Genomic DNA, 50,508 nt, shown 5'->3' with positions numbered 1-50,508 from the left:
ACGGATGAGTCGTTTGCTGCTAATATCTATTTAGCAGCGACGATTATCCATTTACGGTAATTGTCAACACACCCTAGCTAGACTCGAATAATTAAGCTCCTGTTCTTATTTCATAATGATAGCAGAGTCGTTATAGTTATTAGGCTTCTTATTCAACACAAATACTAATACTGCGCCCAAAATAACGATACTAGCGATAATAAAGCGTAAGCTCAGAGTTTCTGACAAAAACAAAACGCCTGCAAACGCTGCGATTATCGGTACACAAAGCTGCACCACCGCAGCTTGAGTGTTTTTTAATAATGGCATAGCCACGTACCATATGCAGTAACCAAGGCCAGAAGTAATCGCGCCTGATATGACTGCTAGCACCACGCCTTGCATGCTTATCTCTACCCAATAGCTGATAGCGACTATCAATAAAAAAGGCATAGCGACTAAGCTTCTAATAAAGTTAAACCCTGTGGCCCGCAGCGGTGAGAGACAAGCTTTGCCGCGTATGCTATAGATACCCCAGGCTATACCGCTAAGCGCCATAGTCAGAGCGCCTCTAAAGGAGGGTATGGCTGATGAAGGGAGCATCAAATATATAAAGCCAATAAGCGCGCAAGCTAGCGCTAGCCACTGCAGTACAGTCAATTGCTCTTTTTGGTAGATACCCCAACCTATCATTGTGAGCTGTACTGCGGCGAATAATATGAGCGCCCCAGTGCCTGTATCTAGATCGACATAAGCTAAGGAAAAGCAAAGCGCATACACCACTAAGCTGATACTACTAAGCCAGCTGCCTCTATCAGCTAAAATAGCAGCAGTAGAGGCGTTGTTATTACTGTCAGTGCTAGAGGCGCTGCTAAAAGAAGTAGCGGTTTGTACTTGATATTTTAGGTGATGTCCATGAAGGATAATGATAAAGCCTAGACAAATAGCGCCACTCAGCAGCCGAAAAATCGTAAAATTCCATGGATCGATAGCATCTTCAATCAAGGCCATTCGGCATAGCAAAGAATTAGCAGCGAAAGCTACAAGGGCAATAATAGTATAGAAAGTAGCTGTCAAGAGAACCCTTTAGAATTAGAGTATTATAAGTAATAACATTTATTAATGCTTTTTGGTGTCGCCTACGATTTTATCCATGAATGCAAACAATAAACCTGAGAGTACAAAAGCCATGTGAATAATCACTTTCCACATGAGCTTATCAGCATCGAGCTCACTCATCTTGCTAGATATATCCATAAACGACTTGAGAAGATCAATGGCTGAGATAGCAACTATCGCGCCTATTACTTTTAGCTTTAGGCCTGAAAAGTCCACTTTTCCCATCCAGCTTGGACGATCGTCGCTTGTGCCCGTATCGATTTTGGAGACAAAAATCTCATAACCGCTAAAGATAATAATGAGCAATAAACTAGCTACCAAAGAGATATCAACTAGTACCAAGATATCTACAATAACATCAGATACTGGGGCGTCTAGTACATAAGTCATCATTCCTGCTAGCTTCTGTACGAACTTAATAAATAGCAAAAAGATACCTATTACTAAGCCTAAATAAAACGGTGTCAATATCCAACGACTATTGAAGATGGTCTTTTCTAAATAAAATTCAATTTTTTTTATCATCGAGGTCTCTTTAGTGTTGAGTCAAGCGATCTTATACCAGTCAATTTTACGGGTCATTACCATCACGCAGGCAAGTAGTATAAAGCAGAATACCGCACCTAAAAGTAAATTTAGATCCTCAACAGTCAAAATGCCATAAAAGGCGGCGTAGAGTCCCGCTAAAATAGCTGTAAAGATAACCGCTCGCTTGACGCTGCCTAACACATAATAGGTGTACCAACCGATCAGCCCAACGCACGCACTGCCAGCGATAGCATAAGCTTGCCAAAAAGCGATTTGCTCAGCTAATGGTAATAATAAAACGTAAAAGGTCAATAGCGCGCAGCCTACTAACAAATACTGAATCGGATGGATACGACTCGATTTAATCACTTCGAATAAAAAGAAAGTCCCAAATGAGATCAAAATTAATAGTAGAGCGTATTTCATGGTACGTTCTGTTTGCAAATAAACATCGTTAGGTTCTGCGAAACTGACACCAAAGCTATTAAGACGCACGCTATTTAGGTTGCCGTGATTGGTGCTACCGATGCTACCGGCAGCTTCTTGTACGACCACTGCCGCCGCCTCATAATCAGCATGATTGCCACTGTCTAAGCGCGCTCTGCTATCAACGGTGCAGCTATTGTTTGCCGTGCTCAAGCACTGCGATAAATATTGATTATTAGCCACAGTTAAATACTGGTTTTGCCAAAGAGCTGTGAAACCCTCAGCGCTAAAGTCTTTAGTGTTCGGTAAGGCTTTGCCTATAAAGTTGGGCGCATGCCAGTTGCTTTGCATGCTCAAATCAAAGTTTGAGCCGGTAGGCGCAGTACTTAAATTACTAATACCGGATAAGGGTAAATCAATATTGATCTTGATATTTTTGTCAGCGTTGAGTCTATTATCTGCTGTGATAGACGCAGTCGTAGCATTGGCTTTTAATTGAGCTATAACATTTTGTGGTAAGGCGACTTCCACATAGCTCAAACCGTTAAGCATAGATATGTTTGGATAAGTGGCTTTGAGAGTTTGCTTGTCGACAGTGACGGTAGGTAGGGCGGGCACACCGCGCAAGTCTGACACTGGAATGATGAGCTTCGCTTGATCCCAATGGGTGATCGTCTTTTTGGTAGATGATAAGGTGTTATCCGCTACAGTTAACGTATTTTCTAACTCAGCTGCATCATTTGTCTTTAATGATGTAGCGCCTGTCCGTAATTTATAGTCTTGCTCAAAGCTGATATCGCCACTATAGCTAGTGGCATGATAGATACCGCGCTGATAAGTGTCGGTAGTGACAGCAAGGTCTTGCGCGGCTGAAGTTTGCGCTGCGAACACTGTTTTCATAGTTGTGAAAGCCGCGGCGCATTTATTCGCTTTATCAGCGGTGCTTGTACATTTTGGTGTCGTTGTGACAGGAATGATAATGAATGGAGTGATAATCTCTTGTGGATTGACATGCTGATCGGCTATTTCGCGAACCACAGAGTTGGCATAGTACTGTCTTTCAGTAATGACAGCACTAAACATCGTCAGACCTATAGCGAAGATCACACAGAGGCTGACGATGATAGAGAGTTTTATAAATAAGGTTTTTTGCATGTAGATTATCCTCAAGCTGATGATTTAATTATCGACTGAGCTAACAAGTCATAAGATTAAATAACAGCGTAGAGGAGTAATACTGAAAAGCCGTGCAAGAAAGATGGAGAATCTATGGAAATGAATTGACTAACTGATATCGGAAGGTTTTGAATTTATTTTAATAACTTATCTTTTACAAACAGTCTCTATGAATAGCCTAAGCAAAATCAAGTCAAATTTCCTAACCACTTAACGACTTGCTGCACACGCGACTCACGACTACCACCAATACGTCGAAACGCTTTATGATGATTATTGAGCTCTTTCTCAAAACGCCTACTAATAGCTTCACGCTCATGAGGACTATCACGTAGATCATCAGCAACCCAGGGCGTGTCTACTTCTGTTAATAATATTAAATCATAGTGATGGACTAGGGCGGCTTGCGCCAGCTTGCTTGGGCAGTCGCCATAATACCAATTGGCATAAACCATCAGCTCAAAAAGGCTAGTATCACAGAATAAATAACTGTTAGCGGCGTTATTTATTTGCGCCGTTTGCGCGACTTGTTGAGCGAGCTTGTTTTCAAGTTCGATTTGGCCTTGGGCTATAGGAAGTAAATCCTCCCAAGTGCAAGTAACTTGCTCGTTATTCCATTTATCTTGCAGGTAGGCGCGCATATATTCAGGCACCCACGCACTAGTCCATTTATGACTAAAATGCTCAGCTAAATCCTGACACAAGGTGGTCTTACCTGTACTCTCTGCGCCTAATACCGCTACGGTAATGACAGTGCTAGGCGTATGCTGTTCCAAGTGCGGATTGACTGCGATAGCGTTGTTGCCATTCATAATAAGCCCAAATTGCGATCAAGGTAAAAATCACGTATTGAAATGCGGTGAAGGTAAAGCCTTTATAAAAGTACAAAGGCACAGAAATAGCGTCAGCGACTATCCATAAGAGCCAGTGCTCGATTTTTCGCCGAGCCATCAGCCACATCGCCATCAAAAATAGTGCTGTAGTGAACATATCGGTATAATCTACCCAAGTAAACAACGCTAAACCCAATACGGCGCCATCGAAGCTAAAGTTATTATTAATAACGGGCCTAAAATAATATACTAGCGCGACAAAGGCTATAGTCGCTACTGCTAGTAATGCTAGTATCGGTAGATCCTGTTTATTAATATGCTCAACTTGTACCTCATACTCATACTCAGAGTTGGACTGAGTATTGTTTTCAGTACTATTCTGAAGAGCGGCTTTATTCTTAGTCCAATTAAACCAGCCGTACAAGCTCATAACGGTATAATAGGCATTGATAAACATATCGCCAAACAACTGCCACTGCCACAGCAAATAGACAAAAATCGCCGTACTGATTAGACCAATGGGGAACACTAATACGTTGAGCCGACTAGCCAGCAATACGCTTGCAACGCCGCAGCTGACAGCGACTAATTCTAAGCTGATAAATAGGGTGGAGTAGTCCGCATATTGACCAAATAGCCAATTAAAAAGTTCTACCATGATAATTTCCAGGGGTCTAGTCGCATTAGTCAGTCATAAATAATATTCTGATGGTCTTATTATAGCTTAGCTGGGTATCAGTACGGTAATAGCTCATACGAAATAGCAGTTGATAGTTATTTGTAACAAACTATTAGCAAAATTCTAATAATCAGGCATAATAACAACAACCGTTTAAGTTTACAGTTATTCACTGAAATAAGAGTATCGCAACAGCTGATTCTTATTTTTACAAATTTTATGCTTATTAAAGACAACATAGTAGTAGACAAGGAAGCTTATCATGACGACTTGTATCACCGGCACTGGCCTGTATATCCCTCCCTATAGCATCAGTAATGAAGAGCTCGTTGAGTCCTTTAATCAGTATGTAGAGAACTATAACGAACAACATGCTGACGATATAGCTAATGACACTATAACTGCTCTTGAGCCTTCATCGGCTGCATTTATCGAAAAGGTCTCAGGGATTAAATCACGTTATGTAATGGAAAAAGACGGCATTCTTGACCCTGAAATCATGGCGCCTGTTATCGCTTATCGTAATCTTGGCGAAGAGCTATCGGTTATGGCAGAGATGGGCGTTGCGGCATTGAACGACGCTCTGGCAGATGCGGGGCTCGAAGCGAACGATCTAGATGGTATTATTCTAGCCTGTTCTAACTTTCAGCGTACTTACCCTGCGGTCTCTATCGAGATTCAAGACGCTATCGGCATGGTAGGCGGCTTCGCTTATGACATGAACGTCGCTTGTAGCGCCGCTACTTTCGGCTTATCGCAAGCGCATGGTTCTATCATTTCAGGACTTGCCAAACGCGTCGCCGTCGTCAACGTCGAGATTACCTCAGCGCATCTGAACTGGCGTAACCGTGACAGCCATTTCATCTTTGGCGATGTGGCAACCGCGAGTATCGTTGAGGAGCTTGATACGCCAAAAGGCTACGAGATTTTAAACTCTAAGCTATTTACCCAGTTCTCAACCAACATTAAGAACGAATACGGCTTTATGGATCGCTCTGAGTTTTTGGCGGCTCAGACTCAGATGTATCCAGATATCAAAGATCCAGTCACGGACAAACTGTTTTTACAAAATGGCCGTAAAGTCTTCCGGGAAGTCTGTCCAAAGGTTTCAGAGATCATCACGGAGCATTTAACCGAAAACGACTTAGCAGCTGATGATGTGAAGATGATGTGGCTACATCAAGCCAATGCCAATATGCTTGATTTAATATTACGCACAGTAGTGGGTAAAGAAGCAGATAAAGCTATCGTACCAAGTGTTATCGATGAATTTGCTAATACCAGCTCGGCAAGTCCGATGATTGTTTTCCACCGCTATAAAGATCAGCTACAATCAGGCGACTTGGGTGTGATTTGCTCATTTGGCGCGGGTTATTCGATCGGTTCGGTGCTCGTGCGCAAGGTGTAAGGTATAAAGCAGTTTTCAATTAACTATTTGGTTTATCTAAAAAATAGCTAAGAGCTCTCTTGGCTATTTTTTTTGGTTGTGAATAAGGCGTTATCTTTAATGATGAAGGCTTTTAGGCTTAAACAAGAAGATTACTCAGTGTTTTTAATATAAGGGCAAAAATTTGCTATAATTGCTCTCTTATTTTACTTAGCTAATAAAAAGATTTTTTATGAAAGAATCCTTACGCCTGCGCTTAGACCAAATGGTAGACCGTTATGAAGAGGTCACCGCCTTATTATCCGACCCTGGTGTCATCAGCGATAACAATAAATTCCGTGAGCTGTCCGTTGAGCACAGCGACTTGATGGATATTACTACTTTATGGCTCAATTATGGCCGTGCAGAGTCCGATCAAGCTGACGCCGAAGCTATGCTTGAGGACGCGTCAGACCCTGAAATGAAAGAGATGATGCAAGATGAGATTGATAGCGCTCGTGATGCTATTATAAAGATGGAAGAAGATCTCAACGTCATGATGCTACCAAAAGACCCTAATGATAAGGTGCCTGCATTTCTTGAGATTCGCGCGGGTACTGGCGGTGATGAAGCCGCTATCTTTTCAGGTGATCTGTTTCGCATGTATCAAAAGTACGCGCAAAATCAAGGCTGGACGCTCGAAGTGCTGTCTGCTAATGAAGGAGAGCATGGCGGCTATAAAGAAATCATCAGCCGCATCTCGGGCAACAGTGTCTATGGTCGTCTAAAGTTTGAGTCAGGTGCGCACCGTGTACAGCGAGTGCCTGAGACCGAAAGTCAGGGCCGGGTACATACCTCGGCGTGTACGGTGGCGGTCATGCCAGAGGTTGAGATTGATGACAGTGTTGATCTTAACCCTGCTGACATCAAGATGGATACCTACCGCTCAAGTGGCGCTGGTGGTCAGCACGTTAATACTACAGACTCAGCGGTACGCTTAACGCATATTCCTACTGGAGTAGTAGCAGAGTGTCAGCAAGAGCGTAGCCAACATAAAAACCGCGCCAAAGCGATGCAAATGCTCATCTCACGTATCCAGCAAGCCAAAGTACAAGCGCAGGTTGATACGGCAGATGAGATGCGCCGTGACCTTGTGGGTAGCGGCGATCGTAGCGAGCGCATCCGTACTTATAATTTTCCGCAAGGGCGCATGACCGATCACCGCATTAACTTGACCCTTTATAAGCTAGATTCCATTATGGAGGGCGATTTAGACGAGCTTCTAGATGCGCTATTACGTGAGCACCAGGCCGATCTGATGGCGAGTATCGGTGGTGAGTAGTCTGCATCCCGCCTCGTAAGCTTAGCGTTTGGCGTAGGCTAGGTTTTTAACCTAGTATTTTTAATCTAGTATCATAGTTTTATCAGTTTCCAACAAGAACAAAACCCATCAAATTTGAGAATGTTATGTCAAAGCCCAACAATCAAAACAACCAAGCACAACAAGAACAAGCGCCTACTGTAGAGGAAGCTAATGAGCTCATCGCGCAATTGCAAGCTAAGCTTGATGATATTAGCGCTTCTGGCAAAACCCCTTATCCTAATCAGTTTAAACGTACTGACTATGCCAAAGATTTGCAAACGGCCTTTGACGGTATAGACAAGCAAGAGATCGAAGAAAAAGCGGCGAATGGCGAGAAGACGCAAGTTAATGTTGCAGGACGCGTCATGCTCAACCGTGGCTCGTTTATTGTTATTCAAGATATGACGGGACGCATTCAGCTCTACGTCGCTCGTAAAGAGCTAGATGAAGAGACGCGCGCCAGCATCAAGTCACTGGATCTAGGTGATATCGTTGGGGTGTCAGGCTATATCGGCCGATCGGGTAAAGGCGATCTTTATGTACATATCGAAGAGTTTACCTTGCTCACCAAAGCGCTACGTCCAATGCCTAATAAATTCCATGGCTTAGCTGATATCGAAGCACGTTATCGTAATCGTCATTTAGACTTGATGACCAATGAGTCGACGCGCGATACTTTTATGATTCGCAGCCAAGTGATTAGCGGTATCCGCCAGTTTATGCTGAATGAGCGTTTTATGGAAGTAGAAACGCCAATGATGCATCCGATACCAGGCGGCGCCGTAGCTCGTCCGTTCGAGACTCATCACAACGCCTTGGATATGCCGTTATATCTGCGTATCGCTCCAGAGTTATATCTCAAGCGCCTAGTGGTTGGCGGCTTTGAAAAAGTCTTTGAGATTAACCGCAGCTTCCGTAATGAGGGCGTATCAACTCGCCATAATCCTGAATTCACTATGATTGAATTTTATCAAGCTTATGCTGATTATCATGACTTGATGGATTTGACCGAGCGTTTATTTAATCAGTTAGCGATTGATATTTTAGGCACTACTGAGCTGACTTATCAAGATGAAGCTATTAGTCTAAAAGCGCCGTTCGCGCGCTTATCGATGTCTGATGCGATCGCCCAGTACGCCGAAGATTTTGATATGACGCGTATCGATGATCGAGAATATTTAGCAGACTACGTTAGCAATACTCTTAAACAACCGGTAAATGACGTCTTTGGCGTCGGTAAGCTCAAAACTATTGTCTTTGAAGAGACCGCTGAGCATCAATTACGTCAGCCGACCTTTATCACCGAATATCCAGCAGAGACCTCACCGCTGGCGCGCCGTAATGATGATAATCCTGAGATCACCGATCGTTTTGAGCTGTTTATCGGTGGCCGAGAATTGGCAAACGGTTTTAGCGAGTTAAATGATCCTGCCGATCAAGCAGAGCGTTTTCGCGGGCAAGTTGCTGAAAAAGATGCAGGCGACGACGAGGCAATGCATTTCGATGAGGATTATATCGAAGCTTTGTCTTACGGTTTACCGCCAACGGCAGGCGAAGGTATCGGTATCGATCGACTAGTGATGCTATTCACCGACTCAGCTAGTATTCGTGACGTGATATTGTTCCCGCACATGCGCCGCAAAATCGAAGACTAGCCTGAGAGGCTAATGCGGCGAATAGTTGCTTATTAGACATAAATCCACTATAACGTTTAATTGACGATATAATAATCGTAATTTTTTAAAAAAGTGCTTGTGATTAGCTAGTCAAGGATGTATTCGATACTGTTCTATGCAGCTTAGTCACAAGCAACGATTTTAGAAATGTTACTTGTAGGGATATCATTTATAGGGATGTTATGGAAAATTCGCAAAGCGCTTCATCTTGGCAGGCACTGATTCGTCAAAGCTTTTTATCTTTGTATGGAGTCAGTGATCAAAACACTACTAGCAGGGATTATTTTCAAGGCTATGATTTTGTTTTTGAATTCTCCGAAGCAGTGCTTTATGTGCTAGTGAATGACGTCACGGCTGAGGTTAGTCAGTACGATATAGATGCCTCACAGATAAGAGTTTGGAGAAAGGAGGTTGTTAATCAGCTGATGAAGCGTCATGCGCAAGTCTACTTAAGCAACGATAGACTCATGGATAGGCAGAGCGCTCTAAGCGCAGATAAAGCTATATATTTTATCGGTTTAACTTCCTTAACGATTAAGCATTTAGACAGTCAAAGCAACCCTCAGAGCAATAGCCAATTACATGACGTGCAGTACGAGTATGGCAGTCAGTTCTTTGCAGAGGATTGTGTGCTAGATTTGGATGATGAAAAAAGTATTTTACAGATATTTAGTCAGCAAAACTTCAGTAAAATAGTAAAACAATTAAAGACCCCTACCGATGTCACGGCATTTTTACAGTTTCATCGAAGCCATTTGACAGCACTCAAGCCTTTTAATGATGAGTCGACACTGCTAAATGGTTTCTTACAATCATCAGACTTCTATAAAAAAGCACTACAAGTGCAGCAGCAGCTGGTAGAAAACAACTTGTTAGACCAAATCGAGCCGCGTTTGGTGGATATAACGCATGCTTCGACATCAGCGTCTACTGAGGGAGTATCAGCCGATATTCTCAAAAAATCTGACATGTGGTACAAGCTTTTCAATAGCCTTGTGCAGCGCTACTATGAAGCAGGATCGCCTCTGCCGAAAGAGCAAGTTGAATTATTGGTCGATGAATCTATCTATACTTATGCCAGTTTGGTAGAGCGAATATTAGACTATAAATATAAGGATGGACAAGCGCGCTGGAATGGCTATATTGATCACCAGCCCTCGTATAATCGCTTTGGCTGCCATTATATGCTGGTGTTTTACGCGCAATATGAAAGTAGCCCGCTTAGCGTAGATAAGGTACGTGCCAACTATCGAGACTTGTTATCAGAGCTCAACGCTCATCTACAAGAGCCTATTATGGAAGATTTGTTCTTGATTGGGGTTGAGAATAGAGACTGCGAGGATAGCGTAAATACTGAAATAATGATTGATATCTTTTATCAAAATGGCGCCATTATAAATGCAGAAATGCAGCGCTTATATGAGCAATTAGCTGAGTTAAAATCACAATCTTAATGTATGTAAGTGACTCAAGTGTATGTAAACGACATAAACAACAGCTTATCAACCTTTTCAAACAATCTATACTTATACTACTAATACAGCTATTACTAGGAATAGGTATTACTAAAAGTACGATTATCAATACTTAAGCCCATCTGTTAATGATAAACATCTGTACCCCTTATTTGGCACTGCTATATTGGCAACTATTATGACGCAACAGTATCAAGTTCTAGCCCGAAAATACCGTCCAAAAAACTTTCATGAGCTCGTTGGGCAGACACACGTCTCACAAGCTTTGATCAATGCGATTGACTATAATCGTCTGCATCATGCTTATTTGTTTACCGGTACTCGCGGCGTAGGTAAAACCACGATTGCACGTATTTTATCGAAATGTCTGAACTGTGATACGGGCATTACTAGTACTCCTTGCGGAGTGTGCGATAACTGCGTGGCTATCGATCAAGGACGCTTCATTGACCTCATTGAGATCGATGCAGCTTCTCGTACCAAGGTTGAAGATACCCGCGAGCTATTAGACAATGTACCTTATGCACCTAGCCAAGGGCGCTACAAGGTTTATCTTATTGATGAAGTGCATATGCTATCGACGCATAGCTTCAATGCGCTGCTAAAGACTTTAGAAGAGCCTCCCGAGCACGTTAAGTTCTTACTCGCGACGACCGATCCTCAAAAGCTACCGGTCACTATCATTTCACGCTGCTTACAGTTTGTGCTTCGACCCTTGCCGCAGACTTTGCTCAGTGAGCATTTGGCAAAGGTATTAACCCAAGAGCAAGTGGCGTTCACGCAGCCGGCGCTTTGGCAACTGGCAAGTGCTGCAAAGGGCTCAGTGCGCGATGCTATGTCATTGACTGATCAAGCAATTGCTTTTGGACAAGGCGCGCTTGATGATGAGACGGTCAATGCTATGCTTGGCTTGATTGATGCTGCAGACTTAGTGCGCTTAGTTACTGATATTTATCATCACGATACAGCAGCGGTAGCTGCACATATTGAGCAGATGCGCGCGCAAATGGTCGATGCTGCTAGTATGTTCGATGGATTGGCTGAGCTGCTTCATCAATTGGCATTGACTCAGCTGTTGCCCGAGGTGGCCTTAAACGTCAATGAAGCGCAAGCGCAAACGATCAATGAGTTGGCGCAGCGTATCAGCCCTGATGTATTGCAGCTATACTATGAGATTGTAGTGCAAGCTCGTGAAGGTGTTAAGCTGGCGAGCACTCCCATGCAGGCGCTTGAGATGTGCATTTTGCGCCTACTAGCCTTTCGCCCGCTGCCAACGGATGAAGTATTAACGTCTAGTATAGCTCATGATCAAGAAACTACTCCTGTGATAGGCTCTATAGTCAGCTCACCACAGGAGTCAACGTCCTATGATATCGATCATCAAAACAATTATGAGCCAAGTTATGATGAGCAGGACTTCGAAAACGCTAGCATTGATAATCAGTCTGACAATGAAGCAATGCCAGAGCATAAGCAGTATATAGGTAACGAAGATGCTATCGCTAATCCAGCGGTCGCAATCGTCAGTGAAACCGAATCGATTACTGAAATTGAGCCTATCGTTGAGCCTGAAATCGCATCTGTTACTGTCAATGTTATTGAGACTGAGACTGAGACTGAGTCTATTACTGAACTTGAACCTGCTGCTGAACTTCAATCAATACCGGATCAGAAGCAACAAGTAACTAACGAAGCAGTTGAGGCTACTAACACATCGCTAAAAACCGTTACTGAAACGGATATGGAACCTACTACTGAGCTAGAACCTACCGCTGAAGTAAAAGCTATTATTAATCCTAAAGCTACTGAAGACTTACAGCAAACCAGCTTGCAAAATCATGCTTCACGCAGCTCTCAGTTAGCCCTCGATGATCCAAGGGCTTTACTGCGCTGTGCGCCGCAAGATTTGGCAGGCGAGTGGACACCTGAGAAGTGGGATTATTGGCTACAGACCGCACGCGAGGAGGATGTTTTGGCCTCAGATGAGCTCGCTTTAGCTCGTCAAGGGACTATGGTCGGTCTGTGCGATGGGCGCTCTACTTTTTTGACTAATATTGATAGTAGGCATTTGCAAGCCACTTTTCAGCAGCTAGCCGCGAAGCTTAAACAACAGTTTACTCAAGCAGATATCAGCTTAAAGATAGACGACAGTGCTCAGCAAACTGCAGACATAACGCCTGAAAGTCGTCAGAAGCTGCGACTTGAGCAAGCTGCACAAAGCGCGCAAGAGCTATTATTAGCGTCACCAGTGATGCGCTATCTCACTGAGCGCGGCGAAGGTAAAATGGGTAAAGTGAAGCTCACCTAAGTTTTGACATTCACCTATGACGACAATAAAAGTAAAGGCTTGATAAACTACGAGATAATTTAGTCAAACGCCATTTTATTGATATATATCATCTTATTAAAGTATATGACTCATTAAGTGTACGCTTTAGATATATTAAAGATAGGTAAAGTTTTTTTTAATTAGTTATAATGGTTAAGTTATATTAAATATTAAAAAAGAGTTTAGGTGACAATATGTTAGATAATTTACGCGGTATGGCCGTGTTCGCTAGTGTGGTCGGGCACGGCTCTTTTAGTGGCTCAGCGCGTGAGCTTGGCATTACTACTAGTGCCGTTAGCCAACAGATACGTTCCTTAGAAAATGAGCTAGGAGTGGTACTTTTACATCGATCTACTCGTAAGCTTAGCTTAACAGAAGCTGGCGAAAGCTTTTATGAAGCGGCAAAGGATGTCGTTAGTGCCGCTGAACAAGGCCGTATAAAAGTCAATCAATTACGTGATGAGCTGGCGGGTAGTTTACGTATTGCTACGACACCTGAGCTTGGCGTTCATCATATACTGCCTGCGTTATCTACTTGGATGGCGGCTCACGATGATTTGAGTATTACCTATCTAGCAGACAACCGTTACGTGGACATGATTGATGAGCGCATCGATATTGCTGTTCGTATGAGCCCAAGTATTGATGACTCTGCGCTTAGCAGTCATCCTTTGTCTGATGTGCGCCAGATGCTAGTGGCCTCACCGCAATACTTACGTCAACATAAAAAGATAGAGAGCCCAAAAGATTTAGCCGATCATCAGCTTATTGTCATCGATATTATGCAAGATGCTAGCTATGTTGAGCTCTCAAAAACGGAAACTAGTAAAAAAACGCGTATCAAAATGGACTCGCGTATCCATACCAATAATGTCTTTATGGCGCTAACTTTGGCGAAAGAAGGTCATGGCATCATTAGAATTATGGAGATGGATGTTAAGCGTGAGCTTGAAAGCGGAAATTTAGTAGAAGTTTTAACCGGCTATCAATTACCAAGCTTTGTACTTTATGCGGTGACTTTAAATCGTGAACAGCAGCCTGCCAAAATTACGCGCTGCTTAGAAGTATTGAAAAAGTACTTTCATGCGAATTAAAGTGCTTTGAATAGCTGGTCATCTTTACTGCTTACTGTGCTTATAACATTAAAAAAACCTTTAGAGTTATTTTATCTAAAGGTTTTTTTTGCAATTCTTTTTTTTGAGACCCTAATAAAAGATTAGAGTTGAAGTAGCGGTCTTAATAAATTATGCAGACGCTCAACCACTTGCTTACTTTCATTACGGCTGATGTTGAGTGGCGGCAGTAAGCGAATGACATGGCCACCAGTGACATTGATGATAAGCTGCTGCTCATCACGGGCAAGATCAACCAGTTGACTACAGTCCATCTCTTCTGGCAAAACAATGCCTATCATCATACCCGCGCCGCGAGTCGTGATACCAAATTGCTGCAATTCGCTAGCTAGGCTATCGCGAATAAACTGGCCTTCAAAAACAGCGTTCTCCATAACGCCGCTATTAGATAACACATCGTACACGCTATGGACGACGCGGCTTGCCAGGGGAGTGCCGCCGTAAGTAGAACCATGACTACCCGCACCGAATAAGTCTTTAGCGCGGCCACGCACTAAGCAAGCGCCTACCGGAAAGCCATTCCCTAAGCCTTTTGCTGTGGTTAATACGTCAGGACGCGCCTGACTGTGCTGATAAGCAAAATACTTACCGGTACGACCATTACCGGTTTGTACTTCGTCGAGCATAAAGAGCCAATCATGAGCGTCACACACCGCTTGCAGCTCTTCTAAATAAGTAAAGCCGTTGGCAGCGGTATTCAAACCACCTTCACCTTGTATAGGCTCTACAAAGATAGCGCAAATATCATCGTGATCGATAGCGGCTTGCTTGATAGCGGCAATATCACCGAACGGCAGACGGATAAAATCCTCATCTAAAGTAAAGAAGCCTGCACGCGCCTTGGGGTTAGCTGTGGCAGACAAGGATAGCAAAGTACGACCGTGAAAGGAGTGCTCCATAACGATGACTTTGGGATGTTTAAAGCCTTTATTATGAGCGTAAAGCCGCGCCAACTTCAGCGCCGCTTCATTAGCCTCAGCGCCACTATTAGCAAAAAATACGCTATCCATTTGTGCGGCCACGCATAATGCTTCACCAGCCCGCTCTTGCCAGTCGATACCGAATAGGTTGCTGGTGTGCACTAAGGTAGCGGCTTGCTGCTGAATAGCTTCGGTGACTTTTGGGTGACAATGGCCCAGACCGCAAACGGCAATACCGGTCAGCGCATCCAAATAAGGGGTGTCGTCTTTTGTATACAGCCAACTGCCTGAGCCGCGCACAAAGCTTATCGGTTGACGATTGTAGGTGGGCATCAGATAGGTCGCTGACATACGGACATCCTTAAAATATAAATATGAGAAAGTGGAATGAGGGTAACGGGATCATTTGCGTCACTCTTAGCATGATTATGACAGCTAACCAATCCTGTATAAATAATAGATGGCTCAGCGATTAGGCGCTGCCATACTGACCATAAAAAACGATAGCGTTATAATTCATCAGAAAATGGGGTAGACTCAGCCGGCAGGCTATATTCTTCGCTAGCCCAAGCTCCTAAATCGATAAGCTTACAGCGCTCACTACAAAAAGGCTTGGATTTATTGTCTTGCCAAGCTGTGAGAGTGCCGCAGCGCGGGCAGGGGTAGCTTTTTGGTAGTGGGGTATCAGTCGTATCAGTCATAAGAGCTAAGCAACTTTTTTAGATTTTAATAAATAACAGCCGTTATAATAGCATGTGCTTTATAAAAGACAACGCAGAGTAAAACGTAAATACTAAAAAGACTGGTAAAAACCCAGAGCGAAGCCCTAGAAAGAGAAGATATAATATAGGTGTTGTAAATAGCCTAAGCAAAATTATTCAAAAGTAGAATTTCTACCATTAGTATAGAGGAAACAATGATTAGCAAAAAGAATTTGTCACATAACCAAAAAAGACCTTTCCAACCTACAAAATTATCAAAACCGCGTGGCTTTGTCATGCCAGAGATATTAGCTGACGAGCAAAAAATTCAGCGTTCTTTAGTGATTGAAATCGGAGCAGGGAAGGGCATGCACGCGCTAAGTTTTGCTAAGCAAAACCCTGATAAACACCTGATAGCTATTGAGCGTACTCGTAATAAGTTTGACGCTTTTTTTAAAATGACTCAGACGCAGCAGCTATCAAACCTTACTGCCGTACATGCAGACGCTATCGCCTGGATAGTACAAGCGCTAGCTCCTCACAGCCTCACGCAAATATACTTACTCTATCCCAACCCTGAGCAGCATAATCCCAATCAGCAGTGGTTAAACATGCCGTTTTTTGAGTTTCTGCTATCACGTTTGCAAACCGGTGGTGAGATAGTATTAGCGACTAATATTGAGCCGTACATAGATAATGCAGAGGAGCAAGCTGGCACGCTTTGGTGTTTACCTACGATAAGACAAGAGGTCCCGATAGATAGTCAGCGTACTCATTTTGAAATCAAATATTTAGCTCGCAAGGAGACGTGTTGGCAGCTGACCATGACCAAGCCTGAAGGGTATCAAACTAGGTTCGATGCTTGGCAGGCCAACTAATACTAACAAGATAAATATCGCAAACAGCAGTGATAGCATTGACTGAAGAGTTATCATTTATAGTATTATAAATATAAAATAGCCTAAGCAAATAAAATAAAAAAACAAAAAACCGCCACTAAAGGGCGGTCCGAAATTTAGCTTATCCTTTATACTATAAAAATGGTTTAACCAATTTATCCGAATCAGTATGAGCGTCTAGTACGGTCAAAAAAGTATAAGCACCGATAAACTTACGGCTAATGAACATAAACTCTTTGGGCGGTAAATTAAACTCAAAAGACTGCATAGCAGTGGAGGCCGCGGCAGAGATGCGTGAATGCAGCTTACTTTTAGACCAAATATAGCGTTCATTGTCATCTAAGACTTCAGCAGGAATGTCTGGGTTACTAGCTGTATCGCTAAAGGGTTCCGTAGCCAATAAAAATATATTGGCTATGTCAAAGCTGACTTTTTGGCTCATAGTGTCAAAAAAGTCATAGCCAGTCATAGCATCCATCATTGCTTGATGATCATGGTAATAACCCGCCTTTAGCAATCCATGAGCAATCGTTAATAACTCATAATCAAACTGGCGAATAGCCCCAAAGTCGAGTAGTACAAGTTTGTCAGGCTCATCCATGCTATCACTAATGCGTACTAGATAGTTGCCAAAGTTGGGGTCGGTTTGCATCTCGCCCCATACAAATATCTCTTGCATCATAATCTCGATGGCCGCTTGGCCTATGGCGTTACGCCGCTCACCAGATAACTGTTTTAGTAATGTGGAAGTCACTGGAACGCCGGACTCATAAGACATACATAATAAGCGCTGACTCGAAAAATCACGGTATATCTTAGGGACGGCATAGCGCGGGTCATCTTGTAGACGCCCATAAAAACGCTCAGTGGTCGCAGCCTCGATATTATAATCGACCTCGACATGCAACAAATCCCGAATCTCTTCAAACCAAGTATCCAAAGCGCGAGTTTGTGGTACTGCGTTACTTACTTTTAATAGACGTTTAAATAATGCCAAGTCTGAGTCGATAGCATCGGCAACGCCTGGATATTGAATCTTTAATACTACCTCTTCGCCAGTTGCTTTTATCGTAGCGCGGTGCACTTGGGCGAGGGAAGCGGTACCGATAGGGACTTGATTAATATCAAGCTCATCAAACTTTTTCCCTAAAGTGCGGCGTAAGGTTTGCTCTATTCCCGGCCATGCTAAGGTTGCCGTATCGTCATTTAGGGTTTGCAGCGCGCGAGTAATCTCAGGAGGTAGAATATGCTCACCATACAAGGCTAGCATCTGCCCGATCTTGACTACTGAACCCTTAAGCTTACCGAGCTCTTCTGCAACATAGTTGGCCTGCGCTTCCATAAAGACTTGATTGCGCGCTGAACGGGCTTCTTTACCCAAAAACATGCCTGACACGCTATTACCTGCCCAGCGGCGGCCAATATTTAGCGAAGTCTTAGCAATAGACATTCGACGCTCAAAACCAGAGGTTTTTAGGTTATCAATTGACTGCTTATTATTAGTAGGTTTATACACATCATTTGCCATAAATATAATCATTCACTAGGTTAATAATGATTTGTGGGTGCGCCGCCATGAATGCAAGTCAAAAACCTTGCGAGTGTATAAGATTGTATCACAGCAACGCCACCTTGCCGATAATAAGGGCTTGGCCATTTCTTAGTAGAGACTCTATCTTTTATTTTAAGATAATTTTAGCTTTCGCGAGCAATCGCTTGATGACCAATATCACGGCGATAATGCGCACCCTCAAAGCTGATGGCACCTGCGACGCTCAATGCTGCTTGCTGAGCATCTGAGATACTATCAGCGAGCGCGGTAACACAAATAACACGCCCGCCGTTAGTGACAATTTCTTTATCACTATCATTTTGAGCATTGGCATTGGTATTAATTTTGCCATCTAGATTATCTGCATCCTTAGCAAAATCAGTACCAGCGTGAAATACTTTTACAGACTTCTGATCATCAAGCTCAGGTAGGCCGGATATCACATCGCCTTTAGACGAGGTTTCTGGATAGCCTTTTGAGGCGATGACGATGCCTAGAGCAGGGCGCTTATCCCAATTAGCCTCATCAGGTAACTGACCTGCCAGCCCTGCCGCGACTAAATCCACAATCGATGATTGCAGGCGCATCAATATAGGCTGCGTCTCAGGATCACCAAAGCGGCAGTTGAACTCGATAACTGAAGGGTTGCCAGCATCGTCAATCATCAAGCCTGCGTATAAAAATCCGGTATAAGGGTGACCGGCGGCGTTCATAGCATCGACAACGGGCTGAATAACCTGCGTCATAACTTTGTTGTGGACAGCATCAGTGACCACCGGAGCAGGAGAGTAGGCACCCATACCACCTGTGTTCGGACCGGTATCGCCTTCAAAGGCACGCTTGTGATCTTGACTAGTCGCCATAGGTAAGATGGTATCGCCATCGATCATACAAATAAAACTGGCTTCTTCACCTTGCAGAAACTGCTCAATAACCACGCGACTACCGGCGTCGCCAAACTTGTTATCTGCTAACATATCATCAATAGCGGCATAGGCCTGCTCAGCAGTTTCAGCGACAATAACGCCTTTACCTGCGGCAAGGCCATCGGCTTTGATAACGATGGGCGCGCCTTGTTCATCGACATAAGCTTTGGCACTGGCTGCATCCGTGAAGCCTTGATAAGCTGCCGTCGGAATATTGTTGTTTTGCATAAACTCTTTGGCGAAGGTTTTTGAGCCTTCTAGCTGCGCGCAATACGCAGTCGGGCCCCAAGCTTTAATACCAGCATCTCGGCAAGCATCGATTATACCCGTCACCAAAGGCGCTTCGGGGCCCACGATGACGATATCGATGTCGTTATTTTGACAAAACTCTATAACTGCGCTGTGTTCATTATCAGTATTTTTATTCTCCAAAACGATATTTTGGCATTTGGGCTCTAGCGCCGTGCCTGCATTGCCTGGTGCGACGTAAACTGTCTCAACCTTATCATCTTTGGCGCACTGCCAAGCCAATGCGTGCTCACGTCCACCAGAACCTATTACCAAAACTGTCATCATACGTCTCACCTTTATATCGATATATCGATTATGTTGTTTATTGAGTGTTGTTATTATCAATTCTCAAATGTCATTGAGCATCATCATTAGCGCTACAGCTTGTAAATGACCTGAATATACTATGGCGTATTCTAACAAATAATCTATCTTAATTGTTACGAGTATAGGAACCATTAGACAGGCAAAATAGAGATTGCTGATAGCTAAGAGTATTTATTTGTGATGGGCACACGTGTGCGTTTTGGCTTTAGGCTCAGTTGTCTCATTAGTAAAGGTTATTAACCACTGCTTAATACATGAAATAATATTGAATACTACAGCTAGGGGCATAGGTGGGTTACACTTCACTCAATGAGAGTAGCAATTAAAGCTATAAAGTTATTACTCATGCTGAGTCATTAGCTGCATTGAACACTATCGACTCAAAATACATAAAATCGAAAACTAACGTGATAAACAAAAACTTATAATAAGGACAGATGCTATGCCAAACTCTTTAAGTATCAGTAAAGAGCATATTAGCCAAATCAGTGACATTGCCACGAGCTACGTGCAAAAGGATAAGTCACTTTTAGAACCGTTTATGCAAAGCTACTATCGCACTTTGCATCACGAGATCGCTGATAAGATTGACAATGTCGACCTAGCAGGCATGGCATTGCACCACTTTACGTTGCTAAAGGCTTATGAAGGCAGCAAACCCCAATTAAAAATACTAAATCCTATCGCAGAAGAGCAACATTTTCATAGCTCCCATACCATCATTCAGATGGTTGCCTATGATCGCCCCTTTCTCGTAGATACTATCTTGATGAGTCTTGAGGCTCAAGGCATAAACGTACACCGCACCTACAACACAATTATAAGCGTCGAGCGTGATGATGATGGTCATATCACTCAAATCGATAGCGCCGCTGAGAGCGCAACCTCGCATCTATCACTGATTCAATGCGAAATTGCTTATCAGGACGATAGCGAATTAGCGGATCTACAACAAATGTTGCTAGAAAAAGTGGACACGCTAGATACGGTAGTCGGCGACTGGCAGCAAATGCACGAGCGCTTAACGCAGATAAAAGATGAGTTATCAAAGCAGACTTTGCCTGAAGTGTTTTACTCTCAGCAAGAGATTCAGGCTTTTTTAGATTGGATATTAGATGATAATTTTATATTTTTAGGCTACCGAGAGTATCGCTTAGAGCAAGGTGATATGAAAGACGTCAATAATCCGGCGGCTACTTTGTCAAGTACGCAAAATAATGATGATTTGAATCTATATTCTATTGGTAATAGTGGTCTTGGCTTATTACGCGGGAGCAGTGAAGATAGCTTATCAGAGAGTTTTAGCCAATTGCCAAAAGAGCTCAAAAAGCTGCTCACAGGGCCGCGGGTGCTGATGCTATCAAAATCGAGCCGCGTCTCACCCATTCATCGTCCTGTCTATATGGATTTTTTGGGTATTCATAAGTTCGATAACCATGGCAAACTCATTGGCGAGTACCGCTTCATTGGTCTATTGACATCACAAGCTTATCAGTTAACGGTCAGCAACATCCCACTACTGCGCGAAAAAGCCAATAAAATCATGGCGATGACATCTATCCCTAAAGACGGTCACGCTTATCATAAGATGACTCATGTCATAAACACCTTACCGCGTGATGATTTGTTTCAAGCCAGCGTCGAAGAGCTGTATCCGATGGTAACGGGCATCTCACAACTGCAAGATAAAAAGAGCCTACGTCTATTTAGCCGTGTCGATCATTACCAGCGCTTTGTCTCCTGTTTGGTCTATATTCCAAGAGATAAGTTCAATACTGAGCTACGGATTAAAGTACAAAACGTGCTAAAAGAAGCTTATGGTGGCACTTCATCTGGGTTTACTACTGAATTTAATGAGTCTGATCATGCCCGCGTTCATGTACATGTCCGTACAGTGCCAGGACAAGTCAATGAGGTCAATACTAGCGATTTAGAAGAAGAACTCACCGGACTGATGCAGTCATGGAGCGATCATTATCAAAAAATGCTACTTGATAATGTCGGTGAACAACAAGCTAATGCGCTCATGCGCCGATTCCTAGCATTTATACCGGCCGCTTATCAAGAGCGTTTTGATGCGCGTACCGCGGTTGAGGATACCAAACGTTTAGAGCGTCTTATCAGCTTGACAGACGAGCAGCCAATGATTTGGCACTTATATCAGTCAACGGGCGATGCTAGCAATCAGCTGCATCTAAAACTTTATGGTCATGAGCAGCCCGTTATTTTATCAAAAGTGTTACCCGTACTAGAGAATTTTGGCGTATCAGTGGTCTCAGCACAAACTTATGAGTTTGATCTGCCAGAGCAGCCAATATGGATGCAAGAGTATGAGCTAACGCTCGAACATGTCGATACTGTCGATATGCGGGTGGTTCGCGATCAGTTTGAAGACAGTCTGCAACAAATATGGGCGGGGAGAGTTGAGAGCGATCCCTTCAATGAGCTCGTGCTTATTACCGAATTAGATACCTATGACGTGGTTATCCTACGGGCGTTATCAAGCTATATGCGTCAAGCCCGTGCGCCATTCTCTAGTAGCTATATTCAGCAAACTATCGTCAAATATAGCGCCATCAGCGTCGCCTTAGTTAGGCTGTTTGAAGTGCGTATGAACCCCAAGCACAGTGAGGACACCCGCGCAGAAAAAACTGCCCAAATTCAGCAAAATATCACTGAAGCGCTAGCAGCGGTTGATAGTTTGGATGAAGATCGTATCTTGCGTTGGTACTTAGATTTGATCAACGCTATGGTTCGTACTAACTTTTATCAGGTCGATGAAGAGGGCAGACGTAAAGATAGAGTGTCGTTTAAGTTCTTAGCGGCCGATATTCCTAATCTGCCTAAACCTAAACCGATGTTTGAGATCTTTGTCTACTCACCAAGAGTGGAAGCGGTGCATCTACGCGGCGGTAAGGTCGCCCGTGGTGGTCTGCGCTGGTCGGATCGCATGGAGGATTTTCGCACTGAAGTGCTCGGTCTCGTCAAAGCACAAATGGTCAAAAACGCGGTTATCGTGCCGGTAGGCTCAAAAGGCGGCTTTATCGTTAAGACCAAAACTATAGCAGATGGCCGCGAAGCGTTTCAGGCCGAGGGTATCGCTTGTTATCAGACGTTTTTACGCGGTATGTTAGACGTTACTGATAATATCGTCGATGGGCAGATTGTCCCGCCAGCCAATACTGTTCGTCATGATGACGATGATCCTTATTTAGTCGTGGCGGCTGATAAAGGTACGGCCAGTTTCTCTGATATCGCTAATGCGCTGTCTAGCGAATATAACTTTTGGCTTGACGATGCTTTTGCCTCAGGTGGCTCAGTCGGTTACGATCACAAAGCGATGGGCATCACCGCACGCGGCGGCTGGGAGTCAGTTAAACGTCACTTCCGCATGCTAGGTAAAGACATTCAAAACCGCGATGACTTTACGGTAGTCGGCATCGGTGATATGAGCGGTGACGTCTTCGGTAATGGTATGCTGCAATCTAAACATACCAAGCTTGTTGCAGCTTTTAACCACCTACATATCTTTGTCGATCCAAGCCCTGATACCGCACTCTCTTATAGTGAGCGTGAGCGCTTATTTAATACGCCGCGCTCTACTTGGGATGACTACGATAAGTCGCTCATAAGTACCGGCGGTGGCGTGTTCGCCCGTACTGATAAAACTATTGCCATCACCCCTGAGATGAAAGCGCTATTTGCTATTAAAGAAGATAGCTTAGCGCCTAACGACTTTATCAGTGCTTTATTGAGAGCACCGGTCGATCTCATCTGGAACGGTGGTATCGGTACTTATGTCAAAAGCGTCAATGAGAGTCATGCTGATGTTGGTGACCGCGCTAATGATGCCGTGCGGGTCAATGGCGGGGAGCTGCGGACCGCCGTTGTCGGTGAAGGCGGTAACCTAGGTTTCACTCAGCAAGGCCGTATCGAATACGCGCAAACCGGCGGCCGCATCTACACTGATGCTATCGATAACTCAGGCGGCGTCAACTGCTCGGATCATGAAGTCAATATTAAGATATTGCTCGGCAAAGTCGTCGAACAAGGTGATATGACCTTAAAGCAGCGCAATGAGCTACTCGAGAGTATGACGGATACCGTAGCACAATTAGTATTGCGTCAAAACTATCTACAGCCTCAAGCGCTTGAGCTCAGTCAAATACGAGCCGCGGATAATCTAAGCGATCACCAGCGCTTCATTCAGCTACTAGAGTCTGAAGGCCGTCTGGACAGAGCGATTGAATATCTGCCCTCAGATGAAGAGATTGCCAAACGCCAAAAGGCTAATATGGGTTTGACTAACCCTGAGCTAGCGGTCGTTATGGCTTATGGCAAAATGTGGGTCTATGATCATCTACTATTATCAGACCTGCCCGATGCGCCATACTTCGTGAATGAACTACGTAAGTATTTCCCTGATGAGCTGGTCGGACGTTTCTTTGATGAGATGACAGAGCATCGTCTAAACCGCGAGATCATCAGTACTTATCTAACCAACAGTGTGGTCAATCGCTTAGGCATCGAGGCGCTATTCCGTCTGTTTGAAGAAACAGGGCAGACGTTAGCGACTATCATTCGTGCTTATGCTATCAGCCGCGAAGTGTTTGAGGTGAAAGCGGCGTGGCAACTGCTTGAGTCACTCGATAATAAAGTCGATGCCAAGCTGTTATTAAAGCTTGAGCTACGCTTGCGTGATGCGTTAGAGAGCGGCGTCGTTTGGTTCATCAATGCCTTTGGCCAAGATCTACAAGTGGCAGATATGATCGAGCGTTTCGGCGATAGTGTCGCACAATTGACCAAATCAAATGGCTTTATTGAGCAGCAGTTTGCTCAGTACTTACAAGATGATACCGCCAGCCTCACCGCTGACGGTCTTGAGGACAATGACGCCGCGCTATTTGCTATTTTGCCTTATCATGTTGATGCCTTAGATACTGCCTTACTTGCTGAAAAATATGAGCGCTCAGTAGAAGATATCGCCTCTTTGTACTTTGAGGCTTATCAAGTGCTACAGTTCGATTGGATGATGGACAATATCGCCGGCCTGCCGCAGCAAGACTACTGGGATCGCCGCGCACGTCATGCGCTCGTCAATGAGCTCACGCGTAGTTTGCGTCTGCTTATGAACGCCATATTGTCAGAGCCTGATGCGAAAGACGCCTTTGATGAGTGGAAATCGCGTCACACGAATGCGCTTAGCTCTGTCACGACTGAGATGCAAAAGCTAGATAACAATGATGACAGCGTGATTAGTCTATCTACGCTGTCAGTACTGATGAGTGAGCTTAGCAGCTTAGTCAGTAAATAATAAGCTATTCAATAGACTGTATTGTATAGTAAAAAAGGCCACCGCTAATCAGTTAGCGGTGGCCTTTTTATGGTCATTGTTTGGTTATTTAATAATAGAGTGTTAAAAATAAACAAGCACAAAATACCATGCTTGATATTATTTTATATCTACAAACAGAGGCTTATAAAGAGGTAAAGATCAGCATCGTCGCTACCATGGCTAGCAGAAAAACTATGACCGGCAACCCGTAGCTAGGCTTAGATAGTGGCCTAAATATCGGCTTGGACACCTGAGCAATTTTGCTAATGACAATAGCCATTTGACCCTCTTATGTATTAGGAGCTTGCAATGTGATAACAGCCTTGGCCACTAATTTGACTGAAGCCGCCGGACAGTTTTTTGACCTGTATCTGCGTCAAAATCCGTTCTTTTAACGCTTGCACATGAGATATAACGCCGATCAATTTACCTTCTTGTTGCAGGCTTGTCAGGGTATCTAGCGCAATATCAAGCGATTCTTCATCTAGCGTACCAAAACCTTCATCCAAAAACAATGAATCGACGCGGATGTTTTGACTGGCCATTTGCGATAATCCTAAGGCTAAAGCTAAGCTGATAATAAAGCCTTCGCCGCCTGAAAGGTTTTTGGTACTGCGAATCTCGCCGCCTTGGTAGTTATCTATCACGTTAAGCTCTAACGGATTTTGATTATCACGCGCCAGCAAGTAACGATCACTCATCTTATGCAGCTGTGTATTAGCGTGATTGACCATAACGTCAAAGGTCAGACCCTGCGCAAATCCCCGGAACTTTTTACCACTACTAGATCCTATCAGCTCATTCAACTGACGCCATACTTGCAGCTTGTCTTTTTGCTCGGCTATGGCTTTTAGCTGGGATTGCTGACTGCCTTTTTTATCTTCGTTGTCTTTGAGCTTTTGAGTCATTGCGCCGATGGACTCTATTAAACGATTAGACTCGCTTTGTGCTTGCTGCTGCTTGTCTAACAGGTTTTCTTTGTTCTCTAAGGTTAAGGGGTTAGCTTGTTTGTCTGCAAGCGCTTGCTCGGTCTGCTGTAGTAAAGATTTAGCTTGTTTTAAGTTATAGTCGATTTGCTGCTGTTGCTCGCTTAAATGATGGCGCTCATTTTGCGATAGGCGCGCGCTGACAAAATCCACTTCAGTAGCAAAGTCAGAGCTCGCTAGCGCCTCCTGAAAGATGGCCTCTTGACTCTCTAAAGTGGTTTTTGCGGTTAATAACTCACTCGTAAGTCGTGTCTGTTGCTGCTTGGCTATTTGCAAAAGCTGCTCAGCACTATCGGCTTGTCTTTGCACCTGAGACTGCGCGGTTTTGGCTTGTTCAACATTTAAACGTAACTGATCTTCTTCTTCATCAACGTTTTTAGCGGCAAACAGGGCTTTTCTGTCTTGCTGCAAGTCAACAACAGCTTTTGTCTGTTCTGCAATAGACTGACTTAAGGCGTCAAGCTCGGTGCGCTCTTTATCTAGCTGTACTTGTTTGGTCTCAATCTGAGTGGTTAAGCGACTAAGCTCAGTGGTTAAGGTTTGCTGTTGGTGCTTTTGTTGATGATAGCTCTGTTTCAACTCAAGCATATAGCTACGATGCTGACGCAAAGCTGCTAGCTGCTGCTCGATCTCTGTGTTCTCTAATACGGTTTGCTCATCGATACTGGATTTTAAAAGCTGTATTTCAGGGTAGGTTCGCTTAGAATCTGAGTGACTAGTAGCGTATTTATTGATAATGCTGAGTACATCAGCGATAAGTGTTTGCAGCTCGAGAAAATGAGCCTTAGTGTTATCTTGTAGTCCATCAATTCTTTGCTGATTAAGCTTATTGTTATTATCGAGCACACTGATTTCGCTTGCCAGCTGATACTGTTGTTTCTCAAAAAGCGCTAATTCTTTTTCTAGCTTTGCTATGGACTCAGCCACCGTCTCATAATCAGCCAAAGCTGTCTGTACATTGTCCTTATGCTCAAGCAATTGCTGCTTGGCTTGAGCTGCTCTTGCAGTGATAGTATCGATACTATCCGTGTGCGTCGTTTCGGTATGTAGGCTGTGCTTAAAATTTTCAATAAGTGCGCTGATATCATCGATAGGTAGGACACTAGTAGCAACAGCTGCGTTATAGCGCTCATCTTCTGCGACTATAGCACTACTCATTTGCGCAATATCGTCACTGAGCGCAGTCGCTTGAGCGATTAGTGGTACGAGCTGCTGCTGCTGTTGCTCTAACTGATGAGTATTGGTTGCAAAAGCAATTTTGAGTTGTGACAGCTCGTTCTCGAGATTTTCAATAGCTATGTCACTATCAGCGAGCTGCTGCTGAATGATTGAGGTTTTCGAGGGTTCACCGGTCGTTGTTTTATTAGCATTGGGATGTTCTAAAGCGCCACAAAGCGGGCAGGGCTGACCATTTTTCAGCTCATCGATGTAGTGCTCAAGGCTCGCAATTTTTTGCAGTAGTGCTAATTGCGTCTGCTTTTCATGACGCTTATCTTTAGCTTCTTTCAGGCTGCTTTCTACACTAGCAATGGACTCCTTGAGAGTCACTAAGGTGCCGTTGATACTAGGCTGTGATGATTGAAGGTTTTTTATTTGAGTCGTGAGTGTACTTAGCTGCTGATTACTGTATATGAGCGGCTCAATTTGACTCATTATCTGTTCAATTTGCTGTTGTTCCGCTCGATTATCCGCCAATGATTTGGTCGCATGGGATTGCTGCTGTTGCTGGTGTAACTCACTAAACTGTTTTTGAGTCGCTGCAACTGATATTTTTTGCTCTTCTTGCTGTGATAAAAGCTTCGCCATTTCTCGCTGATACTGCTCTGTTTGCGCCACTAGAGACTTTTTTTGCTCCGCTAAAGTCGTATTATCTTGCAATAGCGTTTTGAGCCGACGACCGCTACTCTCAAAAGTCGCTATGTCAGTATCAATATCATTAAGCTCGTTATGATCTGCAAGGTATTGTGCGGTACTAGCCAGCTGCGACTCACTGTGCGCCGCTGTAAGTTGATGAGATTTTATCTCTTGCGCTAATCGCTGCACACTAACTGATAGTGTCTCTTGACGTTGACGGTTATTATTTAGGTGATGGCTTTGCTGCTTGATGCTCGCGTCTAATTCGCGAGTTTTAGCTATCTTAGGTAAAGCACCTTTTAGCGCCAGTTGCGCCCGCTCGTAATTTTGATCCGCGCTATTAAGTTGAGTAAGCGCTTGCTGCAAGTCAGACTGTTGCGTGGGTAGTTTCACCGCTAAAGCTTGCTGCTCATCGAACAAGCGCTTCGCGGTCTCACGACTACGACTAAGCTGACCAAATTGACTCTCTAATTCGAGCGCTTTTATTGCAGAATCTAAGCGCTTAGCCTCAGGGATAAAGTCTTGTTTCGATTGTTCAGCTTTGGATAAATCACTTTGATAAGTAGCTCGTTTGCTTTGCAACTCGTCAATTTCATCCAACCACTGAATCTGCTCACATACTTGCTGATACTGTTGCTGCTGCTCGGTTTGGGCGAGTTGAGATGTTTTTAATTCCTCGTTGATGAGCGCTTCTTCATCAGCAGTCAATAAAATCAAGCCATCCAAACCATATTGTAATTTGCTTAAAACCTCTTCCTCAGTGCGCTTTTTCTCAAAGACATGAGTCGAGATCGTCGCGTAAATATCCGTGCCAGTAATCTTTTCTAAAATATCCGCACGCTCATCTGCTTTGGCTTTTAGAAACGCTGAAAAACTGCCTTGCGCGAGCAAAATGGAGCGGGTGAACTGATCGAAATCCATGCGCGTTAGTTCAATAATCTTCTCTTTCGTGCGTGATAGTTTGCTCTCTAAAATCTTATCGCCGCTATTTTCATCATCGTCAGTTTGCGCATTCACTAAGGCTATCTCATGAGTCGCGTCCTGCAAATTCCCATCAGGCTTACCATAAGCACGGCGCTGGCCCCAACGGCAGCGATAGTGTGTACCGTTCAGATCAATCACTACTTCGGCAAAACATTCCGCCGTTTGCCGCGACATCACCTCATTACTGCTTTTGCTAATGCTATTAATACGCGGGGTTTCACCATACAGCGCCAAACAAATCGCATCTAAAATAGTGGTCTTGCCAGCGCCTGTCTGTCCGGTAATAGCAAAGATACCTTCGTTAATAAAAGCAGAATCAGCGAAGTCGATATGCCATTCGCCTTTAAGAGAGTTAAGGTTTTTGAGTCGGAGTTCGATTAGGCGCATGGTATTATCTTTATAATCTTAGAGGTGAGATATTAACTAGGTTTTGGAAGATAAAAGAGGAGTTGTCTATTCTGCCTGACTATCATTATGATAGATGCTGTGTAGTATTTGCTGATAGGCGTCTAACAAGGATTTTTTTTGATCGCTTGGTACGTCATTAATCGTCAGGCAGCGCTCAAACACATCCTGCTCATTTAAGTCTTGCAAGGTCTCAGTACTTTGATGCTGATTAAGAACTTTGTTATATGAATTCGCATTTTTAGTTAGCAATACTTCTAGTTTTGAGTTTTCAACCATTTCATTCACTTGCTCTTTCAGACCGCTAACCATGTCATTACCATTATAAATAACCTCTAGCCATACTGATTGATTTTTATCAAAAGCTTCAATAGTCCGTGCTATAGATGCCAGATCACCTTTGACTTGTGCAAGTTTTTGGAAACAAGGGACGGGTAAGGAGAGCACTTGCATAGCGTTTACATTATTTGAGTACAGGGTTTTAGCTTCGCTAGTAGCAAAGATATTTAAAACTTGCTCATGGTTCAGCGTTTGTTGGTTGCTGTCGTCTTGCTTATTGTGTGCAATCGCCACATCATCAAAACCAAATAAATCATCGATTAAGTCGTTTGTATTACTCACTACTTTTTTGGTAACGTTTTCAATAGGCTTGGCTATAACCTTAGGTAATAACTCAGTGGCGTTGTCTATTAAGGACTCATTTGACACATCCCCAAACTGCACAAGTAGCACTTGTTTTTGCTGACGAGCCTCACCAAAACCCATGGCTATGGGCGAGCCTGAATAACGAATATGCTCCTGCCCGCCGACGCGCTGCGGTACGTGCAGATGTCCTAGCGCGACATAATCAAAGCACTCATCGAACATCTCAGCGGATATCTTACCAAGATTACCGACATACAAGTCGCGTACGCCATCATCTTCAGTAGTTTTGCTACCAGCGGCAAACAGATGACCGGTGGCGATAATCGGAATGTGGCGCTGATGGGTTTGGCTTAATGATTTTTGCTGATCTTTGGCTAAGCTTGCGACTTCATCGTAGTGAGCGCGAATGCCCTTGATGACATTAGCATCTTTGCTATCCGCTGACTCGCCAGCGCTACTACTACGCACATCACGGTCGCGCAAGTAAGGTACCGCAGCGATAATACAGCGCGGCATGCCATCGGTATCGTCTAACACCAAAACTTCATCGCTCAAGTCTTCACAAGCGGTGCCAATGACATGCACGTTTAAGAATTTGAGCACTTGGCTTGGCGCATCGAGAAAAGTGGGGGAGTCGTGATTGCCCGCAACGATAACAATATGCTCACAGCAAAGCGTTGAGACTTTTCCTAAAAACTCATAATACAGCGCTTGCGCTCGATTGCTTGGCGTCATAGTGTCAAAAATGTCACCGGCGACAATGAGAACGTCTACCTTTTGCGCGCTGATGGTTTGTTCAAGCCATTCTAAAAAAGCCTCGAACTCATCATAACGCATTCGGCCATACAGTCTGCGCCCTAAATGCCAGTCGGAGGTATGGAGAATAGTGAGTGGTTTAACTGGATTTTTAACGATATCAGCTGCGGACATAGGTAGGCTTAATGGCAATAAATAGAAAGGTTTTATTTTAGCAAGAAATGCTAATGAAAAAGCCACTTTAACAAATAATTAAAGTGGCTGCATTCAATGAGAATCATAAGAATAAAACAGTTAACCAATGACCAACTGCTCTAAACTATCCTCTTTTGTCTCAGCAAGAGTAGCAATCATCGACAAAGCATGCGCTTGTTGCTGAGCTTCACTCTTTTTGTCAGCTAACGCACCCTTTGGCGTGGAAGCGCTACCGCCTCGCAGCCAATTACTGTCAGTATCAGCTAGACTTTCATCATGCTGCTGCAGGTGCAGATTGTACCAAGCTAAATCATGATGCAGCGCGACTACGTCACCCATGATAAGTAGCGCTGGCGTGGGAAGCTGGCTTTTTTCTTGCAACTCAACGATGTCAGCAAGTGTCCCCGTTAATACTTGCTGATTGGGCATACTAGCGTTAGAGACAATTGCAATAGGGGTTTCACTACTACGCCCAGCTTCGATTAAGCCCTCAGTCAAACGTGGTAATGAGTGTAGACCCATATAAAACACCACCGTCTCATCGGTATTGAGAAAGCTTTTGAAATTATTATTCGGTGCGCCTGCCTTTAAAAATCCGGTAACAAAACGCACGGACTGTGAATGATCGCGGTGGGTGAGTGGAATACCAGCGTAACTTGCAGCTGCATTAGCCGCAGTGATACCAGGCACGACTTGATAAGGAATATGATGCGCGCGCAGGCTCTCAATCTCCTCACCACCACGACCAAAGATAAACGGATCACCGCCTTTAAGACGAACGACTCGGCGCCCTTTTTTGGCCTCATTGACTAACAGCTCGTTAATACCTAATTGCGCTACCGCATGATTACTACGTTTTTTACCGACATAGACTTTATCGGCATCACGTCGACATAGATCTAAGACTTGCGGGGACACCAGCGCATCATAAAAGACAATATCGGCTTGCTGCATTAGACGTAGTGCTTTAAAGGTTAATAATTCTGGATCGCCAGGACCTGCACCGACGATATACACTTCACCGACTGGCGGCTTGCTTGTCTCATCGTTATCACTTTCAGGAGAGTTCAGCTCTTGAGAATTCGCTTTTTCAAAATTTGTAGGCGCTGTTCGCGTATTGCTGACTTTATTATTGCTATGCTTTTTCTGGGCAATTTTTTCTGCTGTCTCGTTTAAGTCTTTTTGCAGCTGCGCGTTTGCCTCAGTCTCATTACCGGCAAAGATGAGCTCGCTGACTTTTCCTTCAAAGGCTCGCTCCCAAAACTGACGACGACCAGTTAGCGTGGGTATTTTAGCTTTGACCTCGCTGCGAAAGTCGCCGGCTAGTTTTGCTAATTTGCCATAGCCTTGTGGAATCAAGGTCTCTAAACGCGCTCGCAATAAACGCGCTAATACAGGTGCTTTACCGTTCGATGAGATACCAATCACGATAGGGTTGCGATCGACGATAGCCGGGAAAATAAAGTCGCATAAATGCGGCGTATCGACCACATTGACAGGGATATTTAGCGCGGTCGCATCGGCATGGATTTGCTGATTGAGCGCTTCATCATCAGTACCGGCGATGATAATACGCACGCCTGCCATATAGGACTTGTCATATTCGGCAGAAATAAGCTGGTGCTGACTTTCTTTATCTGTCGTGCTGTCACTAGTTAGTAGCGCTTGCAACTCTTCGCAAATATCAGGCGCGACGACAGTAATGCTTGCTCCTGCTCGGCTTAATAAATCCGCTTTACGCAGTGCGACATCACCGCCGCCAACGATCAATACTTTGCGGCCTTCTAGTTTAAAAAATAGCGGAAAGGTATTCATAATGTTATGAGCCTTCAATTCAAATATGCTGCCATTATGAAGTATCGCGCGCGCTATCTCACCTAACGGATTGGCATTAGCATAGTTATATTCTTCATAAGGGTGGGGTTTTTCGTTTGAAATAGGAATAGATAGCTCTGAATATTAATGCAACCGTAAAACAACCTACCAGAGCCCAACCTGACTATCTTGCTGACTGTGCTAATATATTTAAGAGTGATGTATTATTTATAAACATAAAAACAAAAAAGGATAAGTACTATGAAATTACAAGACAGAGTAGCGATCGTATTTGGCGGCACCTCCGGACTGGGGGAAGCCACGGCAAAAGCCTATGCGGACGAGGGCGCAAAAGTCGTTGTTTCTGGACGCGATGACGAAGACGGTAATCGTATTGTTCAAGATATTAAAGACAAGGGACAAGAGGCTATTTTTGTAAAAGCCAATGTAACTAATAAAGTTGAGATTGAGGCAGTGGTTGATAAAGCACTAGAGACCTATGGTCAAATCGACATTTTATATAACGGCGCGGGCATCCACGATGCTTATGATAATGCGGTCGAATTAGAAGAAGACTTATACGACAAACTGATGGCGATTAATGTTAAAGCGCCATATCTGGCAGCAAAAGCGGTGATTCCGCACTTTATTAAGCAAGGCAAAGGCGCGATTATCAATGTTGGTTCGCAAGCAACACAAGTGGCCGGTCCGGGCGGTTCCGCTTATGTGACCTCTAAGCATGCAGTGTTAGGATTCAGCAAACAATTAGCGTTTGACTTTGGCAGTCAAGGCGTGAAAGTGAATATCTTATCACCAGGTTTTATCGAGACGCCAATGACTGAGGGTATTGATGATGAGCGCTTAGACCGTATTCCTGCTCAGCGCGCCGGCAAGCCAGAGGAAATTGCCGCTTTAGCGGTATTCTTAGCTTCAGACGATTCGAATTATATGCACGGTTCTAACGTGTTTATGGATGGCGGCTGGGTACTTGGTCGTAAATAGTAATTCCTCTTTTTATCAGTCGTCAATACAATAAAAAGCCCTTTCATAACGAGAGGGCTTTTCTGTTTTTGCACATTACAGCTTAATGTTAAAGCTGAGTATGAAGACCACACTCACGGCTTTCTTCAACCTTCGTTGGATCAAAGTAATCATGCTCGTTAGGTAGATTGTGCTCGTCAAGATAAATATCCAAATCGGCGTCTGTTTTTTCAAATAATGGTGCAACTTTTAACACGCCATCTTTTGATAAGCTTAAAACATCAAGACCTTGGCGGAATTCGGTTTGATCTTTACGAATAGCATTGAACCAGACGTCAGGCTTTAGCTCATCAAGTGCACGGCGGAATGGCTCAAGCTTGACTTGCTCGGTAAACTTATCATGTTGCGGGTTATCAATCCCCGGAATACCATTCATCGTGGCGTCACGATGGGCAGCGGTTTGTTTAGGGATATAAGTGATGACGTTTAGATCTAAATCGTTAATCACCTTGTTAGCAAAGCGATAAGTGGCATCAGTGTTATAACCAGAATCTACCCATAATACGGTGATATCAGGACGCTGCTTGGCGACTAAATGCAAAATAGCCGACTCATACGGACGGAAGTTGGTAGTGATAATAGGGTTTTTGGCTTGAGAAAGCGCCCATTCAACGATTTGCTCAGGCGACTTACCTTGTAGCTCTTGGTTGGCTTGGTCGATATCTAGGTTTGGATGTAATTGACTCATAATACGTTCCTTAATGGGGAGTAGATTAATAAGGGATTAAATTAAATAAAAAGCAATATTGAATAAAATAACGATAATTAGATACTAAGCGCCCGCAAACATCGGTAAGTCGGCGGCGTTACGACCGTCATAACTGCTCGCTAGCGCGTTAAATGCTTGGCTGATATCAGAGATAGACTGTAGGTCATGCGCGCTTATCATAAAACTGTCTGCGCCTGCACGTAGTAGGTAGGCAATTTGGTCACGTCCAAAATTGCCAGCCATACGAATCTCACCTTGGTAACCGATTTGGCGTAGGGTCTGGGCAAAGCTAAAGCCGCGCCCATCGGTGAACACCGGCACATTGATCACAATCAAATCTTGCTGCAATAAAAACTCTGGTATGCGAGTCAGTACTTCCGTATCACTATTAGATGTCACCCAAACACCAAGATTGCTGGTATGTTGAGCTAGTAATTCATACACTTCTTGCAATAGGCCACCAGCAATATTGCCTTTAGCATCCAATAAATCGCTAAGCGGCAAGAGCACATCGAGCTTTTCTTGCTTTTGCAAAATTTCGAGCAATGATATGTGGGTCAGTGCGATACCATCTGGTAGATCGTTAGTCGTCAATGCATGCCAGGTATCGTTTTGACTGATGTCCACAGCATCACTATTGAACAGATGATGATTACCCATAGACCTTCTCCTTAAAGGGCGCAAGGCCGATACGATTGATCAGCTCACCAAAACCTTCTACCTCATTGTCATTAGCCACGCGTTGCTCTAGATAGACGTCTACTATCTTTTGTATCGTTGTCGCTACATCATCAGATGGCACCGATCTACCCAGTATCTTACCAATTTTGGCATCGTTACTAGAGTTTCCACCGAGGCTGATTTGATACCAGTATTCGCCTTTTTTATCGACACCAAGGATACCAATATCACCGGTATGGTGATGCGCACAGGCATTCATACAGCCCGACATGTTGAGGCGAATTTCACCCAAATCATACAGGTAGTCGAGATCATCAAACTGCTTTTCGATTTGCTCAGCGATATTGTGGGTCGTAGCATTGGCAAGCGAGCAAAAGTCCCAGCCTGGGCAGACGATCATATCGGTGAGGGTATTGATATTTGGACGGGCTAAATGTAGCGCAACCAGCTGTTGCCATAGCTCGTATAAGCGGTTGGTTTGTACATCAGCGAAAACCAGATTTTGCTGATAAGTACCACGTAATTCACCAAAGCTATGTTCATCGGCGAGGTCGGCGAGTGCATCCATTTGCGACTCACTGATGTCACCTGAGGGTACATACTTACCGTCGACCAAGCCTGCTTTTAAGGAAATCACTACTGCGCGATACCCTGCGATTTTATGGGCCACGGTATTTTGCTTATACCAATTGGCAAAGTCTTTATCAGCGTTTAATTGCTGCTGCAAGTCCGACTGTACCTGGAGCGCATCAAAGCTTAGGTAATCAGGCTCGGTAAAATAGCTGCTGGCTTTGTCAAAGTTGGCATCAGTTAGAGTTAATGAGCCATCTTTGGTGTGCGCTTCCCATTCAGCGTCGACCAATTTGGCAAACGCCGGTCCGCCCATGCTATCGACCAATATCTTGATACGCGCTTTGAATTTATTGTCGCGGCGACCATGCAGATTATAGACGCGCAAAATCGCATCTAAATAGCTGAGCAAATGATGGCGCGGTAAGAATGTATTAATGGTTTTGCCAATCACTGGCGTACGTCCAAGCCCGCCACCAACAATCACCTCAAAACCAAGCTCGCCTGCATCATTTTTCTTTAAATGCAGTCCGATATCATGCACTTGCGTCGCTGCTCGATCTTTAGCCGTGCCAATGACGGCAATCTTAAATTTGCGCGGTAAAAATGCAAACTCAGGATGAAAGGTTGACCATTGACGGATAATCTCGCAATAGGGGCGCGGATCGGCGATCTCTTCTTTATGAATACCAGCGTAAGGGTCAGTGGTGGTATTGCGAATACAGTTGCCCGAAGTCTGAATGGCATGCATCTGTACCGACGCGAGCTCCGCCAAAATATCTGGCACTTCTTCAAGTTTTGGCCAGTTCAGCTGCATATTGGTACGAGTGGTAAAGTGTCCGTAACCTCTGTCATATTTGCGGGTAATCTCAGCGAGCTTGCGCAACTGATAGGTTGCCAGCAAGCCATATGGAACCGCAATACGCAACATCGGCGCATAACGTTGGATATAAAGACCGTTCTGCAAACGCAGCGGCAAAAATTGCTCCTCGGCAAGCTCGCCTGCCAAAAACCGTTCGGTTTGGTCGCGGAACTGGGCGACACGTTCTTCTACCAGCGTTTGATCCGCATAGTTATATTGGTACATGACGTCATCTCAATAGTGATTTGCGTGTGTAATAATTCTAAGGTGTGCTTTAGCACTAAGCCGTCTAAGAATGGACTTAAAGCAATATAGGCTGACATCATATAACTGTGCGCTGATAAATATAAATTCCTATAAGTCATATCCATATCCAAACACAGCATAAATTTTCATAACTAAAATTCGGTAGCCTAGTCGCATTGAATTAATAAGCCACATTGTATTAACAAGCCACGTATTAACAAGCCAATTTATCCGCTGTTTTAAGGTTAACAATATGACATCTTTATCTGCTCAAGCAACTTCGACATCAAAACTGGTGCCACCACATGGTAGTGACGCGCTCAAACCCTTATTATTAGAAGGCGACGCGCGCACGAAAGCGCTTAAACTTGCCAGCACACTACCGACCATCACCCTAAGCTCACGCGAGCGTGGGGATTTGATAATGCTAGGTATCGGCGGTTTTACGCCGCTTAATGGCTTTATGAATCAGGCTGACTGGCAAGGTGTGGTCGATGAGATGCGCCTAAAATCAGGCGACAACGCCGGACTATTTTGGCCAATTCCGATTACCTTATCCGCGCCTAAAGTGTTAACGGATAATCTTAATCAAGGGGATAAAGTGGCTTTGGTAGCCGAAGATGGCGAAGTGATGGGCATCATTACGGTTGAAGAAACCTATAATATTGATAAAGATCATGAGTGCCAGCAAGTCTTTACCACGACTGATCCTGAGCATCCGGGCGTACAGCAAGTCCTGCGTCAAGGTGAGGTTAATGTCGCAGGCCGCGTAGAAGTATTAAGCGAAGGCGAGTTCCCCGAGCTGTATCCGGAGATTTATAAAACGCCAGCTGAGACGCGTGAAATATTGGATGCCAAAGGCTGGAAAACAGTCGCTGCCTTTCAGACGCGCAATCCGATGCACCGCTCGCATGAATACCTTGCCAAGATTGCGATCGAGATTTGTGATGGCGTACTGATTCATTCACTACTCGGCGCTCTCAAACCAGGTGATATTCCCGCTGAAGTGCGTCAAGAAGCGATTAAGACGCTGATTGATAACTACTTTAGAGCGGACACCGTTATTCAAGCCGGGTATCCGCTAGATATGCGTTATGCTGGTCCGCGTGAGGCCTTACTGCATGCCGTCTTCCGTCAAAACTATGGCTGTAGCCATTTGATCGTTGGCCGCGATCATGCCGGCGTCGGTGATTATTATGGTGCGTTTGACGCGCAAACTATCTTTGATTATGTCGGCAAGGACGATCTGATTACTCAGCCATTGAAAATAGGTTGGACGTTTTGGTGTAATGCCTGTAACGCAATGGCGTCTGATAAAACCTGCCCGCATGAAGCGTCTGAGCATGTCAAAGTGTCAGGCACCAAGCTGCGTAAAGCGTTGTCAGAAGATGAAGACGTGCCCGATAACTTCAGTCGCCCTGAGGTACTCGCTATCTTGCGTAATTACTATGCCGGTATCGCCCGTGAGGAGCGTGCTGAAGTGAAGCTAACGGGTGCTTCAGCGGTGTAACCCTACTTGAGCCGCATCCGAAAATTCATAATATGAAGAAAAAGGTGGCAAATATATTATTTGCCACCTTTTTTATTCAAATTATTATTCAATAAGCCTAGCTTAGTTCTAGATTCGTCTTAAGTTTTTGATACTCACCAACGATTGAGGCGCCACCAGAGCAATAATAGTTTAATGCGTATTTATCATCACTATCTATCGTGAGCTTACCGTTTTGAAACTGTAGAAATACCTTACTGTCATTAGCTCTTGTCTCAAAGATAACCCCGTGCGCTTGATCTTGACCCATAAGCTTTGCTTGTCCATCAAAAGTACAAGTAGGCTTTTTCACATCGCTACGAGCACGCACCTTTATATTGATCTGCTCAGAGCCATTGGCAGATATCATTACCGCTACCCAATCATTACCTTGGGCTCTTTTCGCATAACCTTCTGAAGCATAATCACCGACAACGGTTTGTACGGCAGGGGACAGAGCGGCTACTGTTGACGTGCTAGCTGTCGCCACAGTATTAGTAGCGGATGAGGTGTTATTACAGCCTACTAGCGAAGCGCTGCTGATTATCAGAGCACTTAATATAGCGATCGATGAATAGGGTTTTTGAGAGGTATGCAAGGTCATATATAAGCCTTAATGCTTAGAAATAGAAGAAATAACAGGTTAGATTAAGGCAGCATAGCTAATAACGTAACTTATGCCAAGATATTCATTTGATAAGCGTTTTCGTCACTAAGCATTTTATAAGCGAGCTGCTAGCATAGCTTTCATTATCCCTTTCATTATCTTTAGAACCGTTTTCATTGATCAAGTATTTAGATAATGACTTATTTGGCTACCACTCAGCCAATAACTACCGTCATAAAACTTTTGAAAAGCGGTGGTTATTATTTCAAGGAGACGTCCATGCAAAGCAAGCCTTTGTTGTTAAAGTATTTATCAAAGTTATCGTTAAATGTGCAGTCATCGAAAGTCTTAACACCCGCTAGCGTAGCACTCGCGAGCCTGGTTTTGATAGGCTGTAATCAAACCCAAGCCGATACAAGTGCTGCGCAAGATATCAGTTTACTCAACGTCTCATATGACGTCTCACGTGATTTTTATAAAGACTATAACGACTTATTTGCCAAGAGCTATCAAAAACAGCATCCCAACAGCACAGTCAAAATCAATCAATCGCATGGCGGCTCAAGCAAGCAAGCATTGTCGGTTGCCAATGGTTTGCAAGCCGATGTCGTCACTCTAAACCAAGAGAGCGATATGGAGCTGCTGGTTAAAAAGGGTTTAGTCGCAACAGATTGGCAGCAAGCGCTACCAAATCAAGCGGTGCCTTATACCAGTACGGTGGTGCTGCTAGTACGTGCTGGTAATCCTAAAAACATTCAAGATTGGCAGGATCTGGAACGGACTGATGTAGAAGTCGTTATGCCAAATCCAAAAACTAGTGGCACCGCACGTTATGCTTTCTTAGGTGCTTATGGGTACGGTTTGCAGCACTTTAAAGAAACGCCTGAAAAAGCACCGCAAACCGATAGCTTTATCAAGCGACTGCTCGCTAATGTCGTCACTTATGACAATGGCGCGCGAGCCGCTACCACTAGCTTTACTCAGCGCCAACTAGGGGATGTGCTTATCACCACGGAGAACGAGGCGCGTCTAGTCGCCCAAAAATATGCGAAAGGACAAGTTGATATTGTTTATCCCAGCTATTCTATCATTATCAATAACCCAGTCGCTGTGGTCAAAGCTAAAAAAGGCAGTACTAAAGCGGCAAATACTTATCTAAAAGAATTATGGAGCGCGCCTGCGCAGGAGCTAATCGCTACGATGTATCTGCGTCCTAGTGACCAAACGATTCTTCAAGCGCATCGCAGTACGCTGCCTGTCATTGATACCTTTGAGCCAACGGAAGTCTTTGGATCATGGGATAAGATTATGGCGCTGTTTTTCGTAGAGGGCGGCCGCTTCGATAAGCTTGCGCAAGCTCATACTCAGTAAAGGGAGCTGATAAAACTCTAGCCACTGTTTATTTTGATATTCCATTTTGGCAGAAATATACACATATTCGTCATTAAAGATAATATGCAGACACTGTTAGCATACTTGCATGATTACTCAGCATAATTGAATGAATAATTAAATGAGCCACCAAACCTTTTTATGACGCTTTAATTCTCTACCTATTCGAGGCATTTATGACGACTTCTCCCAAAAGCTACTCTTTAAATAAAACCCACTTTTTTAAAAATAAAACACTGAGCGCCCTTAGTATCGCAGGCGTAGCGGTCACGCTTGGACTAGCGGGCTGTAGTAATAATGAAACAGCGGACGCGGCAGCCAGCGCTGATCCTGCTGCAAGCGGAGAGGCGCAAAACATTGAACTATTAAATGTCTCTTATGATGTGGCGCGTGATTTTTATAAAGACTACAACCCCATGTTCGTTGAGCATTACCAAGCTGAAAACCCTAACGCTAATATCAATATTAAGCAGTCGCATGGTGGCTCAAGTAAGCAAGCATTGTCCGTTGCTAATGGTTTGCAAGCTGATGTAGCGACTATGAACCAAGGCTCAGACATCGAGCTGTTACAAAAAGAAGGGCTAGTAGCGGACGACTGGGAGCAGCAGTTTCCGGATAACGCCGTACCTTTTACCAGTACGATCGTCTTTTTAGTACGTAAAGACAATCCTAAAAATATCAACGACTGGGAAGATTTGACCAAAGATGGTGTTGAGATTGTCATGGCGAATCCAAAGGTCACAGGCAATGGTCGCTACGCTTTTCTAGGCGCTTATGGTTATGGCTTACACGCTTTTGATAATAACGAAGACAATGCCCAAAACTATGTCAGAGACATGCTCAAAAACGTCAAGGTTTACGAGAATGGCGGACGCGCGGCAACCACCACTTTCGTCCAGCGCGGTATCGGCGATGTGCTCGTTACTTTTGAGAATGAAGCGAACCTCGCTGCCACTAAGTTTGGACAAGGGCAAGTCGATATCGTCTATCCAAACTACTCGATTAAGTCAGAGAGCCCTGTTGCTATCGTCAATGCGGTCACTGAGAAAAAAGGCACGACAGATGCAGCCAAAGCTTATCTAGACTACTTATGGAGCGAGCCGGCTCAGCAGTTAGCGGCCAACTTGTATCTACGTCCAAGTGTGCAAAGCGTCCTTGATAAAAACGGTGATAAATTACCACCAATTGAGACCTTCCGCCCTAATGATACTTTTGGCTCATGGGATGAGATTATGAGTAACTTCTTCAGTGATAATGGCGTCTTTGACCAGCTAGCGGTGAATGCTCCGCAGTAGTTCTGACGGGTGAATGCTCCGCAGTAGTTCTGACGGTAACAGCTCGCTATTATTATTGCCTTGATTTGCTGTCTTAACTGACCGGCAAATCCAAAATTTCCATTATAAATAAATAAGGACATGGCCACTTGCGCTATGTCCTTTATACCGTAAGCTGCCTAGATGCTCACTATAAAATAAAGAGCACTAAAAAACAAAGCACTCATGATGATGAATAAGTGCCCATAAAAATACAGACAGCGACGTAATAATTAGGATATAACTATGAGCGTAACGACACCTCCTGTCAGCACCTCGTCTAAACCGGCAAAAAAAGGTTGGCTTACGCGTATGCGTCAGCGCAATGTGCTACCGGGTTTCGGACTAAGCATGGGTATTACTGTTTTTAGCTTGTCGCTACTGGTGGTGTTGCCGTTTGCAATGATGGCTTATACGACGACGCAGATGGGCTGGTCGGGATTTTGGGACACCATTTCTCAGCCGCAAGTCACCGCTGCTATCAAATTAAGCTTATGGGTGTCGTTTCTTGCGATGCTGACGAACATGGTCTTCGGTACGCTCGTCGCTTGGGTGCTAGTACGTTACGAGTTTTGGGGCAAATCCTTGATTAATGCCTTAGTCGATTTGCCCTTTGCCTTGCCAACGGCGGTGACCGGTATCTCGCTTGCGACCCTTTATGCTCCCAACGGTCTGATAGGGCAGTGGTTTGCCAAATTCGATATTCAAGTCGCCTTTACACCTATTGGTATTTGGCTTGCTTTAGTTGTCGTCAGCTTTCCCTTCATTGTAAGAGCGGTACAGCCAGTACTCGCTGAGCTATCTGTTGAATTTGAAGAGGCTTCAGCGGTGCTAGGAGCCAATCGTATCACGACATTTCGTAAAGTTATCTTACCTGAGCTACTACCGGCGTTATTTATGGGCGCGGGTATGATGTTTGCACGCGCAACCGGCGAGTACGGCTCCGTTATTTTTATCGCCGGTAATATCCCAATGCAGTCTGAGATTTTACCAATTATTATTATCAGTAAGCTTGAGCAATTCGATATTCAGGGTGCCTCAGCAGTGGCTTTATTTATGCTCATGATCTCTTTTGTTATTTTATTAAGTATAAATATAGTGCAGTGGCGATTATCGCGCCGCGTAGGAGCACGCTAAGATGCAAATAGCCAATAGCTACGACTACCAAAGTAATCCCGCCACTAAAGATTCGCCATGGATCAGACGCACATTTATTGGCATTGCCGTGCTGTTTATGATTATCATGCTTGTCATACCGCTGCTTGCAGTCTTTTATGAAGCGCTAAAGGGCGGCTGGGATCTATACATCGCTTCACTAGTAGAGCCAGAAGCGCTACAAGCGATAAAGTTGACGCTACTGACGGCCGCTATCGTCTTACCGATCAATATGGTGATGGGTATCGCTATCGCTTGGTTGGTGACGCGCTATCAGTTCAAAGGTAAGCAGCTCGTTACCACATTACTAGATTTGCCGTTTTCAGTGTCACCAGTGGTCGCAGGTTTGATGTTTATCTTGCTATTTGGTCTTAATTCTCCAGTTGGCGGCTGGCTTGAAGGTCTTGGTTTTCAGATTATTTTTGCGGTACCTGGCATTGTGCTTGCTACCTTATTTGTCACTTTTCCGTTTGTCGCGCGTGAGCTGATACCTTTGATGCAGACCCAAGGCGACTCTGAAGAGCAAGCGGCCTTGACGCTTGGCGCTAGTGGGTGGCAAACGTTTTGGCATATTACTATGCCTAATATTAAATGGGCGCTGCTGTATGGTCTGATTTTGACTAATGCGCGCGCTATGGGCGAGTTTGGTGCGGTGAGTGTGGTATCTGGGCACATAAGAGGCGAGACTAATACGATGCCGCTACTGGTTGAGATTGCTTATAACGAGTATAACTTTACCGCCGCCTTTGCTTTATCTAGCTTATTGGCAGCGCTAGCACTAGTGACACTACTGCTGCAGCAAGTGATGACTAAAATGCAAGAGCGCAAATTTGCCAAGTCAGCGCGTCTGGTTGCTGCTCCTGAGCTGCCTGTTAGCGCCAATGACACACCTACAATGGATAAGCCTAAATAACAGATAGCGTAAGCCATTCATATTATAAGCGAATAAGAGATACACGTATGAGTATTGAAATTAGAGATGTTAATAAAACCTTTGGTGATTTTACCGCTTTGAATAATATCAATATCACCGTACCTACAGGTAAGTTGACTACCTTATTAGGTCCCTCAGGCTGTGGTAAAACCACGCTGCTACGTATTATTGCCGGTCTAGAGTACGCAGATTCTGGGCAGATATTGTTCGATGATTTAGATGTGACGGATATTCCAGTACAAAAGCGTCATATTGGGTTTATGTTTCAGCATTACGCGCTGTTCCGTCATAAAAATATCGCCGATAACATCGCCTTTGGGCTGACGTTATTACCCAAATCTGAAAGACCTAGTAAAACCGATATTAAAAAACGAGTGGCGGAGCTTTTAGATCTGGTAAAATTGCCGCAACTTGCCAATGCCTATCCCCATCAGCTTTCAGGCGGGCAGCGCCAACGTATTGCGTTAGCTCGTGCCTTAGCGGTGAAGCCCAAGCTGTTATTATTAGATGAGCCCTTTGGCGCGCTAGATGCCAAAGTGCGTAAAGAGCTACGGACTTGGCTCAAGGACATTCATCACGAATTAGGGATTACTAGTATCATGGTGACCCATGATCAAGAAGAGGCGCGGGCGATATCTGATGAGATTGTGGTTATGAATCATGGCCGTGTCGAGCAAGTTGGTACCTCAGAGCAGCTCATTAACCAGCCTGCCAACAGCTTTGTCAGTGACTTCTTAGATTTGGCTTAATACGACGCAAAAAAAGACCTATAGCTAGCTATAGGTCTTTTTTTGCGCTTCAGTAGAACGATTACGCCTTGTTCTTACATTCTGATGCTCTGTTTGAGTAGCGAGCTATCAGCTCGTTTATGCATCAGCGCTTCGAGCGTTATTCGTCTCTTTCACTGGTGCATTTTGTTCTTTTAGCGTCTGATAAGTCGTCTCAAGGATAGTGGCACACCAATCAGGCGTGTCATTCGCAACTTTATACCACATCCACGTACCATCACGCACACAGCTGAGAATACCTAGCTTTTTGAGATGGTTAAGATGCCGAGATATTGTTGGCTGCGGCTGATCTAGCATGTCTACTAATTCGCCCACACAGCGTGCTTCTTTTTTATATAAAATCTGAAACAGCTTTAGACGCGTAGGGTCGGACAAGACTTTGAACAGCTCGATAGGCTGTATAGCATTATTTGAGTTAGACATATAAAGGTCTCTTGAATGATAGATTATCTGCTCACAAATCTGTTCACAAAAAAGTCAATGATAGGTATATAAACCAGTCTGAGAAGAAGTGATAGGGTATCAATAAATATGGGATATTAAATCAGTAAATAGTCATAAAAGATAGTTAAGAAATAAATTATGACATTCATTAATAGTACTGACATAACTAGCATACTAAAAACAATATTAATGAGTATTAGGAATACCGACAACATCCTAACTTCTAGAATACTTAAGTGTCAATTTATAATAAAAATACCGTTTATCGGTTATTTAATACATTTCATACTGCTTATTTTATCAAATTTTGCGATTTAATTATATGTAAGTAAGTAAATATTTATAAGTAAGGCCACAAATTTCTTTAGTTATCGTCTTTTATGAGGGTTGTTGATTATTATCGCTGTAGATAGCGACTCCTTCTTTTAATAAAAGGTAGAAATACGGAAGACAAAAGAGCGATGAAAGGAGAGTTATAAAAGGTATTGTAAATGCTAATAATTATCATTATAATGATAATTAAGCCAGTTTGTAGTGATTGGCACACCAATAGCATTAAGAGAGTAAAGTAGGGGTAGTTATATGTACGTTTGCATCTGTAACGACGTCAAAGAAAAGCAAATTCAAGCCGCCATAGCTGCAGGTATTGACACGCTCGATGGCTTAAAAGAGACCCTTGATGTCGCCACTTGTTGCGGCTGCTGCGAGCCTATGGTCAATGACTATCTTGACGAACATCATGCCAAGCTCGATGTGCTAGCTTATGCGGTGTAGCGGTAGTTAACGCCTACTTTTGTTATCGCTGTCGTCCGTAAATAACTTATAAATAGATAGTAATACCTTAATCAGCCGTCCGTTACTTATCAGAGCAGGACGGCTTTTTGATTTGTGCAATAATCAAAGACTAAACTAAAAAGCAATAAACACAGCAGCTACCTTAGTCTGATAATAATTATCAGTTAGCATCTTATTCTTAGTTCCTAATATTACAAGCCCTGAGTTGTCTTTATGTTAGACTTATCAATTATATTTTAGCTTGCGGTGTCATTGACAGCGCTGATAGTGACAAAAGCGAATAATTAAAGGAGCGGGTATTATGAAAGGTAGCCAAAAAGTTATCGATTATTTAAATTTTTTACTAGGTGGCGAGTTGGCAGCGCGGGATCAGTACTTTATTCATTCTGAGATGTACGCTGAGTGGCACTATGGCAAGCTTTATGAGCGTATTCATCATGAAATGGAAGATGAAACCCTGCACGCGCAAGCAATCATTCGCCGTATCCTCATGCTAAGCGGTACTCCTAAGATGACGGTAAATGAGATCAATATCGGCAGCACTGTACCTGAGATGCTCCAGCTCGATCTTAATCTTGAATATGAAGTACAGCAGCACCTAAAAGACGGTATTGCCTTGTGCGAAGAAGATTACGATTATGTCACTCGTGATATCTTGGTGGAGCAGCTCAAAGACACCGAAGAAGATCACGCACATTGGCTTGAGCAGCAGCTCCGCCTTATCGATATGGTTACTCTGCCTAATTATCTACAAAGCCAGATAGCAGAAGTACCGCCAGAATTAACCCAAGGCTAAAAGTAGTGTAATAGGCTAATATCATTTGTTTTTAGATGCTTATGTTTTCAAATGCTTAGGAGAGAAAGATGAGAGGCGATAAAGAAGTTATTAGAGCCCTAAATAAGGTGCTTGGACAGTCACTAATAGCGATTAATCAGTACTTTTTGCATGCTCGAATTGCGCGGCATTGGGGCCTTGAAGCTTTAAATGAAAATTTTTACCAGCAATCTATTTATGAGATGAAATGGTCGGATGATTTGATTGCGCGTATCTTACTACTAGGTGGTCTGCCTAATCTACAAGACTATGGCAAGATGTTTATCGCAGAAGACGTGCCTGAGATGATAGAGTGCAATCTACGCTTAGAGCGTCAAAAATTCGATATCATTACCGATGCGATCACCCTGTGTGAGCAGCACAAAGACTATGTCTCACGTAAACTGCTCGTTGAGCTAAAAGACGGTAACGAAGAGTACGACGATTGGCTCGATACCCAGCAAGATCTAATTCGCGATGTTGGTGTGCATAACTATATTCAATCGCAGATTGATGAAGATCATACCCCTTAAATGCTAACAGTATGAGCTTTGCTATTATTCAGCCTTATTACCAAAAGCTCATGAAGCTTATATAGTACTGTCAATACAAAAAACCAGCCTAAGCCTTGCGCTTAGGCTGGTTTTTGCGTTTATTAACTTGCTATTTTTAACCTTACAATCACTAATCTTGTATGATCAAAAAAGTAGTAAGTTAGTACAAACCATCACCGTCATTAGACTTAAGACGCAAAAAATGCAGTCCCGAGATAATGGTCAAAATACCCAATACCCAGTAAGTCGTCTGAAAAGCCATCAACATATCTAGCTCCATACGTTCACGCAGCAAGTTAAGTACCGCTGCCCCAAAGGCAATCCCAAAACCAATCGCGAGTTGTTGATTAACTGCCATTAAACTATTACCGCTACTGGTTTGTGTGCCTTCCAAATCGCCGATAGTCAGGGTATTCATTGCGCTAAACTGCATGGAGTTGCAAGCGCCCATAATGATCAAAACAGGGATATACCATATCCAATAAGACGGATCATTGAACTGCGCTAAAATAATAATCAAGATACCTAGTAAAATAGTATTAACTACTAATACTTTGCGGTAGCTGTAACGCTGAATAATTTTGCTGACCCAAGGTTTGATACCCATAGCGCCAATAGCGATAGGAGCAAGTAACCAACCTGCCTGCGAGGGTGAGTATTTAAACACCACTTGCAATAATAACGGTAGCAAAAAGGGCACCGCGCTAATTCCTAAGCGGGTAAATAGATTACCAACGATACCTATCCGAAAGGTGCGAATACTAAACAAACTCAGTGGAAACAGCGGTGCTTGCCGGCGTTTAGCATGCCAAATATAAGCGCCTATTAATGCCGAAGCGATCAGCGCTAATAGCAGCCCATATAAGCCGCGACCAGTTTGTGAGCCAAACTCTACAGCTAAGGTAAAGCCGCAAGCCGCAGCGGCAAATAAAGCAAACCCTGCCCAATCTAAATGCTTGGCATCTTCAAATAAGTCAGGTACGAGTTTTTTACCCATCACATACCCGAGAATACCCATAGGGATATTGATTAAAAATATCCAATGCCAACTAAAATATTGCACGATATAGCCGCCGAGCACCGGGCCTACTAATGGAGCAATCAGCGCGGGAATCACCGCAAAATTCATCACCGTCAGTAGCTTATTACGCGGATAAGACTTGACCAAAATCAGCCGCGCAACTGGCGTCATCATCGCCCCGCCAATCCCTTGGACAATACGAGAGCCGATCAAAATATCGAGCGTAGGCGAGGCTGCGCACATCAGTGAGCCAATAGAGAAGATAATAATAGCGGACAAAAACACCTTGCGCGTGCCGTACTTATCCGCCAAAAAACCACTAATCGGAATAAAGATCGCTAAGGTTAGCGCATAACTGATGACCGCCCACTGCATTCTCAGTGGCGACTCTCCTAGGGCCTCAGCCATCTGCGGCAGCGAGGTATTGAGAATAGTCGCATCAAGGATCTGCATAAACAGCGCTACTGCTAACACATAGGGTAGAAATTTATCTTGCGCTGGGGTTAGCGTTACCATAGTCGTCACTTTTTTATATTTTATTTACAAAATTATAGGGTACTTATAGGTGTTAAAAAGGGTACTGGTTCTAAAATGATAGTAAAGGATACTGAGAGCCAGCTAAATAATCACTACATTACAGCCCTTTTATCATGGCCTGCTTATTGAGTATAGTTGATGGGTCGAGAAAAAAACTCAATAACCGCTTACAATAATTAGGAAAATATTATGGGTAACCACCACTATAAACCTGCGAAAGTTTGGACGAATGATAAAGAAAACGGCGGTAAATTTGCCAATACTAATCGTCCAACCGCGGGCGCGCGCCATGAGCAAACATTGCCAGTAGGAGATGCGCCGCTACAACTTTACTCATTGAACACGCCTAATGGCATCAAAGTCAACATCCTACTAGAAGAGTTACGCGAACTTGGGATAAAAGGCGCAGAATACAACGCTTATAAGATAGATATCTCTGAAAACGAACAATTCGGCTCAGGTTTTGTCGATATCAATCCCAACTCTAAAATTCCAGCTTTGGTTGATTATTCGGTAGTAAAAGAGGATAAGGATGAACCGATTAGTATCTTTGAATCGGGCGCAATTTTACTATACTTAGCAGAAAAATTCGGTAAGTTTGTGCCACTAGAGCAGGGCCGAGCGCGGACTCAGTGTCTATCTTGGCTGATGTGGCAGATGGGCAGTGCGCCGTACTTAGGTGGCGGTTTCGGACATTTCTATGCTTACGCCCCTGAACCGATGGAATATCCGATTAATCGCTTCACTATGGAGACCAAACGTCAGCTTGATGTATTAGATATTCACTTACAAGACCGTGATTATATGTGCGGTAATGGTGAGCAAAGTTACAATATTGCTGACATTATTATTTGGGCTTGGTATGGCCAGCTAGTACTCGGCGATCTCTATGAAGGCTCTGCTGAATTTTTGCAGGTCGATAGCTATCAGCACTTGCAGCGCTGGGCTAGAACCATAGCGCAGCGTCCTGCAGTAAAAAGAGCGGTCGATCTTCCTCTACAGTCCATTCATTCCTAAGATTCAGGATTACTGTAAAGCCTTAAAATAAAACAACTTATTAAAATTAAGAGCCGATAGCTAAAGTTATTGGCCCTTAAAGGTGTGCCTAACTTATAAGTTAGGGCAGACGATAGTGAATGAGCAAGCTTAGTCGTTATATAGTGCGTCAATAGTCCGAAATAATTAGTAGCGATATGGACTAAATACTGATTTTGGGACGATTTAGTAGAACTTATATCCCTTTTGTCTATTACACAATGATATATTAGAATAACAAACGGTAACATTAAGCGTTTAAGATAGTAGCTTGTCCGTGTTAAAAAATCTGCACTTGTGTCTTACAGGTTTAAGAGTATCCCTTATGAAATATACTAATAATAAAATCAAATATCCTAACAATAAGCAAAAGCTCGGTAATCATACTAGTGGCGCTATTGCTCCTGCTACTTATAATCCTAAGAAGCAGCTTAAAAAGTATTTGGCATTAGGTTTATTCGCTGTCAGCACTATGACTATCAGCACTATAGGCAATACGGCCACCCCAGTAGCGCTCGACTCAAAAGACTGGCAAGTCGCTTGTGACAATACTCGTACTTGCCGGCTAGCAGGTTATCAAAGTCAGAATAATAGTGAGATGCCGGTATCCGTGTTATTGATTCGCCGCGCCGGTGATGCGGCAAAGGTTGATGGCAGAGTCAAGCTTGGCGGGTCTAAAGAAGGCTCAGCCAAATCATTGCTGCAACTAGGTAATCGCCACCGTATTTCGCTTATCATAGATGGCAAAGACTACGGCGAGGCGCAGCCGTACTCTAGCACCACCAATGATGCTGGCTTAAATACTACGC

37 protein-coding genes and 1 pseudogene (1 of these 38 cut by a window edge) are annotated in these 50,508 nt (G+C 43.9%); 20 read left to right on the top strand and 18 right to left on the bottom strand.

Annotated elements, in window-relative coordinates; translation table 11 throughout:
* Positions 1-105: 105 nt before the first annotated feature.
* The 5 genes from ACS8FD_RS06515 to pnuC form a co-directional block, all read right to left on the bottom strand.
* Positions 106-1,056, bottom strand: a complete 951-nt coding sequence (locus ACS8FD_RS06515; RefSeq protein WP_439275026.1) for a DMT family transporter — start codon at positions 1,054-1,056, stop codon at positions 106-108.
* Positions 1,057-1,098: 42 nt separating this feature from the next.
* Entirely contained in the window at positions 1,099-1,623 is a 525-nt protein-coding gene (locus ACS8FD_RS06510; RefSeq protein WP_439275025.1) for a TIGR00645 family protein, read from the bottom strand.
* A 21-nt stretch (positions 1,624-1,644) separates the two neighbouring features.
* Positions 1,645-3,207, bottom strand: a complete 1,563-nt coding sequence (gene creD / locus ACS8FD_RS06505) for a cell envelope integrity protein CreD (protein ID WP_439275024.1) — start codon at positions 3,205-3,207, stop codon at positions 1,645-1,647.
* Positions 3,208-3,416: 209 nt separating this feature from the next.
* Positions 3,417-4,040 (bottom strand): AAA family ATPase, encoded by a 624-nt coding sequence (locus ACS8FD_RS06500; protein WP_439275023.1) that lies wholly within the window; start codon positions 4,038-4,040, stop codon positions 3,417-3,419.
* Positions 3,985-4,719: a nicotinamide riboside transporter PnuC gene (gene pnuC, locus ACS8FD_RS06495; protein WP_439275022.1), complete on the bottom strand. Its 735-nt coding sequence runs from the start codon at positions 4,717-4,719 to the stop codon at positions 3,985-3,987. Before pnuC ends, ACS8FD_RS06500 begins: the two co-directional genes overlap by 56 nt.
* Positions 4,720-5,002: 283 nt before the next feature.
* On the opposite strand from pnuC, the gene ACS8FD_RS06490 reads away from it, so the two are divergent.
* The 6 genes from ACS8FD_RS06490 to ACS8FD_RS06465 all read left to right on the top strand — a co-directional run bounded on the left by ACS8FD_RS06490 (position 5,003) and on the right by ACS8FD_RS06465 (position 14,043).
* Positions 5,003-6,148: a beta-ketoacyl-ACP synthase III gene (locus ACS8FD_RS06490; protein ID WP_439275021.1), complete on the top strand. Its 1,146-nt coding sequence runs from the start codon at positions 5,003-5,005 to the stop codon at positions 6,146-6,148.
* Between the two features lie 211 nt (positions 6,149-6,359).
* A complete protein-coding gene (prfA, locus tag ACS8FD_RS06485; protein WP_439275020.1) occupies positions 6,360-7,448 on the top strand; it encodes a peptide chain release factor 1 in 1,089 nt (362 codons plus the stop codon).
* 125 nt (positions 7,449-7,573) lie between these two features.
* Positions 7,574-9,124, top strand: a complete 1,551-nt coding sequence (gene lysS / locus ACS8FD_RS06480) for a lysine--tRNA ligase (protein WP_439275019.1) — start codon at positions 7,574-7,576, stop codon at positions 9,122-9,124.
* 203 nt (positions 9,125-9,327) lie between these two features.
* A complete protein-coding gene (locus ACS8FD_RS06475; RefSeq protein ID WP_439275018.1) occupies positions 9,328-10,599 on the top strand; it encodes a hypothetical protein in 1,272 nt (423 codons plus the stop codon).
* Positions 10,600-10,798: 199 nt separating this feature from the next.
* Complete coding sequence (gene dnaX, locus ACS8FD_RS06470; RefSeq protein WP_439275017.1) at positions 10,799-12,928, top strand: DNA polymerase III subunit gamma/tau; 2,130 nt, start codon at positions 10,799-10,801, stop codon at positions 12,926-12,928.
* Positions 12,929-13,143: 215 nt separating this feature from the next.
* A complete protein-coding gene (locus ACS8FD_RS06465; RefSeq protein WP_439275016.1) occupies positions 13,144-14,043 on the top strand; it encodes a LysR family transcriptional regulator in 900 nt (299 codons plus the stop codon).
* Positions 14,044-14,165: 122 nt separating this feature from the next.
* Here the strand turns inward: ACS8FD_RS06465 and ACS8FD_RS06460 are convergent, their stop codons facing one another.
* On the bottom strand, positions 14,166-15,353 hold the full coding sequence (locus ACS8FD_RS06460) for an aspartate aminotransferase family protein (protein ID WP_439275015.1): 1,188 nt from the start codon (positions 15,351-15,353) through the stop codon (positions 14,166-14,168).
* A 158-nt stretch (positions 15,354-15,511) separates the two neighbouring features.
* A complete protein-coding gene (locus tag ACS8FD_RS06455) occupies positions 15,512-15,703 on the bottom strand; it encodes a DNA gyrase inhibitor YacG (RefSeq protein WP_439275014.1) in 192 nt (63 codons plus the stop codon).
* A gap of 296 nt (positions 15,704-15,999) precedes the next feature.
* On the opposite strand from ACS8FD_RS06455, the gene ACS8FD_RS06450 reads away from it, so the two are divergent.
* Positions 16,000-16,581 (top strand): class I SAM-dependent methyltransferase, encoded by a 582-nt coding sequence (locus ACS8FD_RS06450; RefSeq protein ID WP_439275013.1) that lies wholly within the window; start codon positions 16,000-16,002, stop codon positions 16,579-16,581.
* 154 nt (positions 16,582-16,735) lie between these two features.
* Here the strand turns inward: ACS8FD_RS06450 and ACS8FD_RS06445 are convergent, their stop codons facing one another.
* Positions 16,736-18,130, bottom strand: a complete 1,395-nt coding sequence (locus tag ACS8FD_RS06445) for an ABC1 kinase family protein (protein ID WP_439275012.1) — start codon at positions 18,128-18,130, stop codon at positions 16,736-16,738.
* A 167-nt stretch (positions 18,131-18,297) separates the two neighbouring features.
* Positions 18,298-19,653, bottom strand: coding sequence for a phosphoribosylamine--glycine ligase (gene purD, locus ACS8FD_RS06440; protein WP_439275032.1), 1,356 nt, complete (start codon positions 19,651-19,653; stop codon positions 18,298-18,300).
* A 487-nt stretch (positions 19,654-20,140) separates the two neighbouring features.
* On the opposite strand from purD, the gene ACS8FD_RS06435 reads away from it, so the two are divergent.
* Positions 20,141-25,012, top strand: coding sequence for an NAD-glutamate dehydrogenase (locus ACS8FD_RS06435; protein ID WP_439275011.1), 4,872 nt, complete (start codon positions 20,141-20,143; stop codon positions 25,010-25,012).
* Positions 25,013-25,329: 317 nt separating this feature from the next.
* On the opposite strand, the gene ACS8FD_RS06430 is transcribed toward ACS8FD_RS06435, so the two are convergent.
* From ACS8FD_RS06430 to cobA, 3 genes are all read right to left on the bottom strand, one after another.
* Entirely contained in the window at positions 25,330-29,244 is a 3,915-nt protein-coding gene (locus ACS8FD_RS06430; protein ID WP_439275010.1) for an AAA family ATPase, read from the bottom strand.
* 66 nt (positions 29,245-29,310) lie between these two features.
* A complete protein-coding gene (locus ACS8FD_RS06425) occupies positions 29,311-30,837 on the bottom strand; it encodes an exonuclease SbcCD subunit D C-terminal domain-containing protein (RefSeq protein ID WP_439275009.1) in 1,527 nt (508 codons plus the stop codon).
* Positions 30,838-30,957: 120 nt separating this feature from the next.
* Positions 30,958-32,673 (bottom strand): uroporphyrinogen-III C-methyltransferase, encoded by a 1,716-nt coding sequence (gene cobA, locus ACS8FD_RS06420; RefSeq protein WP_439275008.1) that lies wholly within the window; start codon positions 32,671-32,673, stop codon positions 30,958-30,960.
* A gap of 261 nt (positions 32,674-32,934) precedes the next feature.
* Here cobA and ACS8FD_RS06415 point away from each other — a divergent pair, with 261 nt between their 5' ends.
* A complete protein-coding gene (locus ACS8FD_RS06415; protein WP_439275007.1) occupies positions 32,935-33,675 on the top strand; it encodes an SDR family NAD(P)-dependent oxidoreductase in 741 nt (246 codons plus the stop codon).
* Between the two features lie 88 nt (positions 33,676-33,763).
* Here ACS8FD_RS06415 and ACS8FD_RS06410 read toward each other — a convergent pair whose 3' ends face one another.
* The 3 genes from ACS8FD_RS06410 to ACS8FD_RS06400 form a co-directional block, all read right to left on the bottom strand.
* Positions 33,764-34,402 carry a phosphoadenosine phosphosulfate reductase domain-containing protein gene (locus ACS8FD_RS06410; RefSeq protein WP_439275006.1) on the bottom strand — a complete coding sequence of 213 codons (639 nt, stop codon included), beginning with the start codon at positions 34,400-34,402 and terminating at the stop codon, positions 33,764-33,766.
* A gap of 84 nt (positions 34,403-34,486) precedes the next feature.
* Entirely contained in the window at positions 34,487-35,083 is a 597-nt protein-coding gene (locus ACS8FD_RS06405; RefSeq protein ID WP_439275005.1) for a DUF934 domain-containing protein, read from the bottom strand.
* On the bottom strand, positions 35,076-36,761 hold the full coding sequence (locus ACS8FD_RS06400) for a nitrite/sulfite reductase (protein WP_439275004.1): 1,686 nt from the start codon (positions 36,759-36,761) through the stop codon (positions 35,076-35,078). Before ACS8FD_RS06400 ends, ACS8FD_RS06405 begins: the two co-directional genes overlap by 8 nt.
* Positions 36,762-37,035: 274 nt before the next feature.
* Between ACS8FD_RS06400 and sat the strand changes: the two genes are divergently transcribed.
* Positions 37,036-38,292 (top strand): sulfate adenylyltransferase, encoded by a 1,257-nt coding sequence (gene sat / locus ACS8FD_RS06395; RefSeq protein ID WP_439275003.1) that lies wholly within the window; start codon positions 37,036-37,038, stop codon positions 38,290-38,292.
* Positions 38,293-38,389: 97 nt separating this feature from the next.
* On the opposite strand, the gene ACS8FD_RS06390 is transcribed toward sat, so the two are convergent.
* Positions 38,390-38,914, bottom strand: coding sequence for a hypothetical protein (locus ACS8FD_RS06390; protein WP_439275002.1), 525 nt, complete (start codon positions 38,912-38,914; stop codon positions 38,390-38,392).
* A 282-nt stretch (positions 38,915-39,196) separates the two neighbouring features.
* On the opposite strand from ACS8FD_RS06390, the gene ACS8FD_RS06385 reads away from it, so the two are divergent.
* From ACS8FD_RS06385 to ACS8FD_RS06365, 5 genes and pseudogenes are all read left to right on the top strand, one after another.
* Positions 39,197-40,288 (top strand): sulfate ABC transporter substrate-binding protein, encoded by a 1,092-nt coding sequence (locus ACS8FD_RS06385; RefSeq protein WP_439275001.1) that lies wholly within the window; start codon positions 39,197-39,199, stop codon positions 40,286-40,288.
* A gap of 197 nt (positions 40,289-40,485) precedes the next feature.
* The gene (locus ACS8FD_RS06380) at positions 40,486-41,604 is read left to right on the top strand and encodes a sulfate ABC transporter substrate-binding protein (RefSeq protein WP_439275000.1); all 1,119 of its coding nucleotides are present in this window, start codon (positions 40,486-40,488) and stop codon (positions 41,602-41,604) included.
* A 330-nt stretch (positions 41,605-41,934) separates the two neighbouring features.
* The gene (cysT, locus tag ACS8FD_RS06375) at positions 41,935-42,759 is read left to right on the top strand and encodes a sulfate ABC transporter permease subunit CysT (RefSeq protein ID WP_439275031.1); all 825 of its coding nucleotides are present in this window, start codon (positions 41,935-41,937) and stop codon (positions 42,757-42,759) included.
* 1 nt (position 42,760) lies between these two features.
* Complete coding sequence (cysW, locus tag ACS8FD_RS06370) at positions 42,761-43,690, top strand: sulfate ABC transporter permease subunit CysW (RefSeq protein WP_439274999.1); 930 nt, start codon at positions 42,761-42,763, stop codon at positions 43,688-43,690.
* 47 nt (positions 43,691-43,737) lie between these two features.
* Positions 43,738-44,457 (top strand): annotated as a pseudogene (locus ACS8FD_RS06365) (sulfate/molybdate ABC transporter ATP-binding protein); the annotation flags it as partial.
* Positions 44,458-44,577: 120 nt separating this feature from the next.
* Here the strand turns inward: ACS8FD_RS06365 and ACS8FD_RS06360 are convergent.
* A complete protein-coding gene (locus ACS8FD_RS06360; protein ID WP_439274998.1) occupies positions 44,578-44,922 on the bottom strand; it encodes an ArsR/SmtB family transcription factor in 345 nt (114 codons plus the stop codon).
* A gap of 603 nt (positions 44,923-45,525) precedes the next feature.
* On the opposite strand from ACS8FD_RS06360, the gene ACS8FD_RS06355 reads away from it, so the two are divergent.
* From ACS8FD_RS06355 to bfr (ACS8FD_RS06345), 3 genes are all read left to right on the top strand, one after another.
* Positions 45,526-45,717 (top strand): (2Fe-2S)-binding protein, encoded by a 192-nt coding sequence (locus tag ACS8FD_RS06355; protein ID WP_439274997.1) that lies wholly within the window; start codon positions 45,526-45,528, stop codon positions 45,715-45,717.
* Positions 45,718-46,039: 322 nt separating this feature from the next.
* Positions 46,040-46,534 carry a bacterioferritin gene (gene bfr / locus ACS8FD_RS06350; protein WP_439274996.1) on the top strand — a complete coding sequence of 165 codons (495 nt, stop codon included), beginning with the start codon at positions 46,040-46,042 and terminating at the stop codon, positions 46,532-46,534.
* A 68-nt stretch (positions 46,535-46,602) separates the two neighbouring features.
* On the top strand, positions 46,603-47,085 hold the full coding sequence (gene bfr, locus ACS8FD_RS06345; RefSeq protein WP_439274995.1) for a bacterioferritin: 483 nt from the start codon (positions 46,603-46,605) through the stop codon (positions 47,083-47,085).
* A gap of 181 nt (positions 47,086-47,266) precedes the next feature.
* Here bfr (ACS8FD_RS06345) and ACS8FD_RS06340 read toward each other — a convergent pair whose 3' ends face one another.
* A complete protein-coding gene (locus ACS8FD_RS06340) occupies positions 47,267-48,643 on the bottom strand; it encodes a DHA2 family efflux MFS transporter permease subunit (protein WP_439274994.1) in 1,377 nt (458 codons plus the stop codon).
* Between the two features lie 210 nt (positions 48,644-48,853).
* Here ACS8FD_RS06340 and yghU point away from each other — a divergent pair, with 210 nt between their 5' ends.
* Together yghU and ACS8FD_RS06330 are read left to right on the top strand one after the other, a co-directional pair.
* Positions 48,854-49,681, top strand: coding sequence for a glutathione-dependent disulfide-bond oxidoreductase (yghU, locus tag ACS8FD_RS06335; RefSeq protein WP_439274993.1), 828 nt, complete (start codon positions 48,854-48,856; stop codon positions 49,679-49,681).
* Between the two features lie 343 nt (positions 49,682-50,024).
* Positions 50,025-50,508: the start of a DUF1176 domain-containing protein gene (locus ACS8FD_RS06330; protein ID WP_439274992.1), read on the top strand. The gene runs 680 nt beyond the window's last position; the window shows 484 of its 1,164 coding nt (coding positions 1-484); its start codon is at positions 50,025-50,027; its stop codon lies beyond the right edge, outside the window.

This window comes from Psychrobacter sp. 1U2 (genome assembly GCF_051847575.1).
Note: the sequence above shows the minus strand (reverse complement) of the source record. Positions and strands in the feature narration are given on the sequence as shown.

Bases quoted from the DNA above. Each gene is read 5' to 3' on its own strand.
- ACS8FD_RS06405 (WP_439275005.1), bottom strand. From the start codon at position 35,083: ATGGGTAATCATCATCTGTTCAATAGTGATGCTGTGGACATCAGTCAA.
- ACS8FD_RS06360 (WP_439274998.1), bottom strand. From the start codon at position 44,922: ATGTCTAACTCAAATAATGCTATACAGCCTATCGAGCTGTTCAAAGTC.
- purD (WP_439275032.1), bottom strand. From the start codon at position 19,653: ATGACAGTTTTGGTAATAGGTTCTGGTGGACGTGAGCACGCATTGGCT.
- bfr (WP_439274996.1), top strand. From the start codon at position 46,040: ATGAAAGGTAGCCAAAAAGTTATCGATTATTTAAATTTTTTACTAGGT.
- ACS8FD_RS06455 (WP_439275014.1), bottom strand. From the start codon at position 15,703: ATGACTGATACGACTGATACCCCACTACCAAAAAGCTACCCCTGCCCG.
- lysS (WP_439275019.1), top strand. From the start codon at position 7,574: ATGTCAAAGCCCAACAATCAAAACAACCAAGCACAACAAGAACAAGCG.
- ACS8FD_RS06390 (WP_439275002.1), bottom strand. From the start codon at position 38,914: ATGACCTTGCATACCTCTCAAAAACCCTATTCATCGATCGCTATATTA.
- ACS8FD_RS06510 (WP_439275025.1), bottom strand. From the start codon at position 1,623: ATGATAAAAAAAATTGAATTTTATTTAGAAAAGACCATCTTCAATAGT.
- ACS8FD_RS06445 (WP_439275012.1), bottom strand. From the start codon at position 18,130: ATGGCAAATGATGTGTATAAACCTACTAATAATAAGCAGTCAATTGAT.
- yghU (WP_439274993.1), top strand. From the start codon at position 48,854: ATGGGTAACCACCACTATAAACCTGCGAAAGTTTGGACGAATGATAAA.
- cobA (WP_439275008.1), bottom strand. From the start codon at position 32,673: ATGAATACCTTTCCGCTATTTTTTAAACTAGAAGGCCGCAAAGTATTG.
- bfr (WP_439274995.1), top strand. From the start codon at position 46,603: ATGAGAGGCGATAAAGAAGTTATTAGAGCCCTAAATAAGGTGCTTGGA.
- dnaX (WP_439275017.1), top strand. From the start codon at position 10,799: ATGACGCAACAGTATCAAGTTCTAGCCCGAAAATACCGTCCAAAAAAC.
- ACS8FD_RS06460 (WP_439275015.1), bottom strand. From the start codon at position 15,353: ATGTCAGCGACCTATCTGATGCCCACCTACAATCGTCAACCGATAAGC.
- ACS8FD_RS06450 (WP_439275013.1), top strand. From the start codon at position 16,000: ATGCCAGAGATATTAGCTGACGAGCAAAAAATTCAGCGTTCTTTAGTG.
- ACS8FD_RS06490 (WP_439275021.1), top strand. From the start codon at position 5,003: ATGACGACTTGTATCACCGGCACTGGCCTGTATATCCCTCCCTATAGC.
- ACS8FD_RS06430 (WP_439275010.1), bottom strand. From the start codon at position 29,244: ATGCGCCTAATCGAACTCCGACTCAAAAACCTTAACTCTCTTAAAGGC.
- ACS8FD_RS06410 (WP_439275006.1), bottom strand. From the start codon at position 34,402: ATGAGTCAATTACATCCAAACCTAGATATCGACCAAGCCAACCAAGAG.
- prfA (WP_439275020.1), top strand. From the start codon at position 6,360: ATGAAAGAATCCTTACGCCTGCGCTTAGACCAAATGGTAGACCGTTAT.
- ACS8FD_RS06385 (WP_439275001.1), top strand. From the start codon at position 39,197: ATGCAAAGCAAGCCTTTGTTGTTAAAGTATTTATCAAAGTTATCGTTA.
- ACS8FD_RS06415 (WP_439275007.1), top strand. From the start codon at position 32,935: ATGAAATTACAAGACAGAGTAGCGATCGTATTTGGCGGCACCTCCGGA.
- sat (WP_439275003.1), top strand. From the start codon at position 37,036: ATGACATCTTTATCTGCTCAAGCAACTTCGACATCAAAACTGGTGCCA.
- ACS8FD_RS06425 (WP_439275009.1), bottom strand. From the start codon at position 30,837: ATGTCCGCAGCTGATATCGTTAAAAATCCAGTTAAACCACTCACTATT.
- ACS8FD_RS06475 (WP_439275018.1), top strand. From the start codon at position 9,328: ATGGAAAATTCGCAAAGCGCTTCATCTTGGCAGGCACTGATTCGTCAA.
- cysT (WP_439275031.1), top strand. From the start codon at position 41,935: ATGCGTCAGCGCAATGTGCTACCGGGTTTCGGACTAAGCATGGGTATT.
- cysW (WP_439274999.1), top strand. From the start codon at position 42,761: ATGCAAATAGCCAATAGCTACGACTACCAAAGTAATCCCGCCACTAAA.
- ACS8FD_RS06400 (WP_439275004.1), bottom strand. From the start codon at position 36,761: ATGTACCAATATAACTATGCGGATCAAACGCTGGTAGAAGAACGTGTC.
- ACS8FD_RS06355 (WP_439274997.1), top strand. From the start codon at position 45,526: ATGTACGTTTGCATCTGTAACGACGTCAAAGAAAAGCAAATTCAAGCC.
- pnuC (WP_439275022.1), bottom strand. From the start codon at position 4,719: ATGGTAGAACTTTTTAATTGGCTATTTGGTCAATATGCGGACTACTCC.
- ACS8FD_RS06500 (WP_439275023.1), bottom strand. From the start codon at position 4,040: ATGAATGGCAACAACGCTATCGCAGTCAATCCGCACTTGGAACAGCAT.
- creD (WP_439275024.1), bottom strand. From the start codon at position 3,207: ATGCAAAAAACCTTATTTATAAAACTCTCTATCATCGTCAGCCTCTGT.
- ACS8FD_RS06380 (WP_439275000.1), top strand. From the start codon at position 40,486: ATGACGACTTCTCCCAAAAGCTACTCTTTAAATAAAACCCACTTTTTT.
- ACS8FD_RS06340 (WP_439274994.1), bottom strand. From the start codon at position 48,643: ATGGTAACGCTAACCCCAGCGCAAGATAAATTTCTACCCTATGTGTTA.
- ACS8FD_RS06465 (WP_439275016.1), top strand. From the start codon at position 13,144: ATGTTAGATAATTTACGCGGTATGGCCGTGTTCGCTAGTGTGGTCGGG.
- ACS8FD_RS06435 (WP_439275011.1), top strand. From the start codon at position 20,141: ATGCCAAACTCTTTAAGTATCAGTAAAGAGCATATTAGCCAAATCAGT.